This is a genomic window from Vibrio sp. QJM3NY_15 (genome assembly GCF_057785995.1).
In genome coordinates, this window is sequence record NZ_CM173517.1 from 1960834 (window position 1) to 2018504 (window position 57671).

Here is a 57671-nt window from a genome sequence, read left to right on the forward strand (position 1 = left end):
TCATTTCGAGCTTGGTAGCTGATCACTTCAGAATCAGAAATACAATCATACACAACGGCACTGTCGGTATAACCCAACACATCACCGACCGTAACAGACAAGCCAGCCTCTTCCCAAGTTTCACGTTGCGCTGCGATAGCTGGCGGCTCACCAGAAACAACGGTACCACCCGGCAGAGATAAATGACCGGTGATCAATTCATCAACCAACACGATTTGGTTATCAGCACGTACTACACACAAAGCGCCCGCGATGTGATCAGGCAAGGTATTGTTAGCCCAAGCGGAAGTAGCACTCAAAAGGGACAGAATAAAAACTAATAGATATCGAGTAACCAACGAATTTACCTAAAAATAAGAGAAAAAATGAAAGACTGCTAATGCATCGTATTGTAATCAAACCCAAACAAAATCGCTGTCTATGTTTTGTTCAAAGCCTTTCTCATCCATTGAATGTGAGGTATGAACCCCATTTTTTGATAGAAGTCCTTGGCAGGTAAATTAAAGTCCCAAACCTCTACAAAAACCTGGGTAACACCATAGTCTTCAAAAGTAGATTCAACGCGATTAAACAACATTTGAGCCACATCCGCTTTTCGATATTCCGGCAACACAAAAAGCTCATCGACACTGCCCATCTGAACCGGTTTACTCACGGTAGAAATAAGCTCACAGAAATGCCCCGAGATAAAGCCAACGATCAGCTCTCCTTTTAATGCCACATACACCAAGCACTCAGGATCATCTAAGTATCGTGCAATACTCTTTTCCTGCTCTATCTCTTCGGCCGTTTTAAAATGTTCAGGACACGCAATATGATGATGGTGGTGAAGCTCAAACATCAACTCATTCAGTTGCTCTAGGTCGGTGTGCTTTGCAGCCCTTAAGGTGACATTCATGACAAGTACGCTTCTCAAACCTAATTGATAATTAAACTGAGTCTAGTTTACTTGCAGTGAGTATCTATACAAGTTATTGAATTAATTCGTTGTTTAAACTGCGTGTTTTAGATGCAAAAATGGCCACATAGAGTGACCATTTGTTTTGATTTGGATAGAACTGATAGAACGTGTATCGAAGCTCTCGCTTTATGCGCCGTTGTCTTCTTTCTCTTCATTGAGTTCAGCAAGCTGTTGTTCCAGTTCAATAAGCTTAATTTCCGCTTCTACTTCAGCGACACGCTTTTCTGCATCAGTGCGGTTATCCTGTGCCAAACCATCTGCTGTAACTTGGGTTCTTTGAGCATTTCGAGCGTCGTCAGTATCTTTCATCGAACCAGCAACACCGCCAGTCACGCCACCCAGAGCAGCGCCCTTAACGGCCAAACTTGCATCTCCAGTCAATGCACCAGCCGTAGCACCTAGCAATGCACCACCTATAGCACCGCGGTTACGCGCAGCGTTTTCATTTTCGTTATCTGTCGCTGGTGATGCACAACCAGAAAGAGTCACAATTAATGTTGCTAGCAATAAAGGTTTAGTGAATGTCATGAGTGTCTCGCTTAGTTCTTCGTTTGGAATGAAGCTATCTTAAGCAGAACCGTTAACCAGATAAATAAAGCCACCTTTAGACGATACATCATACTTAGCTATGTATTTCGCAGTTAACACATAACCGATTGATGACGTATCGCATTGGTGTACCTAATTCATCAGACACAAAAAAGGCGACCAACAAGGTCGCCTCAAGAATGATTGCCGTTCAGGTTTAGTCTTTAGACCAAAAGTTCTGCATATCCGCAGCACTTGGAGGTGGTCTTACGCCACAATCTCGATAATGATTTTTATCACCTATTCCCAGTATTTTACCATTTTCATCATTAATCATCGCTGCGACTTTCACACCATCACCAACATGACGGGTCAACACGACAATTTCACCGGCTCTTTCAGATCTTACCGCGCCCAAGATTTGGTATTCATAGCGGCCTTTCCTTGAATTAACAATCATCTTCGAGTTAATAGGATCTGCTTTATACCCTACGCCAATATCAAAAACCGCTTGATACAAATCGACACCAGTCTTAGATACGCATTTAAATACCTTGGGATGACTCAAAGGTTCTAACAACGTTCTGCTGATATCATTCTTTGAAATGGCAGCATTAGCAGCACCACTAACAAGTAAAGTTATGAGTAAAAGGTAGGCTCGCATAAAAAGACCTCAATATGTGGGATTCATAATGAGGTCATATTAAGCGCAATGGGTAAGCGAATGAATAAAGTAGAGTTTAGGTAAACCATCACGTTTGGCTATGCGTTTATAAACGCACCAAATAGAGATTAACTAATCTTCAAAGTTCATCTACCTAGCTTTTCTGCAATTTCCGTTAAGCTTGTTGGATCATCAATAGTTGAAGGCACCACATATTGCTCACCTTCGGCTATCTGTCGAATAGTTCTACGCAAGATCTTACCTGAGCGCGTCTTAGGCAGCCTCTCAACCACCAAGGCTTGCTTAAAACATGCAACCGCACCAATCTCGTTACGAACCTTACCCACTAGCTCAGCTTGCAGTTCAATGCTATCTACTTTCACGCCATCTTTTAGCACAACTAAACCCAGTGGCAATTGCCCCTTCAAATCATCGTGAATACCAACAACAGCACATTCAGCGATGGCAGGGTGACCACCAACAATCTCTTCCATTTCACCAGTCGACAAACGATGTCCTGCGACATTAATCACATCATCAATACGCCCCATGATAAATAGATAACCGTCTTCATCAAGATAACCGCCATCACCCGAAACATAATAGCCCGGGAACTGACTCAGATAGCCAGACTCAAATCGGTCATGGTTGCGCCAAACCGTCGGTAGACAACCTGGTGGTAATGGGCGTTTAAGCGCCACAAATCCTTGTTGATTAGGCAGAGCTACTTCGCCTAGTTCATTGAGGATCTCCACTTGATAACCCGGTACAGGTTTCGTTGAAGACCCCGCTTTTACAGGCAAAGACTCTAGCCCTGTAGGATTTGCAGAGATAGCCCAACCCGTTTCGGTTTGCCACCAATGATCGATAACCGGCTTATTAGTATGAGACTCAACCCAATCCAATGTTGGCGGGTCTAAGCGTTCTCCCGCCATGAAAATCGACTTGAGCGATGATAAGTCATAATTGGTGAGCAACTCACCTTCAGGATCTTCTTTCTTGATTGCTCTAAACGCTGTTGGCGCGGAAAACAACACATCGACGTTGTACTCTTCACACACACGCCAGAATGCGCCTGGATCTGGTGTTCTTACCGGCTTACCTTCAAACAGAATCGTAGTGCAGCCGTGAATCAATGGTGCATACACAATATAGGAATGCCCCACTACCCAGCCGACATCAGAAGCCGCCCAAAATACGCCATCTTGCGGCATATCGTAGATGGTACTCATCGAGTATTTCATCGCGACCGCATGACCACCATTGTCGCGTACAACGCCTTTAGGCTTACCCGTAGTGCCTGATGTGTAAAGGATATACAACGGATCGGTTGCCAAGACAGGAACACAACTGTGTGGCAATGCATCGTTAACCGCTTGTTGCCAAAGTACATCGCGTTCATGGTTCAATTCGGCTAAAGACTGCTCTCTTTGGAATACCACCACTTTCTCAGGCTTCCAGCGGCTGTCCATGATCGCGCGATCAACCATCGGCTTATATGGCAGCACCTTGTTTATCTCGACACCACAGGATGCCGTGATCAACACCTTGGGCTCGGCATCTTCAATTCGAACGGCAAGCTCATGAGGAGCAAACCCACCAAACACCACTGAGTGAACCGCGCCTAGTCGTGCACAGGCTAGCATTGCCATTGCCGCTTCAGGAATCATTGGCATATAAATCACCACACGATCGCCTTTGGTAACACCTTGCGTTGCTAACATCCCCGCGACTTTAGCCACTTGGTTACGCAGTTGGTCGTAGGTGTACGATGATTGAGTCCCGGTAACTGGAGAGTCGTAAATCAGTGCCACTTTATCACCACGACCATTTTCGCAATGATAATCCAACGCCAACCAGCACGTGTTCATCACCCCATCAGGAAACCAGCGCTCAATACCGTTATCGTCAGTTTGTAATATCGTTTTTGGTGACTCAAACCAATCTATCGCTTGTGATTGTGCTTCCCAGAACGAATTTGGATCTTCCCTCGCCCATTGATACTCGGTGATATAGTCTGTTTTTCTGTTCATTCGATTCGTAGCAGACATAGTGCCTCCTCCATGATTTATCCATTTTCCAAGCGCCTAGCTTTTGGCTGTTCACTTGGGTGCACTCTTTTCTCAGCGTTGTGTTCGTGAACATTTAGCCGTTCACGACAATCGCTTTACTTGGAAAAAGGCACACGAATGGCACCTTCCATGATCACTCGGGCACTACGACTCATGATCGCCCTTTCAATTTTCCAACCGTTTTCTGTTTGCAAAGCTTTAGCTCCCACCTTTAAGGTTCCTGATGGATGGCCAAAGGTCACAAAATCACGGGAACCCTCACCGGCTGCCAAGTTCACTAACGTGCCCGGAACACTCGCCGCTGAAGCAATGGCGACTGCAGCTGTGCCCATCATGGCGTGATGCAGTTGCCCCATAGACAAAGCTCGCACCAGAAGGTCGGTATCGTCAGCTAATACCGATTTACCACTTGAAGCTTGATACGCTTGAGGCTTAGCAACAAACGCGACTTTCGGTGTGTGTTGGCGTGATTCCGCTTGTTCTAAAGAATCAATCAGCCCCATTGCAACCGCGCCATGTGCTCGGATGGATTCAAACAGAGCCAAGGCTTTTGAATCGCTGTTGATATCCGATTGAAGCTCTGTGCCTTGATAACCCACCGATTCAGCATCAACAAAAATGGTTGGTATTCCTGCATTGATGTATGTCGCTTTGATGCAACCCAGATCTGGAACATCTAAGAAATCGACAACATTCCCTGTTGGAAACATTGAACCACTCGCATCGGCTGGGTCTAGGAAATCAACTTGGATTTCAGCGGCGGGGAAAGTGACACCATCGAGTTCAAAATCACCCAATTCTTGGACTTCACCATTAACGATAGGCACGTGAACAATGATGGTTTTCTCTATATTCACTTGCCATACTCGCACCTCGACCACACCGTTTTCTGGAATACGGTTTGAATCGACTAAGCCACTATGAATAGCAAATGGGCCAACCGCTGCAGATAGATTTCCGCAGTTACCACTCCAATCGACAAACGGCTTGTCTATTGCCACTTGACCAAAGAGGTAATCAACATCGTGATCGGCTCTGTTGCTCTTCGATACAATCACGGTTTTACTGGTACTGGACGTTGCGCCTCCCATACCATCGGTTTGCTTGCCATAAGGATCTGGACTGCCAATTACTCTCAGCAACAACTTATCTCTCGACTCTCCAGCAACTTGCGCTGATTCAGGCAAATCACTTAGGTTGAAGAAAACGCCTTTGCTCGTCCCGCCTCGCATATAGGTCGCAGACACTTTGATCTGTTTATTGTTCATCACAAGCTCCTACTGGGCGAGAAAGTCTTTGGCGAAACGTTGCAACACGCCACCAGCGCTATACACGTTCACTTCGTCAGCGGTGTCTAATCGACAGGTTACTGGGACATCAAGCTTTTCACCGCTTTTACGAGTGATGACTAGAGCCAAATCAGAACCTGCTTCAATGTCACCGTACACGTCGTAAAGCTCGGAGCCATCAAGTTGTAAGGTATTGCGATTGGTTCCCGCTTTAAACTGCAAAGGCAACACGCCCATTCCAACTAAGTTGGTTCTGTGGATTCGTTCAAAGCCTTCGGCAACAATCACTTCAACACCCGCTAAGCGCACCCCTTTGGCTGCCCAGTCACGTGATGAACCTTGTCCATAATCGGCACCAGCAACAACAATCAAGGGTTGTTTACGGTTCATGTAGGTTTCTATCGCTTCCCACATTCGCGTAACTTGACCTTCGGGTTCAACCCTTGCTAATGAACCTTGCACGACTTCTCCTGCGTCCTTCACCATTTCGTTGAACAATTTCGGGTTGGCGAAGGTTGCTCGTTGTGCGGTTAAGTGATCACCTCGATGGGTCGCGTAAGAGTTAAAGTCCTCTTCCGGCACTTCCATTTTGGTGAGGTATTCCCCCGCTGCGCTCGAAGCGAGAATCGCATTTGAAGGGGATAAGTGATCCGTAGTGATGTTGTCACCCAGAATCGCTAGAGGTCTCATTCCAGATAGGCTTCGTTCTCCCGCAAGAGCCCCTTCCCAATAAGGTGGTCTGCGTATATAGGTACTTTGAGGTCGCCAGTCATAAAGCGGCTCAGTAGTCACCTGATCCTCGTCTGGCTGGAACATTTTTACGTAGATTTGTTGGAATTGCTGTGGCTTAACATGCTCACAGACAACGGCATCGATCTCTGCATCACTCGGCCATAAATCACTTAAGTAGATTGGCTTTCCATTGTTGTCCGTACCTAAGCTATCTTTCTCGATATCAAAGCGAATCGTACCCGCTAAGGCATAAGCAACAACCAATGGCGGTGACGCTAAAAAGGCTTGCTTTGCGTATGGATGGATTCGACCATCGAAGTTTCGATTCCCCGATAACACGGCGGTTGAATACAAGTCGCGGTCGATGATCTCTTGTTGGATTTTAGGATCTAACGCCCCACTCATACCATTACAGGTAGTGCACGCATAGCCGACGATACCGAAGCCTAATTGTTCAAGTTCAGGAAGCAAACCTGCCGACTCGAGGTAGAGCTTGGCAACTTTAGAACCCGGAGCAAATGATGTTTTGACCCACGGCTTGCGAACTAATCCAAGTTGATTGGCTTTCTTAGCCACCAGTGCGGCAGCGACCACGTTTCTTGGATTACTGGTGTTAGTACAAGAGGTAATTGCCGCAATGATCACGGCACCATCGGGCATCTGCTCGTCGCTGTACTGCTTAGCATGCTGCTCTTTCCAAGATGCTTGACTGATACCTTGTTCAACCAACTCTCTGGTTGGCAAACGACGATGGGGATTAGATGGCCCTGCAATATTTCGCTCAACTTTTGACAAATCAAACTCAAGTACGCGCTCATATTGAGCAGAATCTAGATCGTCAGCCCATAGCCCGGTTTGCTTGGCGTAGCGTTCAACTAATTCAACCTGCTCAGGCTCTCGTCCTGTGAGTTTAAGGTATTGAATAGTCTGCTCATCGATGTAGAACATCCCCGCAGTCGCACCGTACTCAGGGGTCATATTGGATATAGTGGCACGGTCGCCAATAGTCAGTGCACGAGCACCTTCACCAAAGAACTCTAAGTAACTAGAAACCACTTTTTCATTTCGAAGAAACTCGGTAATCGCAAGCACAATATCCGTTGCCGTTATCCCTTCTTGTCGTTGACCCGTTAGCTTCACGCCCACGATGTCTGGCAAACGCATCATCGACGGACGACCGAGCATCACAGTCTCGGCTTCCAAGCCACCTACACCGATAGCGATAACGCCCAGAGCATCAACGTGAGGAGTATGACTGTCGGTACCGACACAAGTATCAGGAAACGCGATGCCTTCTTTAGATTGAATAACTGGAGACATTTTCTCCAAGTTAATCTGGTGCATGATCCCGTTACCCGCTGGGATCACACTCACGTTTTTAAACGCGGTTTTACACCATTCAATAAAATGAAAACGGTCTTCGTTTCTGCGCTCTTCAATCGCGCGGTTTTTATCAAATGCTTCGTTATCAAACCCGGCATGTTCCACTGCCAAAGAGTGATCAACAATCAGTTGAGTTTCGACCACTGGGTTCACCTTGGCAGGGTCTCCGCCTTGGTCGGCAATCGCATCGCGTAAGCCAGCTAAATCAACTAAAGCGGTCTGACCTAGAATGTCATGACACACCACTCGCGCAGGATACCAAGGAAAATCTAAGTCGCTCTTGCGTTCAATGATCTGTTTTAAGCTGTCTTCAAGGGTTTCAGGATCACAGCGTCTTACTAATTGCTCTGCCAATACTCTCGACGTATAAGGCAAGGTTTTATAGCTACCTGGAGATAGTGCTTCTACCGCTTCGCAAGCATCGAAATATTCTAAACCCGTTCCCGGTAAAACCTTTCGATACTTGTTTTCATCAAGCTCTTGGTTTCTTTCAAGTTTTACATCAGACATACATCCACCATTATCTGTTAAATTCTATTCGTTGTTTCTTGAGGCCTTGTCGTATGAAGACGGAAGTCACCTCGAGATTTAAGTCGGCTCGTTATAGAGGGCTAACGTAGATGAATAGGTAGCCAGTCTTGATGCTCTGGCCCGGTGTAGTCTGCACTTGGACGAATGATGCGATTGTTTTCTCTTTGTTCGAACACGTGTGCTGTCCAACCTGTGAGGCGGCTCATCACGAAGATCGGAGTAAATAATTTGGTTGGGATGTCCATGAAGTGGTAGGCCGATGCATGGAAAAAGTCAGCATTACAGAACAGCCCTTTCTCGCGCTTCATTACCGCTTCAACACGCTCAGAAACGGGGTAGAGCTGTTCATCTCCCACCTCTTGAGCTAGCTCTTTTGACCAACGCTTGATTAGAGCATTTCGTGGATCGCTCTCACGATAAATGGCATGACCGAAGCCCATGATTTTGTCTTTATTAGCAAGCATATTCATGATGTTCGCTTCAGCCTCATCGGCGGTTTGCCAATCTTGAATCATTTCCATCGCGGCTTCGTTTGCACCGCCATGTAAGGGGCCTCGCAACGTACCAATAGCTGCTGTGACACACGAGTGGATATCCGACAGCGTTGATGCACACACACGAGCGGCAAAGGTTGAAGCATTAAACTCATGTTCCGCGTAAAGGGTTAGCGAGCAGTGCATCACCTTCTTATGAAGTTCACTAGGCGCTTTATCCGTTAACATTTTCAAGAAGTAGCCACCCAGACATGCTTCACTTTGATCTTCAGTATCAATTCGCACGCCATCATGGCTAAAGCGGTACCAATAACAAATAATCGCAGGAAAAAGCGCGAGCATTCGTTCAGTCGCGGGCAGTTGCTCAGAAAAATCAGTCTCTTGCTCTAAATTACCCAACATTGAACAACCCGTTCTCATCACATCCATTGGATGAGCGTCTGCAGGGATAAGCTCTAGTGCTGCTTTCAAAGGTTGAGGCAAGCCGCGCAAACCAACCAACAGTGTTTTGTAATCATCTAGCTCTTTTTCACTGGGTAAATGACCTCTTAGTAGCAGATGCGCCACTTCTTCGAACTGAGCATGATTAGCAAGGTCAGTAATATCATAACCACGGTAGGTTAAGCCGGTTCCTGATTTTCCTACCGTACATAGCGCCGTGGTTCCCGCACTCTGGCCACGTAGACCAGCACCACCGATTGCAGGTGTGCTTACTGGTGCACTTGCTGTTTTTGTGCTTTGTGTTTGGTTTTCTGTTGAAGCCTTATCGACAGCTGCTTTATCACTCAAAGATACAGACATGGTGAACTCCTTTTCTGTGTTAGCCGCCTGCACTCTTTGGTGCTGCCTGTTTATATGTCCGATGATCTTTATCTTCGGTATTGGATATGGCGACTAACCATTTCACGTTATTGGATTAAGTTGATTTTTGATTAATTGAAACTGGTTTTACCCTTCGCTTGAAAATAACTGATCAAGCTTGTTCTCGTAGTCGTGGTAATTAAGGTGCTCGTAAAGCTCTTTACGGGTTTGCATCGAATCCAACAGAGCTTCTTGATTACCCTCAATTAACAAATGCTTGTAAACATTCTCAGCCGCTTTGTTCATCGCACGGAACGCACTCAATGGGTAAAGCACCATATCGACACTCGACTGCGCCAGTTCGTTACAGTTATAGAGTGGCGTTTGCCCAAACTCGGTGATGTTGGCCAAGATAGGCACATGCTTACCCGTTGCTGATTTCAGCGCCGCCGAGAACTTCACGTATTGATCGAGTTGATTCATCGCCTCAGGGAAAATCATGTCTGCGCCCGCTTCAACACATGCAATAGCTCGTTCAATCGCACTGTCAATTCCTTCAACCGCCAATGCATCCGTACGCGCCATAATCACAAAGCTCTCATCGGTTCTAGCATCGGTTGCCGCTTTGACTCTATCGACCATCTCTTGCTGACTAACAATTGCTTTATTTGGTCGATGACCACAGCGTTTCTGAGCGACTTGGTCTTCCATGTGAATTGCCGCTGCGCCTGCTTTCTCCATCGCACGAATCGTTCGTGCAATATTGAATGCGCCACCAAAACCCGTGTCGATATCCACCAGCAAGGGCAAATCACACGCATTGGTAATACGTTCAACATCCACCAACACATCGTTCAATGTGGTGATGCCTAAATCAGGCAAACCATAAGACGCATTGGCGATGCCTCCGCCAGACAAATAAATCGCCTGATGACCCAAGTTCTTTGCCATCATCGCGCAATACGGATTCACCGTACCGACGATCTGCAATGGATCGTTGTCTTGCACAGCTTGTCGGAACTTAGCTCCTGCTGATAACTTCATAATGACGCTCCTTGTTAATTGTTAATTTCTAACCTTTATGACTAATGATGTTTAGCTCTCGCCAGCGAAGAACCGCTGGCAAATACCAGTCGCCAGTTAATCAAGATCTTTGGATTGAATTTGTTGCTCTATAAGCAATCGGCTACCCGAGATGTGTCTTCGCATTAGCATTTCTGCTAGCTCTTCATCACGGTTGCGAATCGCTTGTAAAATGTATTTATGTTCATCAAGCGCCTCTTTTGGTCGAGACTGTGCTCTAGGCGATTGGTAGCGGTACATGCGTAATAGGTGATAAAGCTCATCACACAGCAGCGAAATGAGTTTGCTGTTACGACTCGCTTTGATAATGCGGTAATGGAAATCAAAATCCCCATGTTGATGAAAATAAGAAGAGCCTTCGACTTCATCGATATGTTTAGAATGTGTCGACAATAAGCCTTCAAGCCGAATCAACTCTTCTTGTGTGATGTGTCTCGCCGCTAATCGAGCAGCCATGCCTTCTAATGCTTCACGCACCGCGTAAAGCTCAAGTAGTTTGTCTGCTGAGAATGTAATAACTCGCGCACCAACATGTGGAATACGTTCTATCAGGCCAAGTCCTTCAACACGCATTATCGCTTCACGTAATGGACCTCGACTTACTTTAAAGCGTTTAGCCAGTTCAGGTTCCGAGATCTTACTGCCCGGAGGTAATTCACCGTTAACAATTGCCTCAACGAGGTATTCCGTCAGGTTTTCTGACTTGGTGTTTTCTTTATCGCTCACACGAGCTTTCGTGTTTGCACTTAAGGTGAGATCTTTTATCGCAGTATTCATATTCACGCTGCTCACTTCTGATTGTTGAGCCTTAATTGTCAACAATTCCATAACATGAATATAAAATACACGATTAAATTGTCGACAATCAAGCTAATTGTCGACAATTTAGACTAAGGTAGTATTTTTATTAACCACAAGAGAAGTAGTAAAACGAAGCAATAAAAGACAATAAACACATGTTATTCATAAGCTTAAATAACAAATGAGTGTACCAACCCTTACCCACCCCAAAGTTGGTCGAAAGCAATGTGTCGACAACTGACAGTCAACTTTTAAAACGCAGATCCATCCATCAATGATCTCAACCAAGATATAGGTATCAACACCCTTTCTCTCCGTTTAACTCCAAACCACAGATATAAAAAAGGCGCACTCATGTGCGCCTTTCATTCATAGAACTCGTTCTAACAAACCAATCTTTGGTCAAGCAATCTGGCGAGTCACTTCGAGGTATTTATTGATATCAACAAAATCAATCTGTTCCGGTTTCAGATACTCTTCTGCATATTGGATATGCGTGCCGCTGGTCAAGAACAGTCTAAACAGCTCGATATCTAGATGCTCATCCAGCGCCATTTTGTACATAATGTCGACAGCAACGCTAATTGGCTTCGCTTTCTTGTAAGGTCGATCGGCAGCGGTTAACGCCTCAAAAATATCAGAAATAACCAAAATGCGTTCTGGGATTGAAAGGTCGTCTGCTGTGAGCTTCCTTGGATAGCCTGTGCCTTTGAGTGTTTCATGGTGAGTCGACGCATAACGAGGTACACGGCTTAGCTCTTTCGGGAATGGCAGGTTTTCAAGCATCTTGATGGTACCAAGCATGTGCTCATTTATCTTAAACCTATCTTCAGCAGTTAAGGTGCCACGAGCAATACTCAAGTTATAGACTTCACCTAAATTGTATAAGTGCTCTGGAACGTCCATCTTGATCTGGTGTTTCGGGTCAAATTCTAATGGCCTATCCCTTTTCACTATGTGCTCAGGCTTATCACTCAAGAGTGGCTCTGTCGCAGGTAAACTTGAACTAAGTACCCTATTCATCGCCTCTATTGGTGACAAACCGAGTTGGTCGTCGAAATTACGAGTCCAAGTCGTTTCAGCGATAGATCGAATACGCGCGACTTTATCATCACTCATAAATTCACCACCAACGTTCGATGTCGCGATAAACGCAAAGTCATCCTGTAGTTGTTGCTTCGTCGCTGCAAGCTCATCGGTTATCTGTTGCGCTGGTAGCGTGCCTTCAAGTTGTTTCCTCAAAGCCGTAATTTCCGCATCACGCCAAAGTACCTCAAATCGCGTTCTCACCTCGTGAATTCGGTTGTAGTTGGCCTCAAGTTTCGTTCCTTTATCGACGATATGCTCAGGTGTCGTGATCTTGCCACAATCATGAAGCCAAGCCGCAATTCTAAACTCACGGCGCTCATCATCATTTTCGAACTTAAAGTCTTTGAAGTGCTCAGACTGCGATTTTTCAGCCGCATCAGCCAGCATCAAACCCAGTTCTGGTACACGATTACAATGCCCTGCTGTATAAGCGGATTTATCATCGATCGCTTGAGCGATGAGTTTGATAAACGACTCAACAAACGCCTCTTGAGTTTGCTCATGTTGTTTGAGTTCTGTCGACATCTCTTTAACTGCAACTGACAGCTCCCATATTTCCTTAATTCGAGTATCCAGCACGGTCACGCTGTCATAATCACGCTGCTTAATCTTACTCGTCTCTGCTTTTAACTGACGAATAGGACGGACAATAGGCGCACCAAAGATCCAAGCTACGGGTAAGGTTAGGCTCATCAAAAGCACGGTCACGCCAATAGAGGTTGCCACTCGCTTATTCACCGCACTATAAATTTCCGCTTCTGGTATCGCTACTGCAAAATATTCAGAGTACTGCGCGCCCGTCTCAATCTTTTTCAGATATAAGCGCTTAGCTTCACCATTAAGCACAATCTTAACCATTTCGCCTTCAGTGGTCGCTGTCGCAGTTCTTTCATAGAGCTCCGTATAAGGGATGGTTGTACCGGTATTTAGGGCCGGATGTTGAAACCACTTTTGCGATAATGCGGCTTTTTGTTCTTCCGTTAATGCATTTATGGCTTGGTTGATGATTGGTAACAGCTGTTGATGTTTATTCTGCAGCACAATGTGAAACTGGTTTGGATAGCTCGCTTTCAAGTCCGATAGCGCTTCATTCACTTTGAGGTTTGCATGGAAAAATTTATCCAATGAAAACGACAGCACGGGCTTAGCATCGAGTACCGCAAAATATTCACCATTTTCAACAGCATCCAATGCCGATTCCATGTCGGAAAACTCAACAAGCTCGATATTTGGGAAGTCTGCTCTCAACTGAGGTGTAATCGACCACCCTGATAGAATCGCGACTTTTTCACCTTCAAGCTCAGCGTAATTTGATAGGGTTTGAACGTCACCTCGAGTGACAACAGAGAAAGGCAGTTCATATATAGCGTCAGTGTATAAACCTTTCACGCCGTTGCTTTCGTAGTTCTGAATTGAATGCAGGCCATCAATGCTTCCCTCTTGAAACTTGCCGGTTAACTCCGCCCACGAAAAACCATTCACAAATTCAAATCTAACCCCGCTCATCTCACTGATCATTTTTAAGAGATCAATCGCGTAACCGTGTGGTTCTCCAGATACAGAGAAGTCCATCGGTCCCCAATCATTTTGATTAGAGAACAACAAAGGAGGTGTTTTTTCTATGATGGCTTGTTGCTCAGAAGACCAATTGATTTCACTAGCTTGAGGAAATACTTGTGTCGTTTCAACATCACGATTAGACGCGATAATGTTGCCGGATTTGGAATATAAGAAAGATTCAACCTGACTGTCTTCATCAAGATCCAATGCACTCGCAGATAACTTGCTTGCCAAAGATGACAAGACGATATCGATGCCTATCACATGTTGTATATCGCCAGCAGCTTTTGATTCAAAGGCTAGAGAATAGGTCTGTCCCGTTATCTGGAGATGCTGGAAAAGGTAAGGCTGCGTTTTTTCAACCGTCTCTGTATTAGCGGATTCATACCAAGGTCTTGTCGTCGGAAAGTAATTACTCGGTTCTGTCTTTGACTCCCTGAGATTAAACTCAAGGTCATAGTATTTGGTCGTACGGATACGGCCTGCTTCTCTATCACTGATCTCAATCACAACCCACCGGTCTGAACTATCAGCACCGATTTTATCTCTCACAAAAGGAGATGATTCCAGATTGATAATCTGAAAGAAACGCTCGTTAGAAGACCCAATATAAATACTGTAAAACAGCGGATTGTCTTTTATCGCTTCTGAGAGAATTCCACGCGACTCTTCCCGAGAGATCTGGTGGCTAATAGAGCGATGTACTGAAGAGAGTAAACGAGCAGTATTTATCGCGTCTGAGTCGACGTTACCGATATAGTCGCTTAAGTCCTGAGATACCATGGTCAACTTGGACAAGGTATGCTCTGTCGCCATTTTTTTACTGAAGTAGTATTGAAGTGAAACCGCAACGATCGCTGTCAGTACCGTTGCAAGCAAAAACATCCCTCCAACGGTAAACCGTAACGAGATTTTTGTGTTCGTCATTATTCTATCCTTGAATAACCACTAGCCCAGAAATGTAACATGCTAGCAATATTTATATTATTACTACGGCATACTGTCTCTAGCAACACATTATTCTATATATTATTTAAGATCTCCCTATATCCCCCTCTGCGTCGCAATAACCTCGTATTTAAATGACACTTAACAATATAAAACGGCAACTAATTACCATAATTAAACTAATGTTATTTGTTTTCATAAAATGGAAACACCTCACGCCTTTGTTAAGGTGCTTATTATATTATTTACTTTATGCTATAAATTTAGATATAAAGTTTTAACATCAAGTCAGTTCGTTAGTATCGACATAACCTTATGTCAGGACACCTTCGAGCATTATCAGGCGAGCCTATGACGGATAATTTCTCCCCTTCTGCCAGTACGATTGTGGCAAAAGATTCTAAAAGCAACGAGCATGCAGTCAGCGATTTTGCTATTTCTGAGTACTTATCGAAGCCTTTTAAAATCGAACTAACAGTCATTTCAAAGAACTTCGTTATCGATGACCAACTGGGCCAAAAACTCTCTATCACCCGCTTTGTTAATGACACCGATAACTTGACCGCTACGCGAGTATTCAACGGCATTGTTACACAAGTTCAACTGCTGGGTATGGACAGTAATCTGCAGTACTCTAGTTACCGCGTCACCCTAAGGCCATGGTTCTGGTTATTGAAACACACCCACTCTTTCCGTGTTTATCAAAGCCAATCGACCAAAGACATCGTTTCAGATGTGCTAACCCAAGCTGGTTTCAGTGGCTCCTTTAAGGCTGGCACGATGCCCTCGTCAAAACGTGAATATTGCGTTCAATACGATGAAAGCGACTTTGATTTTGTAACACGCTTGCTCGCAGAGGAAGGCGTTCACTACTTTTTTCAACACAGCGATTCCGACCATCTAATGATGCTGCAAGACGCGCAGAGCCCTTTTCAAAAATCTGATCCTAGCAAACTCGACATGATTGAAGTTCCTTCAGGCAGTAATCCATTACTTGATAAATGGATGCCACAAAGCCAGTTTCATGGCGCCAGCATCGAATTAACCAGTTATGACTACTCACAGACTAAACTTGTGAGCAGTAAAGAGAAGAAATCCAGCCATACAATCGCTAACAACACCAAGTTAACGAAACAGTTTTACCCGAAACTTGGCATCACGGGTGGAATGGAAGATCTCGCCAGTAATCTAGTTAAACGACGTATCGAACAACTAGAACAAAATTATCAAACTGTCGAAGCCGAAGCACAACACGATTCATGTGAATTAGGTACATGGTTCTCACTGTCATCCCACTTAGACAAATCTCAACTCGGCGATTATCTGGTCACGGAACTTCACACTCGATACAACACTGAAAATCACTGTGAGACACGGCTCACCCTACTTGATACTTCAATTCCTAATTATCCGACGCCGCGAGATAAGGCCAGAATACACGGCCTACAAAGCGCAATTGTCGCAGGAAGCACCGCGGGTGAGATAAATCAGGATGACCAAGGCAGAGTTCGTATTCAGTTTCATTGGGATACGGAGGCCTCTGGTGACAAAACAAGTTGTTATGTGCGGGTTGCTCAGATGATGGCAGGCAGTGGTTATGGTGCTCAGTTTATCCCGAGAGTAGGACAAGAGGTACTGGTCAGCTTTATTGATGGCGACCCAGACCAACCGATTATTACAGGAAGCGTCTACAACAGTAAAAATCCGCCGCCTTACAAAGAAGCGAACTCGACGAAAACAGGCATTAGTACTAAGTTAAGCGGATTGGCCAATGAACTCTATTTCGATGATAAGAAAGACAATGAGCTCTTGTATATGCACGCGACCAAAGACTTCACCAAAGAAGTCGAGAACAACCTGACTGAGACAATCAAAGGCGAACTGCTACAGAAAACAACCAAGCAAGTTACCGTCTCAACTGAAGATAACTACACATTGAGCTCAGACAAAGCGATCAGTGAGAAAGGTAAGTCCATCTCGCTAGAAGCCGATGACAAGATAGAGCTGACGGTAGGATCAAGTAAGATCACCATGTCTTCATCTTCCATCAGTATTGAAGCCAGCAACATTGATATTAAAGCGAGCAGCGCGCTAAACCTTGAAGGGTTGAATGTGACGAGCAAGGCAACATCCGCCAATAAGATATCCGGTGTGACAACCGCTCTCGAAGCAACAAGCTCCAACAGTATCAAAGGACTCAGTGTCGCCATTAAAGCGGATACGACACTGTCAGCTGAAGGCTCATTAAGTGCCGAATTTAAATCTGGTTTGAAAGGCACTTTTGATGGCGGAGTGATGGGCGAGCTGAAAGGCGCAATTGTTAAGGTGAATTAATGTGTTCAAAGAAAGTCACCTATCAATATCAAATCGCGATGGAAGATCATCAGTCACCTCGGACAAAATTTAGGTAGAACGAAAACATGTATAAGAAAATTCCATATCAGACTGGCAGACAATTACTCGACAGGTTCTCTAGCTCTGACGAAGCACAAGCTCTGATTGATGAAGAGCTCAACATTGATGATTCCATTGAAGCTTTATTGGAAAACGAACTCTATTTCGACTTGGTTCAGTTTCTTGCGCACGGGCTGCCTGTTCGAGAAGCCATTTGGTGGGGCGCGCATACACTCGATGCAAGAAATGATGTGTGGTCTACAATGCAAAAACAGTGTATTTCAACAGCCAAGGCTTGGGTGAAATCACCTTCAGAAGAACAGAGACGAAAAAGCGAGCTTTTTTCCAACAAGCTTAAATTGAATTGCGGGCCATCTTGGTTGGCTCAAGCCGTATTCTGGAATGGAACAGGCAGTATCGTGGCTCCAGATTTACCCAGCGTTCTGCCCGACCCGTTTCTATACTCGAAGGCAGTCGCAGGCGCGATCAACCATTCTGCGGCCTTACCCAATTGGGATAAAACCGACGAGTACTATAAGAAATCCATTGGTATTGCTCTCGAGCTTGCCAAAGGCAGCCAATCATAAAGTTACAGATGACAGGAGTGAACGATGACATTAGCCGCACGATTAACTGATATGCATGTTTGCCCAATGCAGACGCCCGCGGTTCCACCCATTCCCCACGTTGGCGGGCCAATCAGTGGACCAGGAGTCCCTACGGTTCTCATTGGCAATATGCCAGCCGCGACGCTTGGGGACATGTGCGTTTGTGTCGGGCCTCCAGATAGCATCATCAAAGGCAGTGCCACTGTGCTCATAATGAGTAAACCCGCTGCGCGTATGGGCGATACTACAAGCCACGGTGGCACGATTGTTCTTGGCATGCCAACCGTGATGATTGGTGGTTAAACACCTTACATTTCATAGGGTTTCAAATAATCGTGACATCCGTCCACTTTCTTAGATGAAGTTCAAAGTTTTAAGTAAATATCTATTTTGCATGAGACTTTTCAAGAAAAAGCTCTAGAATTAATAAATGTTAACAAGTGTTTACGAAACATAAGGAATATGTATCGAAATTAACACTTAATGCGAGCGGGATAACAAATAGATTTTTTACAGGATGTATATGACAGAAATCGCTAACCTACTTGTTCCAATCTCAAATGAAGAGCCATCAGGCTCTTACTTGAAGTTAGATCGAAGTGCCTACCGCAGCTTGAGAAACGTTTACAATAGCGCTCAATCTTCATTTCGACAGTTGGTTGAAACGCCTGATGCATCGTCTGACCCCGCCATTGTTGATGCCAATACAGAAAATTGGGCTGAATTGAGAAAAGTTTCAGAAGAAACACTTGCTGAGCAATCTAAAGACCTCGAAATATTAGGTTGGTACATCACTAGTCAACTTTTCACTTCAAAGCCGTTTTATAACCTTGCTAACGCTGTCCCTACTCTGAATCTTTTCATCGACCAATTTTGGGACACGCTCAATCCAATGCCACCAGAAGCTAAACTCAAAGCTTCTGACGAGGCAGAGAAAGCAAAGGAAATCACTGAATTCAGAACTAAACCCCTACTTCAATTAGTTGGAGAGTCTGCTGACTCAAGCTCTGTGTACATCCCTTTTCAAATGCTCGATTTTTGCGGTGGTGTTACATTCGGCGATTACCTCACAGCTGAGCGTAAAGGCAACATTGCAGAGCTGAAAGAAACAGCGTTAGGTTTGTTTGATCAAAGCGTTTCAGAAATACTTTTTCAATTGGCGAATATTTATAGTGAATTAGAAATTGCCGAAAAAAACCTAGCAGGAAAATGCCAAGCCGTTGGCGCAACCGTTATCAGTTTCAACTTCATCAAGACCAACGTGCGTGATCTGATTAAAGCAATACATTTTCTTGTTGGAGAAAAATTCACGCCTTGGCCTTTGGATAACGACTTCCACGTTCTACAGAACGCACCTGAGGAGCCTCAGCAAAGTGATTCGATACATTCGGCATCCCAACAATCGAATTCAGCCTCGAACGACTTAGGTTCCGCATCTGAAGCAAACCAAAGTCCAGGCCAAGCTAACCCAGTAAATCAGGGTAATGAAAGTGTTGCTAATGGCAGTCCGGCTCAGGCAGCAAACGGTCAACCCGCTCAAACTCAAATGGCCGTACAAAATGTATCGAGCATCAACGGCATTGTGAATCGTGACCATGCGTTTCAAGAGATTAGAAAAATAGCGGAATACTTTAAAGAAACAGAGCCTCATAGCCCTATCGCTTTCTTACTTGAGCGTTCTATTCGTTGGGGCTACATGAGTTTCCCTGAGTTACTCCAAGAAATGGTTGGCAATGACAATGTCATCGCCCAGATCAATCAAATGACCGGAATGGACAACCTAGACAAACTCGATTTGTCGGGAAAGTCGGTTCCTCTAACAACTTCCGCTCCGGTGAGAACTCCGGTAGCGACCTCGACTATTGAAGAGCCAGCGGCAGTATCGCCAGTTCCTGATAGTTCAAATAGTACGACAGATACAAACCAAACATCTGAACCGACTTCCAACTCATCATCGAGCAGCCTGCAAGATTTTGAGTGGTAAAGCACATTAATGCGTTGAGCAAGGAGAAAGTAATGGCTTCTATTTTTATGAGAATTGATGGTACGACACCAAAAGGTGCAGCAACGGTAGAAAAGATCGGGGGTAAAGATGGATTCTTTGCACTTGATAGCGTTTCTTGGAGTGCAGTGCGTGGTGTTGGTATCGATGTAGGTAATGCAAACAATGCGGACCAAGGTATGGTTGCTCTTGGTGAAGTCAACATGACTCGTGGCTGTGATGGTGCAACACCGCATCTAACCACATTCTTATATGCGCCAGGCCCTGAAGGTCGCACTGTTGAAATCGTGATGACAAAACCAAACCGTGAAGGTTCTGGTGCTGATCCATACCTGATTCTAACGCTAAAAATGGCTCGTATGTCTAGCTACAACATGTCGGGTACCGACGGTTCACTTCCAAGCGAATCATTCAGCCTAACCTACACAGAAATTTCTAAAGCTTACTACATTGAATCAGACGGCGGTAAGATCGAGAAAGGCCCTGAAGTTGGCTTCGATGCTACTACAGCTAAAGTTACTTCAACTGCTAAGTAATTAAACAAGGAGAGTTACCGTGGCACTAAATTCCCAACATAAACGCGTAAGTAAGAACCGCGTAAGTATTACCTATGACGTTGAGACTAATGGCGCTGTAGAAACCAAAGAGCTCCCTTTTGTTGTTGGGGTTATTGGTGACTACTCAGGCCACAAGCAAGATAAAGAAGAAGTAGAAGATCGTACCTTCTATAACGTTGATAAAGACAACTTCGATACGGTAATGAAGCGTGTAGGTCCAGAGCTATCATTAAAAGTCGATAACGTTCTTGCTGGTGATGACAGCCAATTTGCGGCGAGCCTTAAGTTCAATTCGATGAAAGATTTCGAACCTGAAGCGATAATCGAACAGGTTGAACCGCTTAAGAAGCTAGTCGAAACCCGTAATCAACTGAAGGTACTGCTTTCTAAAGCCGATCGTTCTCGCGACCTAGAAAAGCTACTTAAAGAAGTTCTACAAAGTGCAGATACGATTAATGCTCTTTCTGATGAGCTTGGTATTAAAGAAGAAGGAGCTGAGTAATGAGTACTGAAACTGAGAATCAAGCGCAACCGGAGGCGGCGGAAGGCTCACTGAGCTTCCTAGACCGTGCGATTGAAGCAACCACTCAAACACCCGCTGACACCACGAAAGAACTGTTTTCTGTACTAACAGAGCAAGCTCTTTCTGGCACGGTGACATGGGATAAGAACGTTACAAAGACCATTGAAAACGCTATCTCTGAGATTGACAAGAAACTGTCTCAACAGTTATCTGAAGTCATGCAACAGAAAGACCTACAAAAGCTTGAAGGTTCTTGGCGTGGTCTACAAAAACTGGTTAAAGAGAGCGAACTTGGCCGTGATCTTAAGATCAAAATGGTCGATTACACTCAAGAAGAGCTGCTTGATCAATTCGAAGATGCGCCTGCGATTGACCGCAGCCCACTATTCAATGCGGTTTACCAAGGTGAGTTCGGTACTGCTGGTGGTGAACCTTACGGTACGTTCATTGGTGACTACGAGTTTAGCGCGAAAGATGAAGATGTTGCCCTACTTCGCTACATGGGTGAAGTTGCTGCAGCGTGTCACGCACCATTCATTGCTGCTGCAAATGCTGAGATGTTTGAGTTTAACGACTTCCAAACCTTCTCTGAAGGCAAACCGGTAGCCGCTGGTTTTGACTCTCCTGCATACGCAGCATGGAATTCATTCCGTGAAAGTGATGATGCACGTTACGTAACGCTAACGCTGCCTCGTACTCTGGCTCGTCTACCTTATGGTGACAAAGGTCTAAGTACGGATGTGTTCTCTTATGAAGAACTTAGCACTGATATGGATGGCAATCCTAAACCAACCAGCAATGATCAGCTAGTTTGGTCAAATGCAGCGTATGATCTGGGTCTTAAAATGACTCAAGCGTATACCGCGTCTGGCTGGTGTACTTCTATTCGTGGTCTAGATAACGGTGGTAAGGTCGAGAATCTTCCAAACCTAACTTACAAGTCTGAAGCTGGCGATCTACTTCAGCAGTGTCCAACAGAAGTTAACCTAACAGATGAGCGCGAGAAAGAGCTTTCAGACCTTGGTTTCCTTCCTTTGGTTCACTACAAAAGCTCTAACTACGCAGTATTTATCGGTGGTCAAACAACTCAGAAGCCTAAAACCTTCACTGACCCAGATGCAACAGCAAACGCGGCAATTTCTGCGCGCCTACCTTACATCATGGCGAGTAGCCGTATCGCCCACTACTTGAAAGTAATGGGTCGAGACAAATTAGGCTCGAATCTTGAAGCTCCGGATATCAAACGAGAGCTACAACTATGGATCGACCAATACACCAACGCTGGTGCAATTGGTAATGAGCAACGTGCAAAAACCCCTCTTTGTGAATCTCGCATTGAAGTGGTCGAGCAACCTGGTAAGCCGGGTGCCTACTCAGCAGTCGCTCATTTAAGACCTTGGTTACAACTTGAAGAATTGACTACCTCAGTTCGAATGGTTGCGAAGATTCCAGGCTAATATGGATTTGGCCGGAGCAATCCGGCCAAAATTTTGTATGAAGTTAAATACAGAATGGCAAAACAAATTCAACCAATTAGATGACACAGATAATACCTTTATGAAAGAGGCTTTATCTCTGTTATCTGAGCTAGACAAACACTCCTTAAGCTCTAAATCCTCACTAATTTCATTGATATCAACACTTATATCAACAATCGATACTAAGCTCAGTTTGCAGCTTGATGAAGTCTTACATGAACCAGAGTTTCAAAAGCTAGAACGTAACTGGCTAAGCCTTCAACAACTTGTTTCCCTACCCGTCAGCTATCAAAGAGCTCATGTGAAGCTACTCGATATGAATTGGGCGGAGATCTCCAGTGACGTAAACCAAGCCTATTCAACCAAATCCAGCGACTTGTATAACAAGATAGGCAACAACGAATTGAATACCTTAGGTGGAAACCCTTTTGGTTGCATCACATTCAGTCACCCTATCTCGATGGACATCGATTTTGACGCTGATTACGACGATCTGTTTACCGTAGAACTGTTAGGAAAATTAGGTGAAGCGACACTCTGCCCTATGTTGTTTTCGCCAGTCTCCACGTTCTTTGGTGAAAGCGGCGCAGATTGGCTATCAGACATAGAACGTATCAACAAGATCCTTTCCGGCCCCGACTTTAAAGCGTGGCAAGATTTACGCAGTAAACCAAGTTCTCGCTTTATCGGCATGGCGCTTCCTCAAGTGCGCCTTCGTGAGGCTTACCAAAACCGACGAGCAGGATTTATTTATAACGAGCAAGGTAAAGGCTGTTGGGGTTTAGCCAACATGGTACTGGCAACCACGATCATGCGAGAGTTCCACCGTGTGAACTGGTTTGGTTTTTTGAAATCTCGTTGGAACGATAAGCTTCAAGGCGCCGTCATCAACCTTCCTGCGAATCACTATTTCGATAGCCACCTGCAAAAGCCAGTAACGGACATTAGCTTGTTCGGGCAACTGTCGAATTTCTACGCGCAGAGCGGCTTTATCCCATTAGCGAAGAGTCCTTTAACCGATAAGTTTTACTTCAATGGTAACAATTCGATTTGGCAATGCGGACAAAGTGACAACGACAAAGTACTGACCCAAATTCAAACCACACTGATGTCTTGCCGAATCGCGCACTACCTAAAAGTTCAAGTAAGAGAGATGATAGGTAGCTTCAACAACGCCACAGAATGTGAGTTGTTTTTAACACACTGGATAGAGAAGTTCTCAAGTAACGTTTCATTTGCCAATGAGGAAACCTTATCCAAATACCCACTCAGCTTCGCCAAAGTGAGCGTGACGGAATCGAGTTCTCAAGCTGGCAGCTTCGCTTGTACTCTGCGCATTGTTCCTCAATACCAGTTTGATTACTTCAGTGGCGAAGTGGTCCTAACTACCGACCTAAATGAGGTGGCGTAATGAGCTTTTGGACAACCTTTATTAGCGATTCGAAGCCTTATAAGGATGCAGAGATTGAAGACATCAAGTTCCATCTCACCAAACTCCTAGAAGCTGAGGCATCACTGACAGACATTGACAACAGATTGGTCGAAGTAAACCGTTCCAACTTGAAGTTTGGTATCGAAGATATTCAGTTATTGAGTGCAACCTTAGAAAAGACTCAGCTTACCTTACGTATAGAAACATGGATTAAAAGCTTTGAACCACGATTGCACAACATATCCGTTGAGCTAGGTGAACGTAAAGAAGGCGATAACTCACTGTCGTTCAACATCATTGCCAAGGTAAAGACTAGCTATGGTGAACAGGACCTAATCTTTGATTCCAAAATCGCATTAAGCGACTTAACGACCTCTTTAGAAGAAGATAACTATGACTGAACCTATTATGCGTTACTTCGAGCAGGAACTGGCCTTTGTGCGCCGTTCATTAGGACAGTTTGGCCAAGAATATCCGACGCACGCTGAAAAGCTCAATATTCATCAAGGTAAGATCGAAGATCCAAGTATGGCTCGTCTCTTGGATGGCGTAGCACTATTAAATGCGAAGGTAGAAAAGAAGCTATCAGAGCAGTTACCTGAGGTTATTGAAGGCATTTTAAGTGTCCTCTATCCTTCTTATATTCAGACTGTGCCTAGTGTCGCTTATCTTGAATTAACTACCGAAGACGGCCCTGTTGAATCCAACATCTTGCCAAAAGGGTCTCTGTTTTCGAGTACAAACACAAAAAATGAGTGCTTATTTAGAACCGTTGATGAACTTAAAATTGCCCCGTTTAACCTAAGCAACATCAAAGCTTTAAGCGCCCCATTTAGTTTTAACAGACCCAAATCGGCCAATCAAAGCTCTGCTGTTGTTCAAATATCACTGAACACTGGTGACCCAGAAGTACATTTCAGCCATTTAGAACTGAATGACCTCGATTTCTTTGTCAAAGGGTTTGAAAATAACGCAGACTCACTAGTCGAACTTCTTCTCAATAACACCTTGTCGATTTCGATTTCAGACAGTGAATGCGCTCGACACGTAACCGTTGATAGCCACCAGCTTAAGAACCGAATTAGCGACCTCGAGTTTAAGTTTCTACCTGAGCATGGAAATCAATTCACGGGTTACCAACTGATTAACGAATTCTTCTTTTTCAAAGAGAAGCGACAATTCTTCAGGCTCAAGAATTTTGCCGAATACGCGAGACAATTTGACGAATCTGAAATCGTCATTAACTTATTCATGTCATCATTACCGTCTGAGTTTATCCGCTTATTCAATAAAGATGTCTTCAAGCTCAATGTGATGCCCGCGATTAACTTGTTCGAACAAACAGGCGAGCCGATCCCTTACGATCACAGAACCCTTTCTGTTCCAGTCAATGCCGACGCGCACAGTGACAACAATATCGAAATCATTGAAATTCAGAACGTTTACGAAATCACGCCCAATGGTGAGATACCTTTAGTCCCTCTTTTTAAAGAAAAATATTCACACAACCAACAGTACGACTACTGGCAAAGCAAACACAATCACTTCGGTGAAATGAGCATTGCGATTTCGTTATCTGAAACGCCAAATACTGAATTCAGTAAGCTACTCGGTACTCGCTTACTGTGTACTAATGGCAAACAAGCTTGTGGTGTAAGTGGCACGTTAGAATGCCTAGAAAGCATCGACCTACCCGGTGAGTTTTCACCTATTTATCCACCTTCAGCACCCATTCCCAAAGAAGTTGACCAAAACATCCATTGGGAATTTATTAGTTTACTGAACACCAATTTTTCATCATTGGTGCAATCGAGCAACCCAGTCGCCGACCTAAAGCACATGTTGAGTTTGTGTAGTCGTGAACAGGTATCAAGCGCTGAAATTCAGATGATTCATTCCATTACGTTCAACTCCCAAGTGTCCGCTATTCGCGTGTTGGGCAAGAACGTGTTCTCTCCCGGAACCGAGATTGAACTGACACTCGATGCGACCTCCCCTTATTTGGCGTTTGCCGATGTGTTAAATCGCTTCTTCCAGCAATTTTGTAGCTTTGACCGATATATTCAACTCAAGATCCGTATTTACGGACGAGATGGTATCGTCAAAAAGTACCCTAAAATTCACGGTAGTCAATTGTGTCTATAACGCAGAAAATATCGGTAATACCGCCAGCGATACATAGTCAAAGCGATGGCCATAGGGAGATGATATGAAGAACTTCATCGAAGATTTAGCAACTCAGCCTGAGAAATACGACTTCTCACAGGCGATGAGGTTGTTGGATCAACTTCAGTCCCAAAGTACCGCGCCGTTACAGATTCAATTGAAATCTGAGGCAATGCCGACGGGCAATCCTCAGGAGATTCAATATTTCTCGTTAAAGGGAAATAAGGCCAAGCTCAGACTAGCGAAGCAAGCGCTCTCTGGCGTTAAAGGCGTGATACCGAATTATATTTACGAAGAGCTATTAGCGGCGATACACAACGAAGATCATTCTCTGCAAGATTTTCTGGACGTGTTCAATCAAAGACACTTCGAAATTACCTATCGAACCAATGCACGACGTTGGTTGCTCGTTGAAAGCGAACAAAACCCGAAGAAAACTGCGTTATTGAATCACTTAGCGGCGCTAGGGAAAGAACACAAAGAGTACCTTCAATACTCTTTGCTACTGAGCCAACAAAGCCGCAGCCTTACAACTTTGAAAAAGATCCTAAATGACTTTTTCCCTTATTCGATAGAAGTTGAGTGTAAAGCCTTTGAACGACGTCTTTTACCTGCAGATTCATTGACTCGAATCGGTACTGACCGTGACTTCAACAGTCGCTTAGGACAAGGTTTTTTAGTTGGAAAAACCTGCCTAGCCCACTTTAATAATTTGAATATTTTCGTTACTCCGGAAAACAGACAGGAGTTTCTAGAAATTCAACAAGATGATCAATTTGCCAAAGCCGTGTTGTCTTTGACTCAGCATTACCTAAAAGACAGTACGCCCATTGCCATTTACCTGAACGTTAAGCGTTCATATTTAACCAGACCCCGTTTATCAAGCAACGTTTCTATTGCCGCTCGTTTAGGTGAGATTGACTACCTAGCACCTGAACGTAACCCCAATGAAACCGTAAAGATTTTGCTTTTGTAGTTCGTAATACGGAATGTATAGATTATAGAGATACAAGGAATTGACTATGACACAAGTAACTCTCACTAACTTAGTAGGAAAGCTATCTCCCGAGCTAAAGCAAGCGCTGGAAGCGTCGGCGGGCGCGGCGATGAACCAAGGTGTTGGAGCGATAGAAACAGAACACTGGATTCTTCAACTCATCTCGCAGAAAGACGCAAAACTCATGGCGCTGTGCGAATCTCAAAAGCTTTCATTAGACGCACTAGTTAATGAACTGACCAAGAAAATCTCTATGTTGCCTAAAGGTAATGAAGGTCAGCCAACATTAAGCCACAGCTTAACTGAGTTGATCAAAGATGCTTGGATGATTGCATCTGTAAACTACGGTCACGGTGAGATTGTCAGCTTGCACCTTATTCAAGCGCTGATGCAACAAAACGTACTCGGTGTGAGTACCCTGCAGCTTGAAACATTAAGCAGTGTGTCTTTAGAATCTCTGCAAGGTCTGATCAAGAAAACCCCTATTGCACGCAACTCTGCCACGCCTTCAGCTACTGGAACTGTCGACACCACACCCGCAGGCAACGACGCATTAAGCAAATACACCGTCAACCTGACTCAACAAGCGATTGATGGGAATATCGACCCAATTTCTGGCCGTAATGCCGAAGTAAGAAAAGCGATTGATATCTTATGTCGTAAACGCCAAAACAACCCGATTATGGTAGGTGAACCTGGCGTGGGTAAAACCGCAGTTGTCGAAGGCTTAGCACTAAGAATCGCCGCGGATGAAGTCCCGAGTGCGTTACAAGGCGTACAAATTCACTCGCTAGATCTTGGGTTACTGCAAGCTGGAGCTAGCGTTAAAGGTGAGTTTGAAAACCGCTTAAAAGACGTCATCAACGAAGTGAAAAGCTCTGAAATTCCTATCATTGTTTTCATCGATGAAGCTCATACGCTCATTGGTGCAGGCGGTGCTGCCGGACAAAACGATGCAGCCAACCTTCTCAAACCAGCACTAGCACGTGGTGAATTCAAAACCATTGCAGCGACAACTTGGGCTGAATACAAAAAGTACTTCGAAAAAGATCCTGCTCTAACACGTCGATTCCAAGTCGTAACCATTGAAGAACCTAACGCTGAAGATGCAATGCAAATGCTGCGTGGCGTAGCCGCTTCATTGCAAGCTCACCATGGTGCGTTTATCGCAGAGTCAGCAATAGAAGCAGCGGTTAACCTATCTATCCGTTACCTACCAAGTCGTCAACTACCAGACAAAGCAATCAGCCTGCTCGATACCGCCAGTGCACGAATTGCACTGACACAAGGTGCGAAACCTGAGGTATTGGAAACGCTAGAGCAGACCATTCGCTATCAAGAAAACGAGAAGTCGGCGCTTGAGAAAGAGGATGCCTTGTTCTCCAACAGTGCTGAGTTAATCAAAGAGCTCACTCTATCAATTGAAGAAAACCAAAAAGCATTGGCTGCTTATTACACGCGTTGGGAAAAAGAGATTGAGTTAGTCGACCAAGTCAAATCTGTTCAACAAGAGATAACCGAAGAACAAGAGCAAAATGCGGTTGATTCCAACAAACAGAAGCAACTCGATACTCTAAGAACTGAATTAGCGGGTCTTCAAGGGGAAGAACCTCTTGTTTATGCCATGGTCGACGACAACACCATTGCTCAAGTCATTGCCAATTGGACAGGTATCCCTGTGGGCAACATGATGAGTGATGAAATCGCCAAGCTGCTTACCTTGGAAGATGAACTTAATACTCGAGTAATTGGCCAAGATGTTGCGAAGAATGAGCTAGCAAAAGCGATTCGCATCTCCCGTGCTGGTTTAACCGATAATCGTAAACCTATTGGTGTGTTCTTGATGTGTGGCCCGAGTGGTGTGGGTAAAACCGAAACCGCCATGGCGCTTGCGGAGCAACTGTACGGAGGTAGTAACGACCTTACCGTGATTAACATGACCGAGTTCAAAGAAGAACATAAGATCTCTATGTTACTCGGCTCGCCTGCCGGTTATGTCGGCTTTGGTGAAGGAGGTGTGTTAACGGAAGCTATTCGACGCAATCCTTACTCAGTGCTTCTATTGGATGAGATGGAGAAAGCACACCCTGGCGTGCATGACTTGTTCTATCAAATCTTCGATAAAGGCCATATCAAAGACAGTGAAGGTCGCACCGTCGATTTCAAAAACACCATCATCATTATGACGTCGAACGCAGCCGACCAAGCTATCTGTGATGTATGCGCTAAAACCACAGACCGTATCGACAACGATGAGTTACTTGAAGCCATTCGTCCAGATCTGCAGCAATACTTTAAGCCAGCTTTCTTAGGCCGAACCACCATTGTTCCTTATTACCCACTTAATGATGAAGAGCTCGCGAAGATCACTGAGATCTCTCTAAACCGAATCAAGAAGAAACTTGCAGAGCAATATCAAGCTTCATTCACTTGGGATGCGGATTTCATTCAGTTCGTGGTTGACCGTAATACCGACCCAACCACAGGTGGCCGTGCTGTTGAACAAATCATTAATCGTTCATTGATGCCTAGATTGGCTGAAGAGTGTATTGGTCGTCTAAGTCGTAGCGAACCGATAACTCAAGTTACTGTTAGCGCGACCAACAATAGTGCCGACTTCGATTTATCTATTAAGTAGGTCTTAACTAATGAACAGCAAAGCCAGCCAAACCTTGACCAAACCTTCATTACTTAACCTGTCTCTTCGGGTTAAGTTGATGTTGGCGATCATGGCGGTTTTGCTGTTTTCCATCACTTTAAATGCTACGTTAAACTATTTCAATTTCGAGAAAAGACTCACTGAAACCTCAGATTCTATCTATGAGATTGTGTTGGAAGAAACACATAACGATATCAACCAAGCCATCAGTTTGGGCTTACCTCTCTCAGCTATATCCAACATCCAAAGTATGCTGGACCGTCGTTTAAAAATCGTTGACGGTATTACCGCCTTGGTGGTCGTCTCTAGTTCTGGCGAACGACTATTTAGTACCGGAGAGGGAAATAAAGAACATGACCGTCAGCTATCGCTCGACATCACTAACTCCTTTGGTTTAGTCGAAGGCCAAGTAAAGCTCTACTATTCCACAACGCTGTTAGAGCAACAGAAAACTTTCTTGCTCAAGCTCCAGTTTCTCTATTCGGCAATTTGGATACTACTCTCTTGCTTGATTGCCTTTATCGCCTTGAAGTACCTATTGAAAGGTATTGTAGGCCGAGTAAAAGGCGCAACTGCAATATTTGAATCCGCTACCGATTCGGATGAATTGCTACCAACGATTACCCAAGCTCACAAGGCGCTGCAATCACCTAACTCATTGTCTAAGTTTGAGAAGTTAAAAAATAAGCACTTTCCTGTTTTCATTATCTCACTTGCTATCCTTCTAACGATCATTGCTAACCTTGGGGTTTCGTATCAATCGCTAGACAAGTTTTCACAGATTTACGAGGTTAAGCTCGAACAAAAGTCCAACCTGATTGGCGACTCGTTAAATCAGATGATTAAAGGGTTACTCGATAAAGGCGTTCCTGACGACAAGCTGCACGGCTTAGAAGAGGAGTTTGCTTTCTTCGTTGATCACCATAGCGAAATTCTCTCGATTAACTTTGAAGGACAGTCAGGCTCTTCCTATCGCTACCCTGAAGAACAAGTTGTGCACCCTTCTATTCGAGAATCGACGTTCTCACTCAACAACAGTCATACGATTCAATTGAACGTCACCACAGACAATAATTTGATCATCAACCTACTCAAAGAAAGCGTCATGGACATGATTACCGTGTTGGTTGCCTCTTGCCTTGTGGTGGCCGAAATCATTCTGTTCATGTGCAATTTCATGATCATTTCGCCTTGGAACCAAGTAAAGAAAGTGTTCATGTTGGTGAACCGAGACATCGTTAATCACTTGGCGAAGATCTCTACGCGCGATGAAATTGGCAAACTGCTTAACCTCACCAACCATGCGATCATTAGGCTCAATCCTAATCAGCCATCTCAAGATATCGACAAACAAGACTTTCGATTCATTCGCTTGCCGCTGTTTTTATTGGTGTTCTCAGAAGCGTCTTCGTTGGCCTTTTTCCCTAGGTTCGTCTCTTCGCTAGAAAACACAACCGGTTGGATACCTGAAAACCTAGTCACTAGCTTACCCATATCCCTATTCATGCTTTGCTGGGCCATCTCGCTGCCGTTTGCTGGTTATTGGTCAGACAAAGTAGGTAGAAGACATTCGTTAATGACTGGGGGGCTAATCACTTGTGTCGGTTTAATCGCGACAGCTTTCGTTCAATCTTTAGAATTCTTGCTGATAGCGCGCGCTTTCACGGCTGTCGGCTACGGTATCGTGTTCATTTCGGCGCAAGGCTATGTCTCAGATACCACCAATGATTCTAATCGCACCAAAGGCATGGCGACTTTCTTGTCATCATTCTTCTCTGGCTCTTTATGTGGTGCAGCTATCGGAGGAATCTTAGCGGAGAAACTTGGGTACTCAGAAACGTTTATGCTCGCAGGATTACTAGCAACTCTCAGTGTATTGCTTGTGTATGTGTTTTTTGAAAAATCAAACACCGGAAACTCAAGCAAGCCCGTCAAATTAAAAGATTTCAAGCTGCTGTTAAGTAACAAGTACTTTGCCTTGATCACGATATTCAGCGCCATACCAGCAAAGATCGTACTCACCGGTTTCCTTTACTATATCTGCCCTGTTTATCTCCAATTCCTTGGCGAAAGTAGCTCTGTATCTGGGCGTGTGATTATGGCTTATGGCCTCGCGATCATTCTAATTTCACCATTGAGTGCCATTTTGGTCGACAAACTCAAAAACAAAATGGCCTTTATTTTTATTGGCGGATTACTTTCGTCCCTTGCCTTGCTCAACTTCTATTTTTTCCAAGGCACGTTAGGGTTGCTACTTATTGTGATTATTATTGGTATCGCACACGGCATCTGTGTTTCTCCTCAAATCCCTTTAGTCATCGACCTACTTTCTGGGCAAGGGATCGAGAAAGGCAAAATCATCGGTATTTTCAGACTTACCGAACGTATTGGTAATATCGCAGGGCCTATGTTAGCTGGGGTATGTTTAAGTATCTTCGGTTACGACCAAACCATTCTTATATTTGGCGCGTCATTACTTGCAAGTTCCTTTAGCTTAATTGTCTTTTTCTCAATATTTCTGAAGTCTGATAAACAGAAGCTAGGGGTTCAATCATGAGATTTATAGTGTTCGTCCTTAGCTTTATTTTAATAACCCCACTTTCCTTTGCTAAAAGTGACGAAAAACATGTCATTCTTTTATTATGGAGAGGGGTAACCGATGCCGAGCAAGGCTTCATGGATTATCTATCGCAGCATGTTGATGTGCGGTTTACCATTCTCGATGCGAATAGGGATAAAGCACAGCTCAAACAACACATTCAAGATCTAGAATATAAAGATGCCGATCTCATTTATTCCTTTGGTACGACTATCACCTTGAATTTACTAGGGACTTATACAGAACCCAGCGAATTTAGAATGAATAACTCGACGCCTGTTGTGTTCAGTATTGTCACCGATCCAGTGGGTTCTAAGTTGATTGCTGATTTATCTTCAGACGATAGAAATTTTACCGGTGTATCGCACATCGTACCCCATGAAATACAATTTAAAGCGATAGAAAAACTCAATAACATTTCAAGCCTTGGGGTTATATATAACGCTGACGAAAATAATTCGATTATCACCGCAAATAAAATGATGGAGTTATCGGAAATTTATAACAAGCGTGTTATGTTGTACCCACTAAACATTGATAAAAGCAAGTCAAACAGCGACTTAATTAACCTCACGATAAACAATATGAAACGTGATGGTGTCGATATGGCTTATTTACCACCTGATTCATACATCATCACCCAAGGAGGGGAAGTCGTATCAGGGCTACATTCGAAAGGTATCCCCACATTTTCGGCAACCGAAAGCCCAATAAGAAACCATAAGGCCTTATTTGGTATTGTTAGCCGCTACTACAATGTTGGTCAATTTGCTGGATACAAAGCGAAGAACATATTGAAAGGAACTCAAAAAGCTTCAGACATTCCTATAGAGTCACTTAGCCAATATTCCTATATTGTTAATATCGAAGCCGCTCATAAGCTCGACTATTACCCGCCAGTGTCAATATTGAAAATTTCTGAAGTGATAGGACACTCTAATGATGTTAACTAGAGCCTCAACCATCAGATTATCGTTACTCACCCTACTCATCTCGACGTTTTGGTCGATGAGTGCTTCTGCTCAGGTAAAAACTGGGCCATCTCGCCTAATGCTTACCACGCAAGATTGGCCGCCGTACCAAACCTATGAAAACGCCTCAATGCAAGGAATCGCATTAGACAAGGTTAAATGCGCCTTAGGCATGATGGGACAACCTTATCAGCTTACAATGACCACTTGGTCTGACGCACAGCTGCGTGTTCATAGTGGCAGCCAACACGGTTTCTTCGTTGCAACCAAAACCTCAGAACGTGACGAATACGCTACGCTCTCAGCGCCTATCGCGAAACAAACTTTAAATTGGTATTTTGGTCCAGGAGTGGAGCCGAAGGTTGATGAATTGTCAAAATTAAACCTTAACTTTTCTGCCAAATTTGGCTCAAACAAATGGTTTTGGCTAAAACGTAATGGATTTAACGTCGTTAAGCAGCCACGAGATGCTAAAGTATTACTAAGACTTTTAAAACAAAGGGAAATTGATGTTGTTTTAGAGGATGAGTTGGTCTTTAAAAGAGAACTGGATAAAGCCTCTTTACCACTCGATTACTTCAATTCGACGAACTTAGATACCAAGGATATGGGGGTCTACTTCTCGAATCGATTCCTTAAAACCTATTCAGGTTTCTTAGACAGTTTTAACTCAGCCATATCCAAGTGCAAGGAGTAGCCATTGTCCATCAGTGTCCACATGATTTCTGTACCTGCTGAAGAGGTCGTATCCTCTAGAGTGACGTATCTGCCCGAAAGTGGCGGAAGCTTAGGTCGTTCTCCATCATGTGATATTGCGCTACCCGATCAAACGAAATGGATCTCAAGAACTCACTGCCAGCTTTACCCAACAGACCGCGGTTACGTGATTAAAGACATCAGTAACAATGGAGTGTCGTTAAACGACAAGTCGCTGGCAAAAGAGAAAGAGTACGTCATTACCGATGGTGACATCATCAAACTGGGTGGCTACACACTACTGGTGAGCCTATTAAGTGACCCGAAAATGAGCGCGACCAATAACACCACACAGGATGAAACTTTTATAGAACCTTTCAACTTAAAACTCGATGACAGCGACACAGACTTTTTAGATGACGCACCACAAGTCTCGACTGTTAAGAAAACCTCAAACTTCTCTTCGAAGAATGTATTGAGTGACGACCCCTTCTCGTCTGATCCTTTTGAAGACTTAGATGACGACAAAGTCGTGCCCAACATTGAAGTGGACGAAATCGCTCATGGCGATAGCAACGTTCTCTCTTCTACTGAATTAGAGTACTTACCGGTTAATGTTGAGAACAATACCCGTATTGAAGAGTCTATCGACAAACTCATTACGTTAACTGAAAAGAACCAGCAGTACTTACAGAACCCACAGCTACAACAAAAAGCACTGTTCGACGCGTTGGAACAGACGGTTGATCAGTTCTTAAATGAGTTTGCACCAAAGCAACTTGAGAACCAGTTTAGCGAGTACGTAAGTAACGGCATTTTTACCAACAAAGATAAGAAGTATTGGAAGATCTACAGAAAACACTTCCAACACCGCCAAGACAACGGAGATTTCAGACGCCAGTTCAAAGCGCTGTTTATGGAGAACATGCAGAAGCAAAGTGAGGAAAGAGAATGAAACGTCTCATACTCTTATCCCTTTGTTTACTGATCGCAGCATGTTCTTCATCAGATCCGGCTCCTGTGGTCACTCAATACTCGTTGACCGTTAAAGCGGATGCGACAGTCAACCAATACAATGACGACCAAGCTAATCCAGTAGTGGTTAGGCTTTATCAATTAACGGACCAACAACTGTTCAAGCAACTTCCGTTTATTGATTTATACAACAATGACTTGCAGTTATTGGCAGCCAACCTAGTTTCAAAACAGGTATTACCCATTGTACTGCCTAGCTCAGAACAAAAGCTGACGTTAGATATCAATAAGAACACTCAATACATTGCAGCACTGGTCGAATTCGCTGATTACCAGAATAGCACCACCAAGACCGTTTTGATGATGCCTTCCGACCCAGAGCAAACCTTAGAGTTAACGATTACAGGGAAGAAAGCAGAGTTAGCCGTGATACAGCCTGACTCCAGCTGGTGGCAAATCTTTTAATAAAAAAGCCAATATATAAAAATAATAGAAAAGGATTTTACGTGGACGCTTTCAAAAAAGTAGTTTGGCAAGAAGGGATGTTTATTGCGCCTCAGCACTTTCAGCAACAAGACCGCTACGTGCAAAACTACATTCGTCAGAACATCGAAACACTGGCTGGTTTTGCCCCTTTCTTTGGCATCACCGAATTAGTGCTGAACCACGATCTATTGAAGATCGGTAAGTTGTCTATTCCAAGCTGTTCTGGCGTGTTCCCCGATGGAACCCAATTCAATCTCAAGCAAGAGATCGTCGTCGACATACCTAAAGGCACCATTGAAACCATCGTTTACCTTGCTCTGCCAATCTCTTTGCAAGGCAACAATGACTACAGTGAAGACGGTCAAGAACAGAGCCGCTACATCACCCGCTCAATCAACGTCTTCGACACATCTACCTCTGAAAATGCCAGTGTTGAAGTTGATGTCGCACAGCTTAATATCGGTCTCAAGTTTGTTGGAGAAGACACGTCTGGATTCACCCTGATTCCCGTCGCTAAGATCTTAGAAATCAGTGATTCCGATGAAGTGATGCTTGATAGAGCTTTTATTCCAGCCTGCTTACATTACGGCGCTTCAACGCTGCTTAGCGAACGAGCCAAAGAAATTCATGCGCTGGTCAGTAACCGAGCTCAGAACCTTCTTAAACGCATCGAGGCTGGCCAAGGGCAAAAAAGTCCTCAGTCTATGATGCAAGATTTCCTGTGGCTTCAAACGCTCAACACTTGGCTACCGTGGTTTGAATTAACCATCAGTAACACCAAGTACCCAACGCACGAACTGTATTCAAAGTTAAAACAGTTTGAAGCCCAAGTTATGGCGTTAACACCGGCGATTCCAGATGAGTGCCAACCTTTAAAATATGACAAGCTCTACGACAATTTTAACCCGCTATTTTCGAGCCTGAGAAACTTACTCACGCTGGTTCAGCAAGATTCAGTCATCGAGTTCAAATGGGACATTTCACTGTTTGAGAAACGCCGTTTACTTCGCACGTTGATCAAAGACCCTAGCAGCGTTTACAACCGTCGTTTCGTTCTGAGTGTTAAGTCTGACATCAGCAGTACAGAGCTAAATGAACTGTTCCCTATTTCCGCGAAGCTCAGCAGTAACAACAAGATTGTGGAACTCGTTCGTAGCTCGCTGTCTGGCATTTCGTTAACGCCACTTCCGATCGCACCGAGTGAGCTGAAACCGATGCAAGGTGTAGCTTATTTTGAAGTCGATACCAAAGACCGGAATTGGTTGGATATGCTCGATACACGTGATGCGATTGCGCTGCACGTCGACGCTCGCATACCCGCTCTCGAAGTCGTTCTATACGCGTTGAGATAATGGCCATGGATTATTTAGACGAAGAAACACTTGTCATAGATAAAGCATCAAAAGGCTCTGCGAATACAGAGTCTGACCAAGCTTTCTCTAAATTAGTTGCGGTGCACTCCACCAGCACCCAAGAAGAGTTTCTGCGTCACTTTGATAAGGCAGAGAATCAACTGATCAACATCAGTAGTGATTTACTGACCAAAACACTCAAGATCTCAACGCTGTCTGAACCCGAAGATTTAACCGTTTTCCGCGAGCAGTTTATTCAAGGCATTAACGATATAAAAGCTCAAGCCACTGAGCTTACCTACCCTATTGCCGTTATCGATAAACTTTGCTTTTTGTATGCCGTAGTCATCGATGAGTTCATCATCTACACCGAATGGGGAGAAAAACGCGGCTGGGAAAACAAAACACTGCTTAGCGAACTGTTTGGCATGCGTAATGGTGGTGAACTCTTCTTCTCTGTTGCTGAAAAAGCCGCAAGACAGCCACACAAACTGATCGATCTTCTGGAGATTATCTACCTCTTCATCAATATTGGATTCAAAGGCCAATATCGTGAAGGCGGCGCTGAACAGTTAAAAGCATTCGTCCACCAACTAGAACAAACCATCAGTCAATATCGTACCGCCAGTGGTGTTCACTGCCGCACGAAGGTAAAGCTACCTGACGTAAGAAAACCGACAAGACGTAAGCGTTACTTCATTACTAGCTTGTTTTTCTTTTGTTTGATAGCAACCAGTATTGGTTTAACAGAGTTCTGGTACAACAAAACACACGCACAGCGATCGCGTGATTTCACCTTTTTGCCGAACTTTAGCCAACGCTACGTTCTATCTGGAGAAATCAAAGACATTGTTTTCATCAGCCAAGATAATGACTTGGAAAACCCCCCTCGTCACGCGAGTAAAGCTGACGCGGTAGAAGCCGAAAAAACGACTAACTTCACGCCAAGCTCAGCCAATTGGTTGGTTCAACTCGCGACGTTCTCAAATAAAAAGAATGCCCAAGCTTTCATCAAAAATCTCTCTCCGTCAGCTTATGAGCCAATAATCTCACCTTACAAGAAATACTATCGAGTGATATTAAGAGCCAACACCTCAGAAGAAGCGAGAACAGCCAAAGCTTGGTACGTAGAAAACGACCAAATAAATGCCATTATTGTTCGCACTTCTGCGCATGACTTAAACAAGGAAGAGTCTAACTGATTATGCCGGATGCCAAATCAAACAAGTCAGGCAACGTTAAGAAAACAGTAGGCATTTCTGCCCTAGCCTCTGTCGCCTTTTTTACCGTCGCCTCTAGCGTTATTTTGCTAACACCACTCAATGCTTATTTGGTGTGGGCACTGACCACTATCGCCATTATCTCTACGCTTATCGGCTTCATTTGCTATTGGGTGCTCATCAAACGCAGCGCAAAATCGCAACAAGAGTCTTTCGACAAAGAACTGATCCAGAAAAGAAAAAAGCAATTAGCAAACCATTTCAAGCGCATGATCAACGGGCAAAAACGCAAAACTCGCTTAACCAGCCGTTACGATCAACCGATTTATTTACTATTGAGTCAAAACCCAAACAAAGACAAAAGCATCATCACTCAAATGGGTTACGAAGCCTACAAGCTTGATGACTTCGGCAATGACATTGAATTCCCTGTTTTGTTTTGGGTTAGCGAGCATTCTATTTTGGTGTCGGTAAGTATGGGCGAAGACCAACATCCTGAATATCTAAAGACACTCACTCAATCACTCACCGAGTGGCGCCCGAGACAAGCTGCAAATGGTCTGTTACTCACTACTGATGTATCGTCGCTACTGGAAAATAATGAAAAAATAACGCAGCAAGCTGATGAGATAAAATCAACTATCAAGACATTTAATCAAGCATTCGGTGTCAGCCTACCGATTTATAACGTCATCTCCAATATGGGCAGCATCAGCGACTTTTGTCAGTTCTTCTCTGCTTTTGACGAATCAAAAAGGGATGAAGTATTCGGTGTCACAGCCCCTTACTCTGCACACGGTGGTATCGATGCGAACTGGTATAATGATGAATACGATCATTTAATCAGTGAGTTGATCGCTAACATGAGCAACGCATTGGCTGGCCAGCTGAATCAAGATTATCGAAATTCTATTGCTAGTGCGCCTTTCCAGTTTGGACTCTTGAAACAAAACCTTTGGCTGTTCCTCAATCGATTATACCGAGGTGAACAACTCAGTGATGCCCTGCAGTTCAGAGGCTTCTATTTCACTCATGACGGCCAAAGCTCTCCGCAATCAGACTTGCTAGCTAGCGCTGTATCTTTTTCTGTAGGTCACGAACACTATCAACAGAATGAGCAAATTCCTGTTAATCAGACCTTGTTTGCCCAATACCTCATGACACACGTGATCTTATCTGAACGCGAGTTGGTCGGCGTAAACAAGCGCAAAGAGAACACTTTGTTGGTTAACCAAGTACTGTTCACGCTCTCTTGGGTTGGCTTACTCGCGGCTGTGTTGTTGGTAATTAAATTCGACTTTGACTTCCAGAACCAACGCGAGACCAGAGCGGATGTGATGCTTGAGCGCTACAAAGAAGCGATATCTGCCTCACCTTATGACATCGAGAATATGGCCGATAACATTCCGAACCTGTTTTCACTACAGAGAATCTATAACCTCTACAATCAGCCCGAGCCTTGGTATAGCTTGCCGTTTATGCCGAACCCTAGCATCAAGAAAGAAGTGGAAGAGGCCTATTTCACAGAGCTACAACAGGTGCTTATCCCTTCGATGGAAAATACGATCGAGAAAGACCTGTTTGTATATGTAAACTTAGAAGATCAATCACAAACGCTGTCTCTGCTTAACAACTACCGTTTACTTTTCAGCAAAGACAGAACTAATGTCCAAGAGCTTAAAAACTACTACATTCGTACGCTGCAAGATCAAGGAGAGGCGGATAGCGTCAACATTGCTCAGCTTGAAGTACTGTTAAATGACATCTTTGCACGTAACTTGACGCCTATAAAATCGAATCATGACTTAGAGAGCCTCGCTAAGAAAGTGATTACCCAGACAGGTATTGAAACCCTGTTGTACGAACATATCCAAAGTTCTACGGCTTACGCAAAGCGGGTCGATATTCGTGGTGAGTTAGGTGATAATTTTGGCTCAGTACTCCAGTTCTCGCCAAGTTACGCCGGCTACTTAGTTCCTTATATCTACACACCGACAGGGTTTAACGAACTCGATTTATCGGTCAATTCCCCGACTCTTAAATCTGCATTGCAGTCTTATGAAGGCGTTGCTGGAGCTTACCCTAGCGCACTCGAGCTTCATCGAATCAGCAGAGAGTTAAAACAAACCTATCAGAATGATTACATTAACTATTGGCGTGATTTAGTTCGTAATGTCGAAGTCAAAGAAGTGGCCGGCCCGACACAACTAAAAAACACGTTAACGAGCCTGTCGCAAGCCAGTAATAATCCACTAGTCAGTTTGTACTCGACGATCGCCAAGTACACCTATGTAGAACTAGAAATACCAGCTAAGAATGACAAGGAACAAGATCCTGCAAGCATGCCGATTCAAGATCCTGATAAAAAAGAATCCGCTCGTCAGATATCTCTTAGTTTCCAAGCATACAAAAAACAGGTCTCTGCCAATGACCAAGGTAAGAAGCCCATCGACAACCTACTGACAGCATTCATCAACGCGAAAAAGTGGGGAGACAAGTTTTACGAGACCAAAGAGCCACAAAAGGTCGCCTTTGAAACACTGTCTGTGACGTTGCAAGCTGGTAATCCGATTGCGTCACTATCAAGCCTGTCCAACAATCATTTAGCTGTCGCTGAAGAGCTGATTAATAAGGTGGTACACCAGAGCAATGAGACGGTGATGTCGTTAGCTCACGATTACTTGAATACAGCGTGGTCAAAAGAAGTGTATCAACCTTACCAACAACGATTAGCTTCGTTTTATCCGTTCAACCGAAAATCCAAATCGGACGTGAGTGTTGCGGATGTTAAAGCCTTCTTCGTAACTAATGGCATCGTTGATAAATTCTCTCAAACTCGTCTAAATGGATTCATCAAGAACAATGACGAAGCACCCTACTTACCGGGATTACTACCCGGTACAGGGTTATCCATTACGCCTGAAGTTTGGACAATGATTGATAAGGCCGCTGATATAAAAAACGCCCTATTTTTAGCTGATCCATCGAACATTCTGATCAATTTCCAACTGAAAGCCGTCGATATGACACCAAACATCACGGAGTTTTCGATCATTTCGGATAAGCCTATCTTTACCTATCGTCATGGCCCAACACTATGGAGTCAACAATCATGGCAAGGTGACGCGAAGTTTATCGAGAAGTTAGGCATTCAACTTAATGCTCAGGATTCTACAATTGGCCAAAACACCGTAAAAGGGACATGGAGTTGGTTCCGCTTGTTTGAGCCAAACGTGAATTTTACATCCGCTCAAGATACTCAAGTTGAGTTTGTTTACGGTGACAGCAAGGTAAAACTGACCATCAAAACTCAAGGTCAGTCGAATCCGTTTGTTCCCGGTTTCTTCTCTGGATTCTCACTGCCAAGTGGTATTTGATAACGCATTTTCAAACAGCTCGTCTTGTCCATCAAGGCGAGCTCAAACTTCTGAGGATGATATATTCTCAAAAACGGACTTGAACGATAAAAAGCTTCTGCAAGTGTTCAAGGCTCATGGATACACTAACCTCTCTCGTTTAAGTTCACGGGTTTTCAAAGCCCAACATCCTAGTTGGGGGCTGGTTACGATAAAATCTGCTCAAGAGCTAAAACACCGTCATTTCTTAAAACAAGAGGCGGAGTTCCTGTATTCAAATACCAATTTCAATACCGACTCGAATAAAAAAGATATCTGGCCGAACTATTGTGATTACTTTTCTAGTCACAAGAGTGATTGTTTAGTTCTTTCTTACATGAATGGTAAAACACTGCTAGAGATACAAGCAGATTCAGATTTGGCGGAATGCTTACCCTCCCACTGGGTTCGTAATTTAGAAGCTACGATTAACCAAGTCCACACGTTAGGTTTCGTTCATAGTGATATTAAGCCATCCAACATTGTATTCAGCCCGCAAGGCCAAGCCCAACTCATTGATTTTGGATCTGTTACTAAGATAGGCACGAAACGCGAACAGCTTCGATTTGAGAGTTACACGCCTAGATACTCTAGACAGCACTTGGTCACTAGCAAGCTTGACGATTGGTTCGCTCTCGCGGTTATGTTAGAGGAATGGATAGATGATTCAGCCGTCCTGCCAAGTCGATATGAAATTCTATTGAAGCAAAACCGGAATACCGAACATACCAGCAGGTAACAAAAAAGCGGATGACTGATCATCCGCCTTTTACATTCATTTAAGCACATTACGTCTTCGTTTGGCCTCGGTGGTTAAATAATTCAGATAGCTTTATTATTCAGGTACTAGGAGCGATTCTAGTCCACCAGCCACCGTGGCCGCCAATGCTTTGGGAGCAAGGCTTTCTTTTACGCTCTCTTTAATTGTGGTGCCATTGAAGAGATTTTTGACCTGCTGTTTACGCACTGCCTTAGTAAACGCTTTTTCATCGGTTCCCGGAATAAAGTTCGGTTCGCCGCGCGCGGCATTTAACGCCTGCTTCACTCCCGGTTTATTACTCTCTAAAGCGATTTCGCTATTGGCAATAAACGCCTTAGCCTCTTCTTGCAATGTGGCATAAGCACTTAGAGTCGATTTCTGGAAAGATAACTTAATCACGGATGGGTCAGTGTTCACCTTACGGCCAAACTTACGCTTAATTCTTCGAGTTAAGCGAGTCCTCATATTCGGAGGTGGTGGCGTGATATCGGTAATTGAGAGAAAATTATATGGCGAACTATAACAAGGCATGCAAACCATGTAAGAAGCGATGACAGGGATCTCCTCCAGCTTCATTTTGAACCAGTCTCGGAAAAAGTTCGCGCCAATAACATCCCTCTTCTGATTAAGCATCACGCACTCTTGCTTAAACTTACGAAACTTACGCTCCATTACCCACTTGTCGTATAAACCGCGGAAAAAATTGAAGATAGAAAGAACGGCTTTAACAATACTAGTTACGGTAGCACCAATTCCTGAGCTGGCTAAGTTAATCGCGATTACACCACCATGAGCCAGTGCAATCATTGAATCTTCGATCGCAACAGCGCGAATCTCACCACGAATTTTATCAATAACATCAGCACCAACACGCGTCGTTGTCATTGAACTAAGGTGGCGAGTTTTATGATTATTAACCGCTTTACCCAGCGCCGAGTAAATTCGTGTTGCCGCTTCTTTGATGTCATCAATCGCAGGGGCTAGGTCGGCAAATATTCGTTTAACCAAACTAGGGATCATAGCGAGAATCTGAGCCTTAATATCATCCATCGCTATGGATGTAATACTCTTCGCATAGTCCAAGAATTTTTCTTTTATCTGTTCGGTTATGTTTTCAATCATACCAGCAAGGCTTGTTCCACTCCCTGTCACAGCCTCGGTAATGGTGCCCGTTAAGCTGTCAACTTCTGTTGCAGCGGCAACAGCAATTTTAACCTTATCAACTTTAGTCACACCCACCAAATCTGCATTCGCAAACAGCGATAGCATGTCTTTCTGAATGATGGTCAGCCCTGTATTCGGCATCGTACGTTCTCCCTGTAACAAGTCCACTTTAGATTTGAAAAGTTACTTGAACGACTAAGTACCTCTGAATTATTCAGTCTTAGCAAACTCGATCCTGAACTATTCAACCTTGATCGCACTACTACACAATCCATGTCGTTATTCTTTGTTAAATAAAGGTTAACATATAAAATATCTATTCATAGAAAGGGACTCCATTATTTCCTTTTAGATTCCAAAACCAATAATTAACCCTCCAGAAATCATGCATTTCCACCAAATTCCACTACGCTTTAATAGCATAGAACATAGCAATCTGATTAAATTTTTTAGGGACGAAAAATGAATCAAATTACGACAGATAAACCCATTATTCTGGTTGTTGATGATATCCCAGACAACATCCATACACTCTCAGGGATCCTCAACGACGATTTTAAGATCAAAGCAGCGACATCTGGCGAAAAAGCATTAAAGATAGCTTCCTCCTCACCAAAACCTCATCTAATTCTTCTCGACATCATGATGCCGATTATGGACGGCTATGAAGTCTGCCGCCGACTTAAAAGCGACCCTGTCACCTCTGACATTCCAGTGATCTTTGTTACCGCTAAGACAGATGTAGTTGATGAGCAACGTGGTTTTGAATTGGGCGCCGTGGATTACATCACCAAGCCTGTTAGCCCACCGATTGTCAAAGCGCGGGTTGCTACCCATATTTCTCTGTATGACCAAAACTTGGCACTTTCTCGTAAAGTAAGGCAGAGAACGGAAGCTCTGGCAATGAGTCGATTGGAGATAATCCGTAAGCTCGGTCGTGCAGCAGAGTACAAAGACAATGAAACGGGAATGCACGTTGTAAGAATGAGTTACTACTCGAAAATTCTTGCTCAACACTTGGACGTTAATGACGATTGGGTAGAACTTCTTTTCCAAGCCGCACCAATGCATGACATAGGGAAAATCGGTATCCCCGATTCCATATTAGGCAAACCCGGAAAGCTGGATCCTGATGAATGGGAAATCATGCAAACACACGTCACCATTGGTGGTGATATTATTGGTGACAATGACTCTAAACTACTCAAGCTTGCGCAAGAAATTGCGCTCTATCATCATGAAAAATGGGATGGTAGTGGCTACCCTCACAAGCTATCCGGTGAAGATATCCCTCTCAGCGCGCGAATTGTAGCGATTGCCGACGTATTCGACGCACTGACCAGCGAACGCCCATACAAAGAAGCTTGGCCTATTCAAAAAGCCATTGAACTGATTCAAGAACAAGCTGGCCATCATTTTGATCCTAACTTAGTGCCTATCTTCATAAGTAAGCTCGACGAGATGTTAGCGATCAAAGACTCTTTTTCTGATGAACCAGAACACTAAGTTCGCTGGTACTTTATAAATACAGGTATTTTATGAATACTGTTTCAAGATTTGCTAACGATTCGAAAATAATCTTAGTCTCTTTTCTCGTAGCGGCTATCGTTGTGTTTTCCGTCGCAGTGGGCGCTTGGATTAATCTCAATAACCGTTTCATCGGCGTTGAAGAATACGCTTCCAGTACTCGTGTGCTGACCTCCCTAGATAAACTGCGTGTTTATGAGCTGTCTTTCAGTAACGACTACAACGAACAAGTCATTGCTAGCTTTAATAAAGAAGCAGAAAAAACGGTTCCTTTAGCCAATGAGTATGCTAACCAATATGCTGCGTCACTGCCAATCAATCTACTGACGGAGTATTTGATTCAATTCAAGCAATATGCCGAAATTATTGAATTAAACCAATCGACCCGGGCGCTTATGAATGAACGTTCCAATGCAGCGACAGAACTGTTGCGGGAAATTAGGAACTTACACAACCAAGCCATTAACCAAAACATTCAAAACATCAGAGGCCTGAGGTTAACCAGTGAAGAACTCACCAACATTGCCTTAAAAACCAGTCAACTCACCACTCTCGCGGTTAATATACAAAACCTCGAAAAAGAGTATTTACTCGACGGTAACCTAAAGACCTACTCATTAGTCAAGCTAGAGATGCAAGAGGCTTCACAGTTAATCCTAGAGTTACAAGGTCAAATCACAGATGACAAAGGACAACAGCTTTTAGCAATCGTTGATAAAGCAAAAAATCGCTATTACACCAACTTGGTTCAACTTCAGGGTGTACCCATCTCGTCGAAAAAACTAAGATCCTCGCTTATCAATCAGGTCACCCTGAGTGGTTCTGAGTTTTCTCGCTCGGTTGGTTTGCTCTATCAAACCAAACAGAGTCAAGTCGCGGAATTGAATCATCTCGTTTCTCAATCTCAAGCAGAACTCTCTTCCCAATTGCTCATTGGGCAAGACCTATTGGCAATTCGCACGCTACTAAGCCGTTCAAATCGATTCAACCGAGATTTTCTGCTCGCAAATTCAAAGGAACAGAAGCTCATCGCCGACAAAGTGTCACATGTAATTAATGAGATGCAATCTAAATCAAGCAACGCACAACGACTGATTGCCTTGTACGCACCAGAGGTAAAAATTACTGCCTTTGACGACCATATCAGCGTTTATGAGGCGCAATTCACTGAGTTAGTGAATTCACAAAGGCAGAGTCATCAGTTACTCAAAGCGATGGATAAAAATTTCTTAGAGCTGCGAGATTTCGTTTCTCAGCGTCACTTGGCTGAAAGTGTCAATGTTAAAGACTCGTCCAGTGTGACTTACCATTTGGCCGTGGGTGGTGTGATTTTCTTCATCATTATCTTGTTGATGGGGTTACTCGCTAACAAAGCACATTCAGCGTTAGAAACCTTCGCGCACAGCCTAGCTGCTGCACGTGATGAAGCCGATGCCGCCAATCATGCGAAATCAGATTTCTTAGCTAATATGAGCCATGAAATTCGTACGCCAATGAACGCCATCATTGGTATGAGTTACTTAGCATTGAAAACAGATTTAACCAAGGCACAGCGTAACTACATTCACAAAGTGAAGCTCTCTTCCGATACCCTACTGGGGCTAATCAATGACATTCTCGATTTCTCGAAAATTGAAGCAGGAAAACTCGACATAGAGAAAGTCGATTTCCATCTAGAGAATGTGCTCGACAACATAACTAACTTAGTCGGGCTGCGCGCGTCAGAACGAGGTCTAGAACTACTTATCCAAGTCGATAGAGATGTGCCGACCAATCTTATTGGCGACCCTTTAAGGCTTGGGCAAATATTGATTAACCTAAGTAACAATGCCGTCAAATTCACGGAAAAAGGTGAAGTGAAGATCTCTATCTCTGTCGCGGAAAGGCAAGGCGATGATATCAAATTGAACTTTGCTGTTTCAGACAGCGGAATTGGTATGACACAAGAGCAAGCCGCTAAACTGTTCAATAAGTTCACTCAAGCGGATAGCTCTACCACTCGAAAATATGGCGGTACAGGCTTAGGCTTAGCGATCAGCAAAGAGCTCAGCCAATTGATGGGTGGAGACATTCACGTCTCAACAGAACTTGGTAAGGGCTCAACCTTTTCGTTTACGATTGCCACTCGCGTTAGTCACTCAATTCAGCAGCATCGAGTTGTAGTACCTACTTCAATTAACAATTTGAAAGTCTTGGTCGTCGACGATAACTCCAGTGCTCGCTTGATCATGGGCGATATCCTAGAGTCGCTCAAACTAACTCCAACGCTGAGTTCATCCGTTGATGAAGCGCTTGCTGAGTTACACACTGCCGACGCTCAAAGCCAGCCATTCGATTTAGTGATATCGGATTGGAAGATGCCTAAGCGAGATGGTGTCGACTTACTTGAAGCTCTAAACCTCGGGCAACCGTTAAGCATGATGCCTAAGATGATGATGTTGACCGCTTACGATCGAGAAGAACTTGCAGAAGCTATCCAACAACGCGGCTTTGAGATTCCGAGCATTCTCGACAAACCCATTACCTCCTCTCATCTCTATGATTCTATCGTTTCCCTCTATGGACTCGACTCAGACCGCGTATCTCGCAACGAATTGGAACAACAGAATCAACTCGCTAACGTGCAACAACTGGCTGGAGCTAACATATTGCTAGTTGAAGACAATGAGATAAACCAAGAGCTCGCAACAGAGCTTTTAGAAGGGCAGCAAATTAAAGTGACCATTGCCGAGAATGGTCAGCAGGCGATAGACCTTTATCAACAAGCCATAACTGACGACGTGCCTTTCGATGGTATTTTGATGGATTGCCAAATGCCAGTGATGGACGGTTACGAAGCAACCCTGCATATTCGTAACAAGATAAAAGACGCACAAATCCCAATCATTGCGATGACAGCAAACGTGATGGAGCGGGATAAAGAAAAAGCACTCAACTGTGGGATGACTGACATTATCGCTAAACCGATTGATGTCGGCTCGATGTTCGCGACCTTAGCCAATTGGGTGTCACCTTCTAACCCAGTGCAATTTAATGTTGCATTGCAAGAATCCCCTAACGCTCCACAAGATAGCAACAACGCAGAAAAAGTACCTGAGGCATTACCAATCATTAACGGTCTTGATACCAACATGGGATTAATGAGGGCGAGCAACAATCACACCTTATACACGAAGCTATTGAAACGATTTGTTGAAGCCTACTCTGACAAAAGCACCTTAACTGTCGAACTATCAAGTAGTGCTCAACAACGTTACTTGCACACTCTCAAAGGTGTGGCCGGTAACCTAGGGGCTAACAACTTGCATAGTCTATGTGAAAACCTAGAATCCGAAATCACCGATGACGACCTAAAAGAAAAGGTCATCAAAACCACGATTGAACTCAGCCAAGAGATCGCTAACTCGATCTGCCACACAACAGTCGCCACCGAGAATACACGTGACCAACAAACAAAGCTGGAGACATCGCCTAATCAGCCAAGTACTGAACTATACGGCCAATTATTAGAAGCGGTATCCAATGATGACACCGAAGCTCTCAACATTGTTCTTAACATTGAGGACGGTGCTGTGGTTGGGCTAACACCTTCGGAATTTAAAAGGTTGGAAAGCGCACTCGAGGAGTTTGATTTCGATAGCGCGACTGAACTGCTAAAAGGCTCAGCGCTGGCTAGTTCATCATGATCGAGAAACACTAAATATGTCATAAGTTACAAACTGTTAAAGAGAGCCCAAGTGGCTCTCTTTTTTCTTCTGGTTCCAACAGTAAGGACATCCTCACCTCCCCGTGAACTTTATGCACTTTATTCACCCAATGTTCTTTATCCTCAATATCGCCGCATTACAGACAATTCATTAACACATCGTTAACTTTAACTTCATCTGCTAAGCAATACCCTACTCGTGTGTTTAGCAGCTAGATATAAAACATAAGTTTCTCTCCATTGAAGAGATCCCCTACATAAGGAACGTGAACCATGTTCAAGGCACTGAAACCTACTCTTGCGGCTTCTATCATCGCAGCAACCTTTTCTTTTAACACTTTTGCTGCTGACGTAGAGAAAATCCACTTCCTAATCCCTGGCGGCGCTGGTGGCGGTTGGGATATGACGGCTCGTGGTACGGGTGATGTATTAGTGAAATCCGACATCGTAGAAAATGTCTCTTTCCAAAACTTGTCTGGTGGTGGCGGCGGTAAAGCCATTGCACACCTAATCGAGACGGCTCAACGCCAAGAAGACACGCTGATGGTGAACTCAACACCTATCGTTGTGCGCTCGCTGACCGGTATCTTCCCTCAATCTTTCCGCGACCTAACACCCGTTGCAGCAACTATTGCTGACTATGGTGCAATCGTTGCGTCTGCGGATTCGAAGTACAACACTTGGGAAGATGTAGTAAAAGAGTTCGAAAGCAACCCACGTAAAGTGAAAATCGCAGGCGGCTCGGCTCGTGGCAGCATGGACCACCTTGTTGTAGCGGCAGCGTTCAAAGGCGAAGGTTTTGATGCGAAGAAAGTGCGATACATTGCTTACGATGCAGGTGGTAAAGCAATGGCGGCTCTATTATCTGGCGAAACGCAACTGCTTTCGACAGGCCTTGGTGAAGTGCTAGAAATGTCTAAATCAGGCCAAGTAAAAGTATTGGCAGTAACGGCACCAAAACGTCTTGATGCGGCACCAAACATCCCAACACTGACTGAGTACGGCAACGAAACAGTATTTGCTAACTGGCGTGGCTTCTTCGCTGCACCAGGCACTAGCCAAGCAAAAATCGACGAGTGGAATGTAGCGCTTGGCAAAATGTACAAGACTGATGAATGGCAAGTGGTTCGTGACCGTAACGGTTGGATTGACAACTACAAAGCTGACAAAGATTTTTACGCCTTCCTAGAAGACCAAGAAAAACAGATGGGCGACCTAATGCGTGAGCTTGGTTTCTTGAAATAACCAGCAACCATAGAGGGTCTATGTGCCCTCTTACTCTTTCCTTGTTTCGCCGTACATGAGTTAACTTCAAACTCCTTTGTTTATTCGTAGACGTATTACTAACACTTGCCGATTCGTTGTAAACGCAAGTGGCTGATAAACCAGTACCGTAATTCGCTTACCTTTGGTTAGTGATCCCAGACATTTCATTAACTCGCTCATGTACGGCTTTTTTAATTTCTATACCATCCTAAATGGAGTTGGATATGTCGGACTTACCAACCAAATTTTTGAGTAAGGAATCTTTGCTATCGAAAGATCGCATCGGAGCCATGATCTTTATGCTGGCGTGCTTGTGCTATGGCTACCAAACCACGCTAATTCCTTTGTTTCCCGGTGACGAATACGAACCCTTCACTGCAAGAACTTTACCTACCCTATTAACGTTTATCGGCATCGGCCTGTCGTTGATCCTACTAGTTACAGGACAACCGGACCAGAAGGTTTCATGCGACACAACGCCGTTGAACTGGAAGCTGCTCATTGGCTTTTTAGTGTTAATGGCTTTGTACGGTGTTGGACTGACTTATCTTGGCTTTGTTTTAGCAACCAGCTTCTTCTTGCTCGCTGGCTTTTACCTATTGGGTGAGCGCCGTAAATCTGTTCTATTTGGCGCGTCATTTCCTTTCGTTATCGCGTTCTTTTTATTATTAACTCAAGGCTTAGATATCTACCTAGAGCCTGGTTTAATCTTCACTCTTTGGTAGGGATAACATTATGTTAGACGGAATTTTACAAGGACTTTCGACCGCTGTGATGCCAATGAACATCATGATGGTAATTGTGGGCTGCTTCGTGGGTACCTTCATCGGTATGCTTCCGGGGCTAGGTCCAATTTCAGCAATCGCGTTGATGATCCCGATTACATACGGCCTAGATCCTTCTTCTGGCTTAATCTTAATGGCAGGTGTGTACTACGGCGCAGTATTTGGTGGCTCAACGTCATCAATCTTAATCAATGCTCCAGGTTGTTCTTCAACGGTAGTAACCGCATTCGACGGCTACCCTATGGCACAAAAAGGCCAAGCTGGTAAAGCGTTGGCACTAGCAGCCTACTCTTCTTTCACTGGCGGTACGCTGTCAGCAATCATGCTTTTGATTGCAGCACCGGCTCTAGCAAGCGTCTCATTGAGCTTCCAGTCGTCAGACTACTTCGCATTGATGTTGTTAGGTCTATCGGCTGTAGCTGCGTTTGCGGGCCCAGGCCAGGTAATAAAGGCGTGGATGATGACCATTCTTGGTTTGATGCTATCTACTGTTGGTATCGACAAAGGCGTTGGTGTTGAGCGTTTCACGTTTGGCCTAACAGACCTAATGGATGGCTTTAGTTTCCTACTTCTTGCTATGGCAACCTTCGCTTTAGGTGAGACTTTAATGGGTATTTTGAAACCTGAGAAAGACACCAGCGGCGAAGAAAGCCAAAAGATGGCCGATATTGGCAGCATGAAAGTGACTAAAGAAGAGTTCAAAGAAGTCGCGCCCGTTTCGATTCGTTCTTCAATTCTTGGCTTCTTCACTGGCGTGCTTCCAGGTGCTGGCGCGACGATCGCAGCTTTCTTAAGCTACGGCATGGAACGCAGCCTAGCGCCAAAAGACAAGCAGAAAGAGTTTGGTAAAGGCAGTATTCGTGGTCTTGTGGCTCCTGAATCAGCAAACAACGCAGCTTCAAGTGGTTCATTTGTACCGCTGTTAACACTCGGTATTCCGGGCTCTGGTACTACAGCAATCATGCTCGGTGCATTGATTGCCTACGGTATTCAGCCGGGTCCTCGCTTGTTCGTTGAGCATCCAGATGTATTCTGGTCGGTAATTATCTCGATGTACTTTGGTAACATTGTACTGGTTATCTTAAACCTACCGCTGATCCCATATATCTCTAAACTGCTAGCGGTACCAAGAACGGTACTACTGCCAATGATTATCTTCTTCTCAATCACAGGCGTGTACTTGGTGTCTTTCAACACGATGGATGTGTTTGTGATGCTAATTGTGGCAATGGCGGCGATAGCGTTAAGGCTGGCCAACTTCCCACTCGCACCGTTACTGCTTGGCTTCATATTAGGTGGTTTGATGGAAGAAAACTTGAGACGCGCACTGATGATCAGTGATGGTGAACTCAGCTTCCTTTGGGAACGCCCTATCACCATGACCTTCACTATTTTAGCGGTATTGGTTCTATCTAGTCCGATTCTGGTTAAGCTGTTCAAGAGCTTTAGAGCAAAGCCTGTTGAAGTGTAAACTTGGCTTAGCTTAGAAAAACAAAACGAAATAAAGGGAGCCTCAGGCTCCTTTTTTCGTATCAGTCATTTCAAAAAACCACAGCTCTAAGATGGTAGCAAACTCACAAACCGACTCCTGAAAAACACATATCCCTGATATTAATAACAAAATCAAGTAAGGTGATTCATCATTTAACGCATTGGATTCTAAAACTATGGATTGGTTGATTCTATTCTTGTCAGGTGTGATTGGTGGCGTGTTGAATTCCATTGCAGGAGGAGGCAGCTTCATCACCTTCCCCGCTCTATTGTTTGCAGGTGTTCCACCAATAGCAGCCAACGCGACCAATACCTTTGCTTCGTGTGCTGGATACATTAGCGGAGCCTACGCTCTGCGCCACGAAATTCAATCTGGTACCAAACAACTCAAGCTCGTTGTTGGGCTATGTGTAATTGGTGGCGGCATTGGTGCATTTTTACTACTACACACGCCAGAAGCGCTATTTACCCAATCCGTACCTTGGTTATTACTGTTCGCCGCTCTACTTTTTACCTTTGGTGGCACACTCAATAAATGGCTAAAGAAAGTAACCGCTAAACATAAGCACGCCACCAGCGCAGGCGCGTTCTTTTCAGCGTTATTACTTTTGATCGTGTGTATTTATGGTGGTTATTTTAATGCAGGCTTAGGCATTGTGACATTGAGCTACTTGGCACTGGCAGGGTATACCAATATCAACGTGATGAATGGCATCAAATTGTTGGTATCAGCATGCGCATCACTCGCGGCAATCGTGTTCTTCGTTGTGAATGGTTCGATTGATTGGCCGTCAGGCATGGCCGTTTTGTTTGGGACATTGGTCGGTGGTTACTATTCAGCAAAAGTTTCTCGTCGTATCCCACAACAATATGTTCGCACCACAGTGATCATTGCGAGCTTTTTGATCACCGCTTACTTCTTCTATGCCAGCTAAGTTTTATGCGAAATACGTTCTATGCAAACTAGCTTTTACTCGAACTACTTCGTGCTGCAATCACGGTTTCCGTTAGCTGAACACAACGTAAATCGTTAAGCATTGAAGAGGTGCCAAAGAAACCTTAAATCCATCATTGGTTATTTTATGAACCATAAAATAACCAAGCCAAAATGTGTGAGACGAGCCCTTTAATTAGCAAATTTGATAACAATTTAGACTGTTTTTTAGCCTTTATTTTGCTAAAGGTGGGATAATTCTCCTGTCGAAAGTGAGACTTCATTAGGAGGCGTTATGAACATTAAACTCGGTCATGTCATGTCATCAAGTCGACTCATTTGCTTTGTCGCTTTTCTTGCTGCCACATTCGCGTGGATTCTAAAAATGCCCGCTCTGTTTTCTGTGTCAGCGCTATTCTTACTGATAAGCGCTATTGTCTATGGCGTTGACCTTTGGAAGAATCAAAGAAAGAACCGCGAAGCTTAAGGCGAACGACTAAAGCGACACGCATTAAAAAAGGAGCACTTAGGCTCCTTTTGTATTTTATGCTTATCGCTTTAGCTGATTAGGCTATTTCGACGGCTTTTCTAGCGACGCCTTTCTATTAGCGACGGAAATTACGACCGTTGCCGCCACGACGCTCTTTAAATGCAGACGCCGCTTTAGCTTGTGATGCTAGAATCGATTCAACCGTTAATTCCATTGGCTCACGAGGCTCTAACCCGTGACGGAATGTACGTGAACGCGGAGGCATCTGGTATTCGATATCTGAAGCTTTAGGCATGCGCTTGAAACGGTAAAGGTAGAAATTCTCTACTTTCTCACGAGCCCACTCTGTTTTCTTCAAGTATTTAACGGCACTTGCTACTGTCGGCTTAGTGTTAAAGCAGTTCATGCGCATTGCTGCATCCAAAATTTCCCAACCGTAATGATCCACTAATTCAGTGATCATGGTGTCCAGCTTTAAGCCATGCAGTGGGTTGTTTTGTTGCAGTTCGATTCTTTCTTCTTCAGTCATAACATTACCTTTTCCAAGGCAACTAAAGGCCTTGAATTTACTCTAGAACACCATCATCACTGACCGCTTCTAGCTCAATCATTTGGGCATATCATCCATTGCCCTTATCTATGCCTTTATGATGGCATAAAGCATGCTCGTTATCCTATTTATCTTTCAATTTAATTTTAAAATGGTCACTTACCATCCTGATGTTGCGTGTAATACAGCCGCCCCTCCTAAAAGGGTCTCTCTTAACGATCCACCAAACTCGCTCAAGTTAACAAAAACCATGATAGAAGAATGAAATATCCCTACTTTACCAATGGAATTTAAACTTATTAGAACGCAGTGTTGCTAATTAACAGCGAGGTGCTATGTTAGAAGTGGTATAGAAACCTACTAATAATGATATTAAACAATGATATAACTATAAATAAAGGTTGGCTTTGACCATGTTTGACTACTCCCAAATCAGCAGAGTAGCCGCCCAAGATAAAGACATTATCGCTATCGTTGATGATCTCTTTCGGCTAGCTCGCGAACATTACCCCATTCTGTCTAGGCTTTCGGTCGTGCTGTGCAATGAAAATAGAGCATCGAATTATTTTGTTTCGGATACTCTGTGCCAAGAAGCTGAGCATCGCTACATCGAGCAAGAACTTAAGCCAGAATCAGCTTTATCTAGAATGGCTGAGTCTTTAGATACTCGAATCATCCACGACCTCACCACCATTAGCCCAACCAAACAAATATCTCACCTGCTCGATATCGGTCATCAAAGCAGTTACACAACACCTATTCATCATCAAGAAAGTAATCTTGGGTTTGTGTTTATCAATGCTTCATCCACGGGGTTCTTTGCTAACCAAACTATCCAGTGTGATATCGCTTATCTCACTCAAGTGATCTCTAGCCTTTTCGTTCAATGGTTTGAGCGCCAACGTCACTTTCAATCCGCTTTGGCAATTGCTTTAAACATGGGTCATGCTCGAGACCCAGAGACTAAAGAACACCTCATTCGCATGGGTAAATACAGTGAACACATTGCTCGTACTCTGTCGCACAGCAAGGAAGAAATAACGCACCAATTCATTCACCGAATTCGGCTGTATGCGCCCTTTCACGACATAGGTAAATATCGAATTCCAGATAAAGTGCTATTCAGTAGCGCACGCTTTAATGAAGAAGAAAGAGCCGTCATGGACAACCACACCTTGTACGGTGAAGAAATGATTAACAATGTGGTTGCCCTATCATGCCATAGCGCTATGTGTTCTGAGGAAATTCAATTCATTAAAAATATCGTACGTCATCATCATGAAAGGTTTGATGGCACAGGGTTGCCCGATGCTTTGAGTAACACAGCGATACCGCTCGAAGCACGCATCGTGACATTAGCCGATGTATTCGATGCGCTGATGAGCAAAAGAGCCTATAAGCACGCGTGGACACTCGATGACGTCATGGATTACATTGAGGCTCACTCGGGTTCGATGTTCGACCCTGAGTGTGTTGTGGCTCTTAAACAAAACCTAGATGGCTTTATGGCAATTAGGGAGCAATACAATGATGATGTTCAACCGCACGTCATGACAGCTTGAACTGTAACGCCTTGGTTGTGTAGACCAAAGAAAACGCGAACCAACAAAAAAGGATGCCAATTGGCATCCTTTTGTTTTCTAGTTTCAGCTGAAAGAACGAACGTGTTCTTTACTGATTCTAACTAACGATTATACGTCGTAAGTTGTAGAAGCAGTGTCGCCGCCTGTACCAGTCCAGTTTGTGTGGAAGAATTCACCACGTGGACGGTCAGTACGCTCATAAGTGTGAGCACCGAAGTAGTCACGTTGAGCTTGTAGAAGGTTCGCTGGAAGACGAGCTGTAGTGTAGCCGTCTAGGAACGTTAGTGCAGAAGTCATACATGGCATTGGGATGCCCGATTCCATAGACTTAGCTGCAACTTTACGCCAAGCGCCCATGCAGTTGTCTAGGATGCCTTTGAAGTATGCATCTGAACCTAGGAAAGCGATCTCTGGGTTCGCTTCGTAAGCATCACGAATGTTGCCTAGGAATGCAGAACGGATGATACAACCGCCACGCCACATAAGAGCAACGTTACCGTAGTTTAGATCCCAGCCGTTTTCGTTCGACGCTTCACGCATTAGCATGAAACCTTGAGCGTAAGAGATGATCTTAGAAGCAAGTAGAGCCTGACGGATTGCATCAACCCACTCTTGCGTGTCGCCTTCAACTGGAGCAACAGTCTTGTCGAACAGTTTCTCAGCTTCAACACGTTGATCTTTAAGTGCAGACAGGCAACGAGAGAATACAGACTCAGTGATTAGAGTCAGTGGGATACCCATGTCTAGTGCATTGATACCTGTCCATTTGCCTGTACCTTTTTGGCCAGCAGTGTCTAGGATCTTCTCAACTAGCGCTTCACCGTCTTCATCTTTGTAGCCAAGGATGTCAGCAGTGATTTCTACTAGGTAGCTATCTAGCTCAGTTTTGTTCCAGTCAGCAAATACAGCCTGCATTTCGTCGTGGTTCATACCTAGGCCATCTTTCATGAACTGGTATGCTTCAGTGATAAGCTGCATGTCACCGTATTCGATGCCATTGTGAACCATCTTAACGAAGTGACCAGCACCGTCGTTACCAACCCAATCACAACAAGGCTCACCCGCGTCAGTTTTCGCAGAGATACCTTGGAAGATAGGCTTAACCGCTTCCCAAGCTTCAGGAGAACCGCCTGGCATGATAGAAGGACCGAAACGAGCGCCTTCTTCACCACCAGAAACACCCGTACCGATGAAGTGGATGCCTTTCTCACGAAGAGCAGCAACACGACGGTTAGTGTCTGGGAAGTTAGTGTTACCACCATCAATGATGATGTCGCCTTTGTCTAGAAGTGGTACAAGCTTGTCGATGAACGTATCTACAACGTCACCAGCACGAACCATAAGCATCACTTTACGTGGCGCTTCTAGCTTCTCAACTAGCTCTTCTAGAGAGTAAGCACCAACAATGTTAGTACCTTTAGCTGGGCCTTCTAGGAACTCGTCTACTTTCGCAGCAGTACGGTTGTGAGCCACAACTTTGAAGCCGTGGTCGTTCATGTTTAGGATAAGGTTCTGACCCATTACTGCTAGGCCAATTACACCGATATCACCTTTCATTATTTTATCTCCTTGCGGCTATTCGCACTTATGCGATAGCACTTGCTGCATTTGAATCTAGGAACCACTCTGTTTCGCCAGTTTTAGACTGGATTTTCGCTGCCGGGTAAGGCAGTTCTGAAGCAGGAGTTGTATGAATTTCTTTAACGATCTCAACTTTACCTGCACCCAGTACTAGGTAGCTGATTCGTTTTGCTGCTTCTAAAACTTTCGCCGTTTTAGAAACACGGATCTGGCCCGACTCTGGGTGAGAAGCTAATACAGATAGGTTCTCATCTTGGTAGTCAGTTGCGCCCGGGAATAGTGAAGCTGTGTGGCCGTCTGCGCCAACACCTAGCAGGATCCAATCGAAAACAGGCGTGCCGTTTTCTGTTGGAATCACGTCTGCCATTTCTTTCGCAAAACGCTCTGC

The 57671-nt window shown here is 44.3% G+C and carries 44 protein-coding genes (2 of these 44 only partly in view); 29 read left to right on the forward strand and 15 right to left on the reverse strand.

Annotation, left to right across the window (positions count from 1 at the left end):
* The 11 genes from AC3CKG_RS08910 to AC3CKG_RS08960 form a co-directional block, all read right to left on the reverse strand.
* Positions 1 to 338, reverse strand: the 5' portion of a protein-coding gene (locus AC3CKG_RS08910; protein ID WP_488528190.1) for a bifunctional NUDIX hydrolase/phosphatase PAP2 family protein. It extends 1075 nt beyond the left edge of the window; only the first 338 of its 1413 coding nucleotides appear in the window; the start codon lies at positions 336 to 338; the stop codon falls past the left edge of the window.
* A gap of 80 nt (positions 339 to 418) precedes the next feature.
* Positions 419 to 898, reverse strand: a complete 480-nt coding sequence (locus AC3CKG_RS08915) for a GNAT family N-acetyltransferase (protein WP_488528191.1) — start codon at positions 896 to 898, stop codon at positions 419 to 421.
* Positions 899 to 1087: 189 nt separating this feature from the next.
* On the reverse strand, positions 1088 to 1489 hold the full coding sequence (locus AC3CKG_RS08920) for a YMGG-like glycine zipper-containing protein (protein ID WP_017106724.1): 402 nt from the start codon (positions 1487 to 1489) through the stop codon (positions 1088 to 1090).
* 217 nt (positions 1490 to 1706) lie between these two features.
* Positions 1707 to 2153: a hypothetical protein gene (locus tag AC3CKG_RS08925; protein ID WP_488528192.1), complete on the reverse strand. Its 447-nt coding sequence runs from the start codon at positions 2151 to 2153 to the stop codon at positions 1707 to 1709.
* Between the two features lie 146 nt (positions 2154 to 2299).
* Complete coding sequence (locus tag AC3CKG_RS08930) at positions 2300 to 4204, reverse strand: propionyl-CoA synthetase (protein WP_488528193.1); 1905 nt, start codon at positions 4202 to 4204, stop codon at positions 2300 to 2302.
* Positions 4205 to 4320: 116 nt separating this feature from the next.
* Positions 4321 to 5493 carry a 2-methylaconitate cis-trans isomerase PrpF gene (prpF, locus tag AC3CKG_RS08935; RefSeq protein ID WP_488528194.1) on the reverse strand — a complete coding sequence of 391 codons (1173 nt, stop codon included), beginning with the start codon at positions 5491 to 5493 and terminating at the stop codon, positions 4321 to 4323.
* A 9-nt stretch (positions 5494 to 5502) separates the two neighbouring features.
* On the reverse strand, positions 5503 to 8139 hold the full coding sequence (acnD, locus tag AC3CKG_RS08940; protein ID WP_488528195.1) for a Fe/S-dependent 2-methylisocitrate dehydratase AcnD: 2637 nt from the start codon (positions 8137 to 8139) through the stop codon (positions 5503 to 5505).
* A 101-nt stretch (positions 8140 to 8240) separates the two neighbouring features.
* Positions 8241 to 9455 (reverse strand): bifunctional 2-methylcitrate synthase/citrate synthase, encoded by a 1215-nt coding sequence (gene prpC / locus AC3CKG_RS08945; RefSeq protein ID WP_488528196.1) that lies wholly within the window; start codon positions 9453 to 9455, stop codon positions 8241 to 8243.
* A gap of 147 nt (positions 9456 to 9602) precedes the next feature.
* A complete protein-coding gene (prpB, locus tag AC3CKG_RS08950; protein ID WP_488528197.1) occupies positions 9603 to 10499 on the reverse strand; it encodes a methylisocitrate lyase in 897 nt (298 codons plus the stop codon).
* A 96-nt stretch (positions 10500 to 10595) separates the two neighbouring features.
* A complete protein-coding gene (locus AC3CKG_RS08955) occupies positions 10596 to 11315 on the reverse strand; it encodes a GntR family transcriptional regulator (RefSeq protein ID WP_488528198.1) in 720 nt (239 codons plus the stop codon).
* Positions 11316 to 11741: 426 nt separating this feature from the next.
* Positions 11742 to 14915 (reverse strand): HD domain-containing phosphohydrolase, encoded by a 3174-nt coding sequence (locus tag AC3CKG_RS08960; RefSeq protein WP_488528199.1) that lies wholly within the window; start codon positions 14913 to 14915, stop codon positions 11742 to 11744.
* Positions 14916 to 15287: 372 nt separating this feature from the next.
* Between AC3CKG_RS08960 and AC3CKG_RS08965 the strand changes: the two genes are divergently transcribed.
* From AC3CKG_RS08965 to AC3CKG_RS09065, 21 genes are all read left to right on the forward strand, one after another.
* On the forward strand, positions 15288 to 17270 hold the full coding sequence (locus AC3CKG_RS08965) for a type VI secretion system Vgr family protein (RefSeq protein WP_488528200.1): 1983 nt from the start codon (positions 15288 to 15290) through the stop codon (positions 17268 to 17270).
* Positions 17271 to 17356: 86 nt separating this feature from the next.
* Positions 17357 to 17917, forward strand: coding sequence for a DUF6931 family protein (locus AC3CKG_RS08970; RefSeq protein WP_488528201.1), 561 nt, complete (start codon positions 17357 to 17359; stop codon positions 17915 to 17917).
* A 24-nt stretch (positions 17918 to 17941) separates the two neighbouring features.
* Entirely contained in the window at positions 17942 to 18241 is a 300-nt protein-coding gene (locus AC3CKG_RS08975; protein ID WP_017110734.1) for a PAAR domain-containing protein, read from the forward strand.
* Positions 18242 to 18461: 220 nt separating this feature from the next.
* Complete coding sequence (locus AC3CKG_RS08980; protein WP_488528202.1) at positions 18462 to 19922, forward strand: type VI secretion system protein TssA; 1461 nt, start codon at positions 18462 to 18464, stop codon at positions 19920 to 19922.
* Between the two features lie 32 nt (positions 19923 to 19954).
* Positions 19955 to 20476, forward strand: a complete 522-nt coding sequence (locus AC3CKG_RS08985) for an Hcp family type VI secretion system effector (RefSeq protein ID WP_065111266.1) — start codon at positions 19955 to 19957, stop codon at positions 20474 to 20476.
* Positions 20477 to 20495: 19 nt separating this feature from the next.
* Positions 20496 to 20999 carry a type VI secretion system contractile sheath small subunit gene (tssB, locus tag AC3CKG_RS08990; RefSeq protein ID WP_017110737.1) on the forward strand — a complete coding sequence of 168 codons (504 nt, stop codon included), beginning with the start codon at positions 20496 to 20498 and terminating at the stop codon, positions 20997 to 20999.
* Positions 20999 to 22477 carry a type VI secretion system contractile sheath large subunit gene (tssC, locus tag AC3CKG_RS08995; protein ID WP_102311365.1) on the forward strand — a complete coding sequence of 493 codons (1479 nt, stop codon included), beginning with the start codon at positions 20999 to 21001 and terminating at the stop codon, positions 22475 to 22477. Before tssB ends, tssC begins: the two co-directional genes overlap by 1 nt.
* 37 nt (positions 22478 to 22514) lie before the next feature.
* Entirely contained in the window at positions 22515 to 23909 is a 1395-nt protein-coding gene (locus AC3CKG_RS09000; protein ID WP_488528203.1) for a type VI secretion system contractile sheath domain-containing protein, read from the forward strand.
* A complete protein-coding gene (gene tssE, locus AC3CKG_RS09005) occupies positions 23909 to 24331 on the forward strand; it encodes a type VI secretion system baseplate subunit TssE (protein WP_488528204.1) in 423 nt (140 codons plus the stop codon). Before AC3CKG_RS09000 ends, tssE begins: the two co-directional genes overlap by 1 nt.
* Entirely contained in the window at positions 24324 to 26075 is a 1752-nt protein-coding gene (gene tssF, locus AC3CKG_RS09010; protein WP_488528205.1) for a type VI secretion system baseplate subunit TssF, read from the forward strand. The genes tssE and tssF overlap by 8 nt, the downstream gene beginning before the upstream one ends.
* 64 nt (positions 26076 to 26139) lie before the next feature.
* Entirely contained in the window at positions 26140 to 27072 is a 933-nt protein-coding gene (locus AC3CKG_RS09015; protein WP_488528206.1) for a type VI secretion system baseplate subunit TssG, read from the forward strand.
* A 46-nt stretch (positions 27073 to 27118) separates the two neighbouring features.
* Entirely contained in the window at positions 27119 to 29731 is a 2613-nt protein-coding gene (gene tssH / locus AC3CKG_RS09020; RefSeq protein WP_488528207.1) for a type VI secretion system ATPase TssH, read from the forward strand.
* Between the two features lie 10 nt (positions 29732 to 29741).
* Positions 29742 to 32309 (forward strand): MFS transporter, encoded by a 2568-nt coding sequence (locus tag AC3CKG_RS09025; RefSeq protein ID WP_488528208.1) that lies wholly within the window; start codon positions 29742 to 29744, stop codon positions 32307 to 32309.
* On the forward strand, positions 32306 to 33304 hold the full coding sequence (locus tag AC3CKG_RS09030; RefSeq protein ID WP_102277935.1) for an ABC transporter substrate-binding protein: 999 nt from the start codon (positions 32306 to 32308) through the stop codon (positions 33302 to 33304). The genes AC3CKG_RS09025 and AC3CKG_RS09030 overlap by 4 nt, the downstream gene beginning before the upstream one ends.
* On the forward strand, positions 33291 to 34019 hold the full coding sequence (locus AC3CKG_RS09035; protein ID WP_065104007.1) for a type 2 periplasmic-binding domain-containing protein: 729 nt from the start codon (positions 33291 to 33293) through the stop codon (positions 34017 to 34019). The genes AC3CKG_RS09030 and AC3CKG_RS09035 overlap by 14 nt, the downstream gene beginning before the upstream one ends.
* A 3-nt stretch (positions 34020 to 34022) precedes the next feature.
* Positions 34023 to 34973 (forward strand): FHA domain-containing protein, encoded by a 951-nt coding sequence (locus AC3CKG_RS09040; RefSeq protein WP_065111258.1) that lies wholly within the window; start codon positions 34023 to 34025, stop codon positions 34971 to 34973.
* Positions 34970 to 35458, forward strand: coding sequence for a type VI secretion system lipoprotein TssJ (gene tssJ, locus AC3CKG_RS09045; RefSeq protein ID WP_065111257.1), 489 nt, complete (start codon positions 34970 to 34972; stop codon positions 35456 to 35458). Before AC3CKG_RS09040 ends, tssJ begins: the two co-directional genes overlap by 4 nt.
* Before the next feature lie 41 nt (positions 35459 to 35499).
* Complete coding sequence (tssK, locus tag AC3CKG_RS09050; RefSeq protein WP_488528209.1) at positions 35500 to 36831, forward strand: type VI secretion system baseplate subunit TssK; 1332 nt, start codon at positions 35500 to 35502, stop codon at positions 36829 to 36831.
* A 5-nt stretch (positions 36832 to 36836) separates the two neighbouring features.
* Positions 36837 to 38033: a type IVB secretion system protein IcmH/DotU gene (icmH, locus tag AC3CKG_RS09055; protein ID WP_029223514.1), complete on the forward strand. Its 1197-nt coding sequence runs from the start codon at positions 36837 to 36839 to the stop codon at positions 38031 to 38033.
* Between the two features lie 2 nt (positions 38034 to 38035).
* Entirely contained in the window at positions 38036 to 41428 is a 3393-nt protein-coding gene (gene tssM, locus AC3CKG_RS09060; RefSeq protein WP_488528210.1) for a type VI secretion system membrane subunit TssM, read from the forward strand.
* A gap of 79 nt (positions 41429 to 41507) precedes the next feature.
* Positions 41508 to 42185 (forward strand): protein kinase domain-containing protein, encoded by a 678-nt coding sequence (locus tag AC3CKG_RS09065; protein ID WP_488528211.1) that lies wholly within the window; start codon positions 41508 to 41510, stop codon positions 42183 to 42185.
* A 96-nt stretch (positions 42186 to 42281) separates the two neighbouring features.
* Here the strand turns inward: AC3CKG_RS09065 and AC3CKG_RS09070 are convergent, their stop codons facing one another.
* Entirely contained in the window at positions 42282 to 43511 is a 1230-nt protein-coding gene (locus AC3CKG_RS09070) for a hypothetical protein (protein WP_488528212.1), read from the reverse strand.
* Positions 43512 to 43832: 321 nt separating this feature from the next.
* On the opposite strand from AC3CKG_RS09070, the gene AC3CKG_RS09075 reads away from it, so the two are divergent.
* From AC3CKG_RS09075 to AC3CKG_RS09105, 7 genes are all read left to right on the forward strand, one after another.
* Positions 43833 to 44876, forward strand: coding sequence for a response regulator (locus AC3CKG_RS09075; protein WP_065111252.1), 1044 nt, complete (start codon positions 43833 to 43835; stop codon positions 44874 to 44876).
* A gap of 32 nt (positions 44877 to 44908) precedes the next feature.
* Entirely contained in the window at positions 44909 to 48583 is a 3675-nt protein-coding gene (locus AC3CKG_RS09080) for a hybrid sensor histidine kinase/response regulator (RefSeq protein WP_488528213.1), read from the forward strand.
* Positions 48584 to 48876: 293 nt separating this feature from the next.
* Complete coding sequence (locus AC3CKG_RS09085) at positions 48877 to 49848, forward strand: tripartite tricarboxylate transporter substrate binding protein (RefSeq protein ID WP_009846588.1); 972 nt, start codon at positions 48877 to 48879, stop codon at positions 49846 to 49848.
* Between the two features lie 245 nt (positions 49849 to 50093).
* A complete protein-coding gene (locus tag AC3CKG_RS09090) occupies positions 50094 to 50594 on the forward strand; it encodes a tripartite tricarboxylate transporter TctB family protein (protein WP_065111250.1) in 501 nt (166 codons plus the stop codon).
* Between the two features lie 10 nt (positions 50595 to 50604).
* On the forward strand, positions 50605 to 52125 hold the full coding sequence (locus tag AC3CKG_RS09095) for a tripartite tricarboxylate transporter permease (protein WP_009846586.1): 1521 nt from the start codon (positions 50605 to 50607) through the stop codon (positions 52123 to 52125).
* 196 nt (positions 52126 to 52321) lie between these two features.
* Positions 52322 to 53080: a sulfite exporter TauE/SafE family protein gene (locus AC3CKG_RS09100; RefSeq protein WP_488528214.1), complete on the forward strand. Its 759-nt coding sequence runs from the start codon at positions 52322 to 52324 to the stop codon at positions 53078 to 53080.
* A 294-nt stretch (positions 53081 to 53374) separates the two neighbouring features.
* Entirely contained in the window at positions 53375 to 53566 is a 192-nt protein-coding gene (locus AC3CKG_RS09105) for a hypothetical protein (RefSeq protein ID WP_009846584.1), read from the forward strand.
* A 118-nt stretch (positions 53567 to 53684) separates the two neighbouring features.
* Here the strand turns inward: AC3CKG_RS09105 and AC3CKG_RS09110 are convergent, their stop codons facing one another.
* A complete protein-coding gene (locus AC3CKG_RS09110; RefSeq protein WP_004733589.1) occupies positions 53685 to 54098 on the reverse strand; it encodes a VF530 family protein in 414 nt (137 codons plus the stop codon).
* A gap of 422 nt (positions 54099 to 54520) precedes the next feature.
* On the opposite strand from AC3CKG_RS09110, the gene AC3CKG_RS09115 reads away from it, so the two are divergent.
* The gene (locus AC3CKG_RS09115) at positions 54521 to 55681 is read left to right on the forward strand and encodes an HD-GYP domain-containing protein (RefSeq protein ID WP_488528215.1); all 1161 of its coding nucleotides are present in this window, start codon (positions 54521 to 54523) and stop codon (positions 55679 to 55681) included.
* A 129-nt stretch (positions 55682 to 55810) separates the two neighbouring features.
* On the opposite strand, the gene gnd is transcribed toward AC3CKG_RS09115, so the two are convergent.
* Positions 55811 to 57259 carry a decarboxylating NADP(+)-dependent phosphogluconate dehydrogenase gene (gnd, locus tag AC3CKG_RS09120; protein ID WP_488528216.1) on the reverse strand — a complete coding sequence of 483 codons (1449 nt, stop codon included), beginning with the start codon at positions 57257 to 57259 and terminating at the stop codon, positions 55811 to 55813.
* 28 nt (positions 57260 to 57287) lie between these two features.
* Positions 57288 to 57671, reverse strand: partial view of a 6-phosphogluconolactonase gene (gene pgl / locus AC3CKG_RS09125; protein WP_065104019.1) — the 3' portion only. Its footprint extends 333 nt past the window's final position; only the last 384 of its 717 coding nucleotides appear in the window; its start codon lies beyond the right edge, outside the window; its stop codon occupies positions 57288 to 57290.

Coding starts and splice junctions, on each gene's coding strand:
- AC3CKG_RS08915 (WP_488528191.1), bottom strand. CDS start 898: ATGAATGTCACCTTAAGGGCTGCAAAGCACACCGACCTAGAGCAACTG.
- AC3CKG_RS08920 (WP_017106724.1), bottom strand. CDS start 1,489: ATGACATTCACTAAACCTTTATTGCTAGCAACATTAATTGTGACTCTT.
- AC3CKG_RS08925 (WP_488528192.1), bottom strand. CDS start 2,153: ATGCGAGCCTACCTTTTACTCATAACTTTACTTGTTAGTGGTGCTGCT.
- AC3CKG_RS08930 (WP_488528193.1), bottom strand. CDS start 4,204: ATGTCTGCTACGAATCGAATGAACAGAAAAACAGACTATATCACCGAG.
- prpF (WP_488528194.1), bottom strand. CDS start 5,493: ATGAACAATAAACAGATCAAAGTGTCTGCGACCTATATGCGAGGCGGG.
- acnD (WP_488528195.1), bottom strand. CDS start 8,139: ATGTCTGATGTAAAACTTGAAAGAAACCAAGAGCTTGATGAAAACAAG.
- prpC (WP_488528196.1), bottom strand. CDS start 9,455: ATGTCTGTATCTTTGAGTGATAAAGCAGCTGTCGATAAGGCTTCAACA.
- prpB (WP_488528197.1), bottom strand. CDS start 10,499: ATGAAGTTATCAGCAGGAGCTAAGTTCCGACAAGCTGTGCAAGACAAC.
- AC3CKG_RS08955 (WP_488528198.1), bottom strand. CDS start 11,315: ATGAATACTGCGATAAAAGATCTCACCTTAAGTGCAAACACGAAAGCT.
- AC3CKG_RS08960 (WP_488528199.1), bottom strand. CDS start 14,915: ATGACGAACACAAAAATCTCGTTACGGTTTACCGTTGGAGGGATGTTT.
- AC3CKG_RS08965 (WP_488528200.1), top strand. CDS start 15,288: ATGACGGATAATTTCTCCCCTTCTGCCAGTACGATTGTGGCAAAAGAT.
- AC3CKG_RS08970 (WP_488528201.1), top strand. CDS start 17,357: ATGTATAAGAAAATTCCATATCAGACTGGCAGACAATTACTCGACAGG.
- AC3CKG_RS08975 (WP_017110734.1), top strand. CDS start 17,942: ATGACATTAGCCGCACGATTAACTGATATGCATGTTTGCCCAATGCAG.
- AC3CKG_RS08980 (WP_488528202.1), top strand. CDS start 18,462: ATGACAGAAATCGCTAACCTACTTGTTCCAATCTCAAATGAAGAGCCA.
- AC3CKG_RS08985 (WP_065111266.1), top strand. CDS start 19,955: ATGGCTTCTATTTTTATGAGAATTGATGGTACGACACCAAAAGGTGCA.
- tssC (WP_102311365.1), top strand. CDS start 20,999: ATGAGTACTGAAACTGAGAATCAAGCGCAACCGGAGGCGGCGGAAGGC.
- AC3CKG_RS09000 (WP_488528203.1), top strand. CDS start 22,515: ATGAAGTTAAATACAGAATGGCAAAACAAATTCAACCAATTAGATGAC.
- tssE (WP_488528204.1), top strand. CDS start 23,909: ATGAGCTTTTGGACAACCTTTATTAGCGATTCGAAGCCTTATAAGGAT.
- tssF (WP_488528205.1), top strand. CDS start 24,324: ATGACTGAACCTATTATGCGTTACTTCGAGCAGGAACTGGCCTTTGTG.
- AC3CKG_RS09015 (WP_488528206.1), top strand. CDS start 26,140: ATGAAGAACTTCATCGAAGATTTAGCAACTCAGCCTGAGAAATACGAC.
- tssH (WP_488528207.1), top strand. CDS start 27,119: ATGACACAAGTAACTCTCACTAACTTAGTAGGAAAGCTATCTCCCGAG.
- AC3CKG_RS09025 (WP_488528208.1), top strand. CDS start 29,742: ATGAACAGCAAAGCCAGCCAAACCTTGACCAAACCTTCATTACTTAAC.
- AC3CKG_RS09030 (WP_102277935.1), top strand. CDS start 32,306: ATGAGATTTATAGTGTTCGTCCTTAGCTTTATTTTAATAACCCCACTT.
- AC3CKG_RS09035 (WP_065104007.1), top strand. CDS start 33,291: ATGATGTTAACTAGAGCCTCAACCATCAGATTATCGTTACTCACCCTA.
- tssJ (WP_065111257.1), top strand. CDS start 34,970: ATGAAACGTCTCATACTCTTATCCCTTTGTTTACTGATCGCAGCATGT.
- icmH (WP_029223514.1), top strand. CDS start 36,837: ATGGATTATTTAGACGAAGAAACACTTGTCATAGATAAAGCATCAAAA.
- tssM (WP_488528210.1), top strand. CDS start 38,036: ATGCCGGATGCCAAATCAAACAAGTCAGGCAACGTTAAGAAAACAGTA.
- AC3CKG_RS09070 (WP_488528212.1), bottom strand. CDS start 43,511: ATGCCGAATACAGGGCTGACCATCATTCAGAAAGACATGCTATCGCTG.
- AC3CKG_RS09075 (WP_065111252.1), top strand. CDS start 43,833: ATGAATCAAATTACGACAGATAAACCCATTATTCTGGTTGTTGATGAT.
- AC3CKG_RS09080 (WP_488528213.1), top strand. CDS start 44,909: ATGAATACTGTTTCAAGATTTGCTAACGATTCGAAAATAATCTTAGTC.
- AC3CKG_RS09085 (WP_009846588.1), top strand. CDS start 48,877: ATGTTCAAGGCACTGAAACCTACTCTTGCGGCTTCTATCATCGCAGCA.
- AC3CKG_RS09090 (WP_065111250.1), top strand. CDS start 50,094: ATGTCGGACTTACCAACCAAATTTTTGAGTAAGGAATCTTTGCTATCG.
- AC3CKG_RS09095 (WP_009846586.1), top strand. CDS start 50,605: ATGTTAGACGGAATTTTACAAGGACTTTCGACCGCTGTGATGCCAATG.
- AC3CKG_RS09100 (WP_488528214.1), top strand. CDS start 52,322: ATGGATTGGTTGATTCTATTCTTGTCAGGTGTGATTGGTGGCGTGTTG.
- AC3CKG_RS09105 (WP_009846584.1), top strand. CDS start 53,375: ATGAACATTAAACTCGGTCATGTCATGTCATCAAGTCGACTCATTTGC.
- AC3CKG_RS09110 (WP_004733589.1), bottom strand. CDS start 54,098: ATGACTGAAGAAGAAAGAATCGAACTGCAACAAAACAACCCACTGCAT.
- gnd (WP_488528216.1), bottom strand. CDS start 57,259: ATGAAAGGTGATATCGGTGTAATTGGCCTAGCAGTAATGGGTCAGAAC.